Below are 57,671 nucleotides of genomic sequence, written 5' to 3'. Positions count from 1 at the left end.
GAGTTCCAGGGCCCGGACCGGGCACCGCGCACAGGCCGACAGCACCGTCGCGGCCCGCCTGGCCGCGGCCGGCACCGCGCTGCTGGGCAAGACCCACACCCACGAGTTCGCCTACGGGCTGACCACACCGCAGACCCGCAACGCCTGGGACCCGGCACGGGTGGCCGGCGGGTCCAGCGGCGGCTCGGCCGTCGCCGTAGCGGCCGCCTCGGCGCCCTTCGCCCTGGGAACCGACACCGGCGGATCGATCCGCGTGCCGGCCGCCCTGAACGGCGTCGTCGGCCTCAAGCCCACCTACGGCCTCGTCCCCCGGCGCGGCGTGACGTCCCTGTCCTGGTCCCTGGACCACGTCGGCCCCCTGACCCGCACCGTCCAGGACGCGGCCCTGGCCCTGAACGTCCTGGCCGGCCCCCGCGGTGCCCGCCCGCCACTGGCACCCGCCGACTACCGGCCCACCCCCGGCACCGACCTGACGGGAGTACGCGTCGGCGTCCCCCGCACCTACTACTTCGACCGCGTCACCCCCCAGGTCGATGCCGCGGTCCGCACCGCCATCACCCACCTGCAGAGTCTCGGCGCCGCCCTCGTCGAGGTCGACATCCCCATGACCCGCTACGTCCAGGCCACCCAGTGGGGCCTGATGGTCCCCGAAGCCACCGCCTACCACGAGCAGCTGCTGCGCTCGACCCCCGAACGGTACGGGCCCGACATCCGCATCCTGCTGGAGGCCGGTGAACTGATGCCCGCCGGCGACTACCTGCGCGCCCGGCGCGCCCGCACCCTCATGCACCGGGCCTGGCTGCGCCTGTTCGACCACGTCGACGTGATCGCCGCCCCCACCGTGCCCACGACCGCCGCCCCCACCGGCCAGGAGAACCTCACCTGGGCCGACGGCACCCACGAAAGCGTCTCCGACGCCTACGTCCGCCTCTCCGCCCCCGCCGACATCACCGGCCTGCCCGCCCTGTCACTGCCGGTCGGCCACGACGGCGCGGGCCTGCCCATCGGCATGCAGCTGCTGGCCCGCCCCCACGCCGAAGCCACCCTGATACAGGTGGGCCACGCCTACGAACGGACCGCCCCCGCCGCGGACCGCACCCCACCCCTCCAGGCCCCGCAGCCCGGCGCCCCGCCGACGGACGAATCGGCTCTAAGGTGATGCCCGTGAGCCGTAGACCCATGGCACGCCCCGGCGGCCGCAGCGCCCGTGTCCAGGAAGCAGTGCACACCGCGGTGCGCGAACTCGCGGCGGAGGTGGGCCGCGACGCCCTGACCGTGCCCCAGATCGCCGCCCGCGCCGACGTCACCCCCTCGACGGTCTACCGCCGCTGGGGCGATCTGCAGGCCCTCCTGTCGGACGTGGCCGTCGAGCACCTGCGCCCCGAGGCGCCGCCGGAGGACCGGGGCACCCTGGAGGCCGACCTCCAGGCCTGGGCCGAGCAGTTCCTCGACGAAATGTCCTCCCCGGCGGGCCGCGCCTACATCCGCGACGCCCTGCTCGGCGACCCGGACGGCAGCAACGCGGGCCAGTGCTCCGCCTACGCGGCCGAGCAGATCGACGTCATCCTCGACCGCGCGGCCGGCCGCGGGGAAAGCGCCCCGGGCACCGAGACGGTCCTCGACCACGTCGTCGCACCGATGATGTACCGCATCCTCTTCCGCCCGGGCGGCCAGGACGCCGACTACGCGCGCCGCCTGGTGAGCGGAGTACTGGACACCTGACCCGGAGTGACATATCTGGATCCCGAGACACCTGCCCGCCGAGACACCTGCCCGCCGAAACACCTGACTGCCGAAACACCTGGACGCGGAGGCACCGGGACACCTGGACGCCGAGACACCTGGACGCCGAGACACCTACGAGCGCGCGGCCACCTCCCCCTCCCGCTCTCCCTCCCGTCCCCGCACCCCGCCCTCCCCGGCGAGCAGCCGCGACAGCTCGACACGTGAGCGCACACCCAGCGCGGCGAACACATTGCGCAGATGGTGATCGACCGTGCGGTGGCTCACCGAAAGACGCACCGCCACCTCCCGGTTGGTGGCGCCCTCGGCCACCTGCCGGGCGATGCGCTGCTGCTGCGGAGTCAGCGCCGCCAGCAGCGCGGGCCCCCGGCCGCCCGCGCCCGGCCCCGTCTCGCCCGCCAGCGCCACCGCCTCGCCCGCGGCCCGCAGTTCACCCCGGCTGCGCTCCGCCCAGGCCCGTGCCCCACACCGTTCGAAGGCCACCAGCGCATCACGCAACGGCTCCCGCGCCTGCCGGGTACGGCGGCCGCGGCGCAGCCACTGCCCGTACAGCAGCTGCGTACGGCCCCGCTCGAACTCGCCCGGCACCCCCTCGTGCCGCGCCAGTGCCCGCTCGAAGGCCGCGGCCGCCTGCTGGGGCGGCGCCAACAGGGCGTGGCAGCGGGCCAGTTGGGCCGGGGCGAGGGGGTCCGCGGTGGCGGCTGCCCAGCGTGCGAACTCGGCCGTGGCGCGCCGCGCCGGTCCGGCCCGCCCGGCCTGGACGGCCGCCTCCACGAAGCAGGGCACGGCCAGCATCCGGACGGCGAAGTGCCCGCCCCGCGGCCCCGGGGCGACCAGCGGGGCGAGCCGCGCCGCGGCGTCGGCCCACCGTCCCGCGGCCAGCTCCGCGCGGGCGAGCGCCCAGCCGGCCAGGGTGGCGGCCTGGGTCAGGCCGTGCGGCCCGGCGCCCGCCGTGGCGGTGGCCGCGTGCAGGGCGCAGGCCGCGGCGTCGCCCTCGACGGACGCGGCGAGCGCCGCGACGGCGTGCAGGCTGACCGCGGTGTTGGCCTGCCCGAACCGCTGGGCCGCTCCGAGTCCTTCGGCCGCGTGCGCGCGGGCACCGCTGTGCCGGCCCGCGCGCAGTTCGGCGTAGGCCAGGAGTTCCAGGGCGCGCGGCACGAGGACCTCCAGGCCGTGGGCGCGGGCCCCGGCCAGCGCCCGGGCCCCGGCCTCCCGGGCGATGCTGATCTCCCCGACCACCAGGGCCCCGGCCCCGGCGCGCAGCAGCCCGGCCGGATCCCCCGGCCCCGCCAGCCCCTCCGCGCAGCGGCGCAGCAGCGCGTGGCCCCGCGCGGTGCGGCCCGAGAGGACCGCGCACATCCCCGCCCGGTAGGCCTCCAGGAGCGGGTCGTCGGCGCACACCGGCAGCCGCGCCATCGCCTCCCGGTAGGCGCCGGCGTCACCGGCCGCCCACGCCGCTTGCGCCGCGCCCAGCAGCGCGCCGCGGCCCTGGCGCGGTGGCAGCAGCGCGGCGGCGGCCAGCAGCAGCTGGCGGGCGTCGTCCACCGGCCCGTCGGCCAGGGCCAGCAGCCCGCGCACCCGGTGCAGGCCCCCGTGCGCGGGCAGGGCACCGGCGCGGGCAAGCAGCGCCCGCGCCCGCACCGGGTCGCCCGCCAGGCGGGCCGCCTCCGCCGCCTCGGCGAGCCGGTCGCCGCGCGCGCCCGCGGCGGCGGACAGGGCCGCGGCGCGGGCCAGCGCGGTGGAGCGCTCGGCGTGCGGGCGCCGGGCCGCCGCGGCGGTCAGCCGTCCGGCGAGGCGTACGTCGTGCTCCGGTGCCGCGCAGGCGAGCTGGACCAGCCGCGCGTAGGGATCCCGGCACGCCCCGGCCAGGCGCAGGTGGGCGGCCCGGCGCCGGGCGGGCGGCGTGCAGCGCAGCACCGCCGCGCGCAGCAGCGGCTGGGGGAAGTGGATCCGCCCGCCCGCCCCGAGCACCACCCCGGCCGCCTCGGCGGGCGCGAGCCCCGCCGGGTCGGCGCCCGCCCGCAGCACCAGGGCGAGTTCGCCGCCCGCGCCCTCCGCCTCGTGCTCGGCGGCCGCCGCGGCGAGCAGCAGCAGCGTGCGAGCCGCGCCCGGCAGGCCGTGCAGGCGGGCCGCGTAGTCCTCCAGGACGCCTTCCGCGCCGGGCAGGGGGTCGGGCAGCCGGGCGCGCCCGGCCAGTTGGGCGGGGGAGAGGGCCGCGGCGTAGGAGGTGAGCAGCCGGGGGTTGCCCGCCGCCTCACGCACCAGCCACGCTCCCACGGCCGGGTCGGCGCGCCCCCGGGTGAGCCGGTCCAGCAGGGCGGTGGCCGCGCTCTCCTCCAGCGGCGCCAGACGCAGCGTGGCCGGCCCGGCGAACTCCCGCGCCCCGGTGCGCCCTTCGGCGAGGGTCACCAGCACGGCCACCGCCCGCGCGGCGGACAGGCCGCGCAGCTGCGCGCCCAGCGCGGCCCGGGACGCCGCGTCCCAGCGGTGCGCGTCGTCGAGGCAGACCAGCAGCGGCCCGCGCCGCGCGGGCACCGCGGGCAGCGCGGGCCGCACCCAGGGGAGCGGACCGCAGAGCGAGCACGCGTACTCCACCAGCGCGCTGCGGCCCAGGCCGGGCGGCGCGCTCAGGACGAGGGCACCGCCACGGCCCGCCCGTGCCCGCTCCACCAGGGCCCGCACGGCGGCCGTTTCCGTACGGCGGCCGAAGAGTTCTCGGGAGGCGGGGGCGTGGGGGAGGGGCGTCAAAAGGGCCACGCCCGCACGCTACTCACGCGTAACACCGCCCGGAAGCCCCGCGCCCACCGCACTGGGCACACCACCACCAGCTGCCGCACCCGGGTGTGCACGGGCACAACCCCCTCGCCCCGGCGGGCCCCCGCGCCCCGTCCGGGGGCCGTCAAGGTCAGGAGGTGTGGGGGCAGTTGCCCCGGTACTCCTCGATGGTCGGGCTCGGCTTGGGCGGCGGGCAGAGGAACTGCTCGTAGCGGGTGTCGTCGTCGATGAACCGCTTCAGCCAGGAGATGCTGTACTTCGCGATCGTCGTGTTGGACGAGTTCGGGGTGAAGTGGGTGGCGTTGTTGAGCTCCAGGTACGCCTTGTCCAGCGAGGCCGGCAGCGAGCGGTAGAACGGCTCGGAGTGGGTGGCCACCGGGGCCACGGTGTCCCCGTCCGCGCCCACCACCAGGGTGGGGGTGCGCAGTTCGGGCCAGGTGGTATCCAGGTTCCAGCCGGTCAGCGGGATCGCCGCCTTCAGTGACGTGCTGCTCTTGGCCGCCTCCAGGGTGCCGCCGCCGCCCATCGAATGCCCCATCACGCCCAGCCGGGACGCGTCGATCCGGCCGCGCACCGCACTCGACTTCGTCAAGTAGTCCAGTGCGGCCAGGAGTTGACGCCCTCTGCTGTCGGGCTGGTCGAGGGTGGTGAGCGTGTCGATGGTGAAGACGACGAAGCCCTGGGAGGCCAGCCGCGGACCGAGCCAGGCGATGCTCGACTGGTAGGCGGTGAAACCCGGGGAGATGACGACCGCGCCGAACGTGCCGTCCGCCGTCGACGTCGGGTAGTAGACCGTGCCCCCGCCGAAACCGGACACGCCGAGCGGGGAGATGCTGGTCTGCGAGACGGCGTAGGGGCCGCGCGGCGCCTCGATGCCGGCCACCGTCGGCGCGGGACCGCGCTCGTAGGGGTTGTCCGCCGCGGCCCGGGCGCCGGGCGCCAGACCGGGCCCCAGAAGACCGGCGGCGGCCACCGCGGCGGCCAGACAGGCCCGCACCACCGGGCGGGAGAAGGCATGCACAGACACGGAGGGATCCTCTCGGTCAGGGCGCCCCCGCAACGCGGGCCGCAAGGCACACCCGGCGGGGGAGAGCGCCGCTTTCATCGTTGATCGGCGCTCCCACCGTGCCGCCGCCCGGGCCCCACCGGCATCGGCGAAATCACCGGCGCCACCAAAACACCGGATCCCACCGGACTCGCTTCTCCAGCGGGGCCCTTCACCCGCCCCGGCCCGCCACAGTGGGACAATCAGGGCATGTTGTCCACTGGTCAGGCGCTCGGTCAGGCGCTGCAGTCGAACGCCGCCCCCCTCTTCGAGACCAGCGTGGGCCAGAGCGGCCGCCAGTTCGCCGAACTCGGCCTGGCCCTGGTCCTGTCGCTGTTCATCGGCGTGGAACGCGAAGCACGCCAGAAGAGCGCCGGCATGCGCACCCACATGCTGGTCGGCGTGGGCAGCGCCCTGTTCATGGAAGTCTCCATCCACGGCTTCGCCGCCACCGCACACCTCCAAGGAGCCTCCCTCGACCCCTCCCGCGTGGCCGCCCAGATCGTCTCCGGCATCGGCTTCATCGGCGGCGGACTGATCTTCGTCAAACGCGACGCCGTACAGGGCCTCACCACCGCCGCGACCATCTGGCTCACCTGCGGCATCGGCATGGCCTGCGGCGGCGGCCTGCCCCTGCTGGCCGCCGCCGCGACGGCCGTGCACTTCCTCGTCGTACGGGGCCTGCCGCGCCTGACCGACCGCATCCCCCTCAAACCCCGGCCCCGGGCGCTGCAGCTCACCGTCACCTACGACACCGCGCGGGGCCTGCTGGGCCGCGTACTGGAACTGACCACCGGCGCGGGCTTCCGGGTCGACGCGGTACGGGTCACCCGCGAGGAGAGCCCCGGCCGGGCGGCGGCCCGCCTCAGGCTCCAGGGCACGGCGCAGGGCCACCGCCTGGTGGAGGAACTCACCCGGATCGAGGGCATCAGCGAAGTCGACCTGGGCGCACCGGCCGACACGACCGAATGACCGCCGCACACCCGCTGGTGCCCCTGTGCCCACCTGCTCCGACCGGGTGATCCCTGTGTCACCCGACGTTTCGCGGGCAGACGCGGAGCAGCCCCTTGCCCCAAACCCCGAGTGGGGCATGGGGCTGATCCGGTCCGCGCCGCGCCCCGGGCGCCGGGTGCGGAGCGCCGGCCGGCGGATGAAATCATCGGGGAATGCCTGACTTGATCATTGCCGCCTGTGACGGAGCGGCGAAGAAGAACCCCGGGCCCGCGGCCTGGGCCTGGGTGGTCGCCGACGCCGAGGGCCGCCCGCAGCGCTGGGAGGCCGGACCGCTGGGCCACTCCACGAACAACGTGGCCGAACTGACCGCCCTGGCCGAGCTGCTGGAGGCCACGGACCCGGCCGTGCCGCTCGAGGTGCGCATGGACAGCCAGTACGCCATGAACGCCGTCACCAAGTGGATCGCCTCCTGGAAGCGCAACGGCTGGCTGACCGCGGCGAAGAAGCCGGTCGCCAACAAGGACCTCGTCGTACGCATCGACGCCCTGCTCCAGCACCGCGCGGTGACGTTCCGGCACGTGGCCGCCCACCAGGTGGACGGCGACCACCTCAACGCGATCGCCGACGTCGCGGCCAGCGACGCGGCAACGAGCCAGGAGCCCGCGGGCACCGCACACGGCGCCCAGCAGATCCCCGCACCGCGCCCGGACCGCACCACCGCCCGCCCCGCCCCCAAGAAGGCCGCGGCCCGGGCCGGGAAGTCCTCCTCGGGCGCGGTCATCAAGGCCAAGTTCCCCGGCCGCTGCCACTGCCAGAAGCCCTACGCGGCCGGCGAAAAGATCACCAAGAACGCCCACGGCTGGGGTCACGTCGAATGCCGGGAGACCGCCGACGCCTGACGCGCACCCCACCGCCGTACGCCCCCCCCGGCCGGGGATACACGGGCTCTGAGAGCCTGTCTTTGAACCCCCACCTGCGCCCCGGCGCCCGGCACGCACGCTCGGCGCACGGAGTCCAAGGACAGGTGGCTCCGCCACATGACCTCGGACTCCGCACACCGATCGCACGCACCGACCGCCGCTGCGCCCGCGCTCCGCGCGGACGACGGGGGTTCAAAGACAGGCTCTCAGCGCGGCGTGGAGGCATCGGCGGTGAACGGCGCCCCGTGCCCGGGCACGATCAGGTCCGCGACGGCCAGCACCCGCAGCCGGGAGGCGCTCAGCACCGCGCGGTCGGGGGCCACCGGGTCCTCGGCCGGGCCCCGGGCGTGCCACCACAGGTCGCCGGCGAAGGCGACGACACCCCTGTCCGTCCCCGCGAGCAGTGTGATGTCCTCGGCGCTGTGGCCGGGGGTGCGGATCAGGCGCAGCGAGGGGGTGAGTTCATAGCCCTCCGCGTCGCGGTTGCGCCACTGGTCGCCGCGGTACTCGACCTTGTGGTCGTGCACGCGGGCCCGGGGAAAGAGGCCCACGTTCATGGTGTTGTCCGGGTGGTGGTGGCTGAGCACCACGTCGGTGACGTCCTCGGGGCCGAGCCCCAACTCCGCGAGCGGGCCCAGGATGTGCTCGCGGCTCGCCACCATGCCCGGATCGAAGATCACGTGCCGGCCGGCGTCGGTGACGTAGGAGACCGTGGCGGCCACTCCGGGGCCGGTGGAGCCGACGTAACCGGTGGTCAGGATTGTGTATGAGGCGCTGCGGCCGTGCGGTGCGTCTGTCATGACGGTGATCCTTCCGCCCCCGCGGGCCGCACACGAGTGGCACATCTGCCGCTGATCGCAGGATCACTGCCACCGGTGCGGGCCGCAGTGACACACTGCGGCGGTGCCCGCCTTCACGACCGTCGCCGCCTACGCCCCGCCCGCCGTCGGCCTGCTCGCCCTCGGCATCGTCACCGAGGTCTTCGCCCCGCACGGCCCGGCCGCGCCCGGCTTCGACGTCGCCCTGTGCGCCGAGCGGCCCGGACCGCTGCCGACCGACGTGGGCGCCCCGGTCGTCATCACCCACGGCCTGGACGAGCTGGCCCGCGCCGACCTGGTGATCGCCCTGCCCGGCGCCGACTTCCGCACCCCGCCCCCGCCCGCCGTCCTGCAGGCCCTGACGGCGGCACACGCACGCGGCGCACTGGTGGCCGCCCACTGCGTCGGCGCCTTCGCGCTCGCCGCCGCCGGGCTGCTGGAGGGCCGCCGGGCCACCACCCACTGGCGGTTCGCCGACCTGCTCGCCCGCCGCCACCCGCACATCACCGTCGAACCCGACGCCCTCTACATCGACGAAGGACGCGTCCTCACCGGCGCGGGCGCCGCCGCGGGCTTCGACCTGTGCCTGCACCTGCTGCGCCGCGAACACGGCGCGGCCATGGCCAACGCCGTGGCCCGCGACGTGGTGCTGCCCTCCCACCGCGACGGCGGCCAGGCGCAGTACCTGGCCGCCCCCGCCCCCGAGGACGGCGGCGACGAACGGCTGGCCGAGGTGCTGGCATGGGCCCGCGAAAACCTCCACGAGCCGCTGCCCGTCGCGGAACTGGCCCGCCGCGCGCTGATGAGCAAACGCTCCTTCGCCCGCCGCTTCACCGCCGCCACCGGCACCACCCCCCACGCCTGGCTGCGCGCCCTGCGCCTGAGCAGCGCCGAGGAACTCCTGGAGACCACGGACCTGCCCGTCGAGGAGATCGCCCGCCGCGTCGGCTACGGCGGCGCGGCCGTACTGCGCGAACAGTTCGTACGCCGCCGCGGCGTACCGCCGCGCTCCTACCGCCGCGCGTTCACCCGCACCCGGTGAGCGGGCAGGCCCCGCGCGTCACCCGAACTTCACCGCATGGGCGACCGTCAGCGTGGGATTGGGAGGCCACGTACCGCCCCGGGCGCCGACCGTGGCGATGAACCCCGCGGCGCGGCAGTCGTCGAACTTGTAGATGCTCGCCACGGTGTCCGTGCGATTGCTGATGTCCTTGGCCCCGCCACCGGACATGGTGCGGCACGCGTTGTCCGGATCCAGGAAGGTGATGTGCCCCATCCCGTCGGCCCTGGTGTACTCGAACTCACCCGTGGCCGCCTGGGCACTGGACGACAGGGCGCAGAACAGCAACAGCGCGGCGCCGGCCGTCAGTACGGTCCTCGGCTTCCTCGATTTCCTCGGCTTCTTTTCGGCTCCTGACCTGTTGAGCATGTGGCCGTCCTCCCACGATCGAAGAGGCCTCCAGAACAGCAGGAATTCCCCGGGGCATGTGCCCCGGGCCGCGCGATTCACCCCCAGGGGGACGGGCGCACGTACGCGTACCACGAGGCGAAGGCGCCGCCCGGCGCACGCACCAACTCCCCCTGGACGACGGAAGGTGCACACGAGGCCGGCCCGCCACGGGACGCACGGCTAACGATCCAGCCCGGCGAAGCGGGTCCGAAAGCCTCCGCCCGCGGGCCTTTGGGCCCCGCCACTGGGGCCCTTCGGCGAACGGACGGCGAGGGCCGGTGGCCGAGACTGGGCTCCTGACGCAACCTACGCGACCGTAGGTTGGGGGAGCGCGAGGAACGAGGCGGGGCATGCCGGCGACCACGACCACCAGGGAACTGCCCGCGGTCATCCAGGGCGGTATGGGGGTGGGCGTCTCCCACTGGAAACTGGCCCGCGCCGTCAGCCGCACCGGCCAACTCGGCGTCGTCTCGGGCACCGCACTGGACGCCCTGCTCACCCGCCGCCTCCAAAAGGGCGACCCGGGCGGCCACGTGCGCCGCGCCCTGGCCGCCTTCCCCGTACCGGAGTTGGCCACCGCGGTCCTGGAGCGCTACTACGTCGAAGGCGGCATCGCACCCGGCGCACGCTTCCGCGCCCAGCTCCTGCTGCGCGTCGAACGCGGCGAACAGGCCGAACTGCTCACCGTCCTCGGCAACTTCGTCGAAGTGTGGCTCGCCAAGGAGGGCCACGCCGCTCCGGTCGGGATCAACTACCTGGAAAAGATCCAACTCGGCCTCGCCCCGGGCATGTTCGGCGCCATCCTGGCCGGAGTGGACTACGTCCTGGTGGGCGCCGGCGTCCCCGGACACGTCCCCGAACTCGCCCGCCGGCTGACACGGCTGCAACCGGTCGGCGTACGCATCCGCCTCGACGACACCGAGGAGGACCACACCCACCCCTTCGACCCGGCCGCCTTCCTGGGCCGCACACCCCCCGGCGCGGCGGAAGGAGAAGAGAGCGCACTGCGGCGCCCGCACGTCCTCGCCATCGTCTCCCTGCCGCTGCTGGCCTCCTACCTGGCCCGCGACGAGGCCACCGCCCCCGACGGCTTCGTCATCGAGACCCCCGGCGCGGGCGGCCACAGCGCCCCGCCGCGCGGCACCCTGCGACTCGACTCGCACGGCGAGCCCGTCTACGGACCGCGCGACCACCCCGACCTGACGAAAATGGCGAGGCTCGGCCTCCCCTTCTGGCTCGCGGGCGGCGCCGCCCACCCCGCACGGCTCGCCGCGGCCCGCGCCCAGGGCGCAGCCGGCGTACAGGTCGGCAGCGCCTTCGCGCTCTGCGAGGAATCGGGCCTGGAAGACACCCTGCGCCAGGACTTGAGGACCCGCGCCCGCGCCGGTGACCTCACCGTGCGCAACGACCCGCTGGCCTCACCCACCGCCTTCCCCTTCAAAATCGCCGAGGTGCCAGGCACCCTGTCCGACCCCGCCGTACGCGCCACCCGCCGCCGCGTCTGCGACCTCGGCTACCTGCGCACCCCCTACCGCACCCCCACCGGCGCCATCGGCTACCGCTGCCCCGCCGAACCGGAAGCCGCCTACCGCCGCAAGGGCGGCGCACCTCCCGACACCGAAGGCCGCCTGTGCCTGTGCAACGGCCTGCTGGCCACCGCCGGGCTCGGCCAGCGCCACCCCCGCGCACACGACGAACCACCCGTGCTCACCCTGGGCCAGGACCTGGAATTCCTCACGGCCCTGAGCCCGGACGGCGGCCCCTACCGGGCACGCGAAGTCGTCGCATGGCTGACGGGCACGGCGACGACCGGGGTGCGGCGCCCGTGATCCCTCGGCATCAGGTGCCGGCGGGCCACCACGGCGAGCAGTACGTAGGAGAGCACCATCAGCGCGACGGTGACGATCCACGTACGCGACCCGGTCGGGTCGTAGACCCGCCCCGCGTTGCCCACATCCACGGCCGACGCCGTCTGCCCTTGCGTGAAGGAGCCCCGGCCGCTGCCGAACAGCTTGACGCCCTCGATCTCCACGGTGCCGTCGGCGGACCGGAACGTCCCCGACCACTCGCAGCTGCTGTGCCCGGCGTGCCCCACGCACACGAGCCGGGCCGCGGTGAAAGTGCCCCGCGGCCCGTTCGCGGTCGCGGCCCGGGCGGCGTTGCCGAGGTTCGGCACGGTCATCCAGAACAGCAGGACTCCGGCCAGCAGGAGCAGCAGGGACACGAACCCGGAGGGCTTCCTCCCGCCCGCGGCCACGTGGTCAGTCCGCCGGCGCGCAGGTGCACCGCGCGGCGGCGTTGTCCGGCCGGTTCGCGCGGGTGTGGAGGTACATCGCCACCACCATGGGGACCGTCACAATGGTGTTGTAGAAGAGGTGCAGCTCCACGCGGGGCGCGATCAGCTGGATCAGGCTCGTCGGCTTGGCCCTGCCCAGCAGGTGTGCGCCGACGAGGACCTGGACCAGGAGCAGCAGGTGCTCCAGGTGATGCCATACCTGGATGCCCAGGGACGCCTTCCACCAGGTGCCCGAGCGGCCGGTGAAGCCCGAACGCAGCAGGAACAGGCCCACCATCATCACCAGGGCGTAGCCGTAGTGCATCCATTCCGAGGTGACGAGCCACGGGAACGGCATGCCGAGCACGCCGCGCGCTTCCGGGATCGGCCAGCCCATGACGTAGATCTGATACGCCTGGACCACGTGCTCCGCCCAGTGCGCGACAACGATGAACAGGAAGAAACGCAGGGCGAGTTGATGGTGACGGCCGTTGATGGAGTCGATTCCGCCCCGCAGCGTAAGCGGTGTTACTCCCGTGCTGATGGCCATGCTCGAACCTCCACGGTCGGGGAGCCGGGGCTCATCACACCAGGCTCGCGCGCGCGTGGGCTTCTTCCGCAGTGCTCTTTTACGAGGACCGGCCGCGGGCGCCGGCGCCCCGGCCGGGCGGCCCGGCGCCGCGCTCGGGGCGTGCGCTGCGCGGGCCGCCCCGGCCCCGCCGGGCAGACGCTCCTGCTCAGCGGCTTGATCGCGGGAGAACCGATGCTCCTGTCCGCGCCCCGGACCGGCGCTCCGCCCCCGGCGCGCAGGCCGGTGACGCGGCGCGGGGCGGGGTTGCCGGCCGGCGATCCCGTTGTCTAGCGTCTTTTGCATCAGGGGCCCCGGCCGCCCCACGGCGCGCCGCTCGCACCGGCCGCCCGTCCCCTCCTCGGGGGAGAGCCGCGGCCCCCGTCGCACCGGATGACGCCCTCCCCGCCCCCCCGCGGCCCGACCGGCGGCCCACCGCCCCGGCACCGTCGCGCCGCCGGATGACCTCGCCAACGCATCGCGGCGGCTGGGACAGCCCACCGGCACCCGCCGGCAACCCACCCAGGAAGGGATGACGGATGAGCACCCGTCGCACGTGGAGCACGGCCGACATTCCGGACCGGACCGGCACCACCGCGGTGGTCACCGGCGCGAGCTCCGGCCTTGGACTGTGCACGGCGGAGGAACTCGCCCGGCGCGGTGCCCACGTGGTGCTGGCCGTACGCGACCCCGACCGCGGGGCTGCCGCGGCGGACCGCATCCGGGCCCGGGTGCCCGCGGCCGCCTTGACGGTCCGGCAGCTGGACCTCGCCAGCCTCGCCTCGGTGCGGGAGGGGGCGAAGGACCTGCGCGCGCGGTTCGCCCGCATCGACCTGCTGATCAACAACGCCGGTGTGATGTGGAACGAGCGGACCCGCACCCCCGACGGACACGAACTGCACTTCGCCACGAACCACCTGGGCCACTTCGCGCTCACCGGCCTGCTCCTGGACGCCTTGCGGGCCGCGCCCGGCGCCCGCGTGGTGACGATCAGCAGCTACCTCCACAGGCTGGGGCGCATCGACTTCGGCGACCTGAACGGCGAACGCGGCTACAGCCGGTACCGGGCCTACAACCAGTCCAAGCTGGCCAACCTCATGTTCGCCCTCGAACTCCACCACCGGCTCGCGGAGTCGGGCTCGGGCCTGGTCTCGCTCGCCGCCCACCCCGGACTGGCCGCGACCGGCCTGGCCCGCGACTTCCCGGCCGCCGTGCGCAGGTTCGGCTCCGTGGGCGCGCCGCTGTTCCTCCAGCCCGCCCACCGCGGGATGCTGCCCGGCCTGCGGGCGGCCACCGACCCCGGGGCGCGGGGCGGTGAGTACTACGGGCCGCTCGGCGTGACCGAGACCCGGGGCGCCCCCGGACGCGTCCGCCCCGGCAGGGCCGCCCGCGACCGGCAGGTCCGCCAGCGCCTGTGGGAGGAGTCCGAACGTCTCACCGGCGTCCGCTACTCCTTCTGACCCCGCGACCCGGCCCGGCGGGGCACGCGGATCCGGCCGCCGATCCGCACCGCCGCGGACAGGGCGGCGTAGGACGTGAGCTCGATCAGTTCGCGGTCGGTGGGAAAGCGGCTCCGGAAGGCCGCGACGTCCTCCGGGAGGGCCTGGTACGGCGCGAAGGCGGTCAGCAGGGCGAGCCGGGCGGCCGGCACGTCCGGGGCCGCCAGCGCCGACACGGCCTCCTCCAGCCACCCCCGGCCCGGCCCCGGAGCGGCTCCGTCCCACCGCTCCAGGCGCGCGCGCAACTGCTCCCGCACCGGTTCCGGCACCCAGCGCGCCCCCTGGTCCACGGCGGCGAAGGCCCGCCCGAACGCCTCGGCCACCACAGGACGGCCCAGGGCCCACTCCAGTCCGGGGGGCGGGGGCGCCGGGGGCAGCAGGCCGAGCGAGTCGCCCGGCGCCAGCGGCCCCGGCGCGACGGGCCGCATGGCCAGGGCGGTGGTGCGCATGATGGGCCCCCGCAGCGGCGCCGGCGTCCGGGCGGGCATGGGGGAGTCGGCCAGGAAGAGGCTCACCATGCGGTTGACGTAGTGGAACGTCACCACGACGCCGCAGAGTTCGGGCGCCTGCGCGTCGGTGAACGGCAGCGGGGCCGTGCTCGCGGCCTCTTCCGGGCCGTGCCGTCCGGCCGCCCCGGCCCACCGGGCGATGGGGGAGGCCGCCCTGTCCGGCGCCAGCGTCCCCAGGATCGCCTGGTGCACCCCGACGCAGTACGGGCAGTCATTGGCGCGGGAGACCTCGGTGGCGACCGTCTCCTTCACCGCGCGGCTCACCAGGCCGTCGGCGAGCAGGGTCTCACGCAGCATCAGCCAGGTCGCCGCCAGCGAGGCGGCAGCCGGCGAGTGGAGGGCCACGGGCGGGGCGAGCACCCCGAAGTCCCGCTCCGTGCGGCGGTACACCTGCCCCACCAGGCCCCGGGCGTGGCGCTGGGGGACCACCTCCACGTACCGCACCTGCCGCAGGGAGCCCCGCAGCACAGCCCGCACGAGCGGCCTCATCGCCACTCCTCCCTCTCCTGTTTCACGCGGCTTCCCTTCCTCAAGGGCCCCTGGGCCCCGTCAGGTTCTGTTGCGGCGCGGTCCCTCGCGGCGAGGGCGCCGGGAGCCAGCCCCAGCTGCTCCACCAGCAGGCGGATCAGCGCGGTGGCCGTCTCCTGAGCGGTGGCCGTGTGGTACGCGGCGGGCGAAGGCGCCGCCGTGCCGGGGGCCGGGCCGGGCGGCGGCGCCGGGGTAGGTGCTGTTGCGGCCGGTAGCCGGGGCACCTGGTCGCTCTCGCGGGGAGGCGGCCGCCGCACCGGGGCGGGCTCCCGGTGCGTCCGCACGCGCGGCGGACGGAGCCGGACGCGAAGGGGCCTTCTCCTGCGGCCCGTCGGGCTCTCCCGCTGCGCCATCAGCCCGCCGCGCTCACCGTCATCGGCAGTCCGCCGCGCATCCGCAGCGACAGCATCGGCTCGGCGACCGCCCGGTGCCCGGGGACGGTCCGCAGGTCGAGGTCCCGGGTGACCAGCGCGGTCACGAACACCGCTTCGAGCATGCCGAGGTTGCTGCCGATGCAGAAGCGCGGTCCCGCGCCGAAGGGGATGTAGGCGTACCGGGGGCGGCTGGCCACCGCCTGCGGATCGAAGCGCTCGGGATCGAAGCGCTCGGGGTCCTGCCACAGACGCGGATTGCGGTGCATGATGTACGGGCAGATCAGGACGTCGGCCTTGGCCGACACCGTGTATCCGCCGACCTCGTCCCGCTGCTGGGCTATCCGGGGCAGGACCCACACCGGCGGGTAGAGCCGGATGGCCTCCTGCACGACCATGGTCGTGTACGTCAGCCGGTGCAGGTCCTCGGCCTCCGGCAGACGCTCGCCCAGGACGTTCCTGGCCTCCTCGCGGACAGCGGCGCGGACCTCGGGATGGCGCTCCAGCAGGTACAGCGTCCAGCCGAGGGTGCTGGCCGTCGTCTCGTGCCCCGCCAGCAGCAAGGTGACCAGCTCCTCGCGGAGCTGTCTGCGGACCTGCCGGGGCCGCCGGTCGCGCCGCCGGGCGGCCTCGATGATCCGGGACAGCACGTCGTCGTCGCCGGGCTCGCCCGCGGCCATCCGCGCGCTGCGGTCGGCCACCAGCAGATCCGCCACCCGGTACAGCTCGCGGCGGGCCCGGCGGAAGCGGGCCTGCGCGGGCAGCGGGAGCCAGGGGGAGGCCACGCCCTGGGAGACCATCTCCAGCATCGCCTGGTCCTGCACCTCCTCGAAGGCGGGCGCCAGGGTGTCCTGGGAGGTGAGGTCGGAGTCGAGCAGGGTGCGGCCGAGCACCCCGAGGGTGAGTCCGGTGACCTCCTGAAGGACGTCGACCGGGCCGCGGCCCTCCTGGGCGCGCAGGAGAGCGACCAGTCTGGCGCCCTCCTGCGCGACGGCGTGCGCCTGCCGGTTGATGCGCCCGGGCTTGAACGCGGGCTGCGCCGTCTGGCGCTGGGCCCGCCACACCTCGCCGTCACTGGTCAGCAGGCCGTCGCCCAGGACCCGGCGGGACTGCACCAGGCCGATGCCCTTGTGGTAGTTGGCGCTGTTGTCGGCGAGGACGTGTTTGGCGTAGTCGGGCCGGTTGAAGATGTAGAGCTTCCTGGGCCCCATGGAGACCCGCACGGCGTCGCCCAGGGCGGCCGCGTCCTTCATCATCCCCAGGCGGTTCACCACGAGCTTCCTCAGCAGCCCCGGCATGGCACTGACCGGCGGGCCCGGCGGGTCGATCCTCATGCCGCCTCGCCCTCACCGTGCTCGGGGGCGAAGCGCCGGAAGCGGCCGCCGGAGAACAGCAGGGCCTCGCGGAAGGGCCAGCGCACCGCGGAGAACACCTCGCCGAGGAAGATCGTGTGGTCACCGCCGTCGTACAACTGCTTCTTCTCGCACTCCAGATGCGCCACCGCACCGGTGATCAGCGGTGCGCCGGACTTGGGTCCGGGCTGCCAGCCGACGGCGTCGAACTGGCCGGCTCCCACGGGACGCGAATGGTCGGCGAAGTGGCGTGCCACGGCCTCCTGGCCGGCGTCGAGCACCGAGACCGAGAACGCCCGCGCACCGTCCAGGCTGCCGTGCATCAGCGCGTCCTTGCCGACGCAGACCAGCACCAGGGGCGGAGAGAGCGAGACGGAGGTGAAGGAGTTGGCCGTCATGCCCCGCGGGGAGTCCCCGCCGACGGCGACCACGGTGACCCCGGTGGGGAAGGTGCCGAAGGCGCCCCGCAGTTGTCTGCGGTCCTCCAGGTCGACGAACTCCATGGACGAAACAGTGGTCGGGCTCATGTCTGCCTCCCTGTCAGCGGCCGGGAGCCGGCCCGTGCGGCGGCCCGTCCGGCCGGTCATGACCGGCTCCCGGCGGCGGTGGCGGCGCCGTCCGGGGCGTCGGCGAGGAAGGCGAACACGGCCGGTTCCAGGGCGTCGCGCAGCGCCGTGACGAAGGTGGCGATCCGCAGTCCGCCCGCGGTGAGGACCACCCAGTTGTCCTTGTTCGGCGGGGCCAGCGTCAGCGGCGCCCCGGCCATCAGCCCGGCCTTCCTGAGACACTCGACGGCGCCCCACACCCGCGTCGCCGCGGTGTCGGGGGCCTCGCCCGTCTCCTTGGCCACCACAGCGGCCAGTTCGGCGTGCTCACCGAGCAGCCCCGCCCATTCGGCGGTGCCGCGCACGCAGACCGCCTCGATGTCGCAGGCCACGGTCCGATCGGCGGCGACCCCGAGGGTCACGCCCAGGCCGTGGGCGGCCGAGATCCGGCGGCCGTCGGCGAGTTCGGGGCGCCCGTCGGGCCGGTAGCGCACCTCGGCGTCCTCGCCCAGCGCTCGCCGAACGGCCCGTGCGGTGGCCGCGCGCCGCTCGTTCCTGGACTCCCCGGCGCCGGGCAGGTCCGGTTCGACGGCGATGTCGAGATGGGTGCCGAGCACCTCCTCCACCGTCCGCTCCAGGTAGGAGCCGAGCAGCGGGGCGACCCACGGCCCCGAGCCGTCCGTCTTGCGGACGGCATGCAGGGTGAGCCCCTCCCACCGTTCGACGACCGTGCCGTCGGCGGTGCGTACCGCGATGTCGTACACGTACGTGTCGCCGTCCCGGTGGCGCTCGGTGGCGCAGTAGCGCACCTCCCGCGGCAGCTCGTCACCGGCGGCCATCGGGTACAGCCGCTCGATGCCGGAGGGCAGCAGGGTCGCGTCGGGGACGCACACCTGGTTGCCGTGCATCAGCGCGTCCCGCATCCCCGGATCGGCCAGCAGCAGGGTGTCCGGCAGGAAATCGGCGAACCAGCCGGACGGCGCGCCGAGCGCCACGTCGGCGTCGACGTGCCGGGCGGCCGCCCGGTGGAAGCGGCGCAGCCGCTGGAAGCGCTCGCCCTGGAAGAGGACACCGCCGTACAGGTCGGCCGCCGGGTCCAGCGGGGCGGCCGGGACGCCGGGTCCGGCCTGGGCCGGGGGGCCGTCCGGGATCGCGGCGCCGGAGTAGACCAGCCGGGCCCGGAAGTGTTCGGCGACGAAGCCGGTGTCCTCCGCGTGGATGGCCACCTCCACGGTGTCGGTGTCGGTGACGGTGGCCGCGATCCGGATGCGGGTGCTCCCCGCGGGCGGCACCGCGATGGGCCGCAGGAACCGCGCCCTCTCGATGACCGGTACGTCGCCGCGTCCGGTGACCGCGGAGGCCACCTGGACCATGGCCTCCATGCCGATCACCGCGGGCATCAGCATGCTGTCGTCCAGGAGGTGGTCGGCGAGGTAGAGGTCGGTGCCGCTGTTCAGTTCGGCCTCGGTGACGAGTTCGACGCCGTGGTAGCGCACCAGCGGGGTCCCGGTGAACCGCAGCAGCGGCATCGGCGGGAGGTCGCGGCGTACCGTCGCGATCCCTTCGGTCCGTCCGCTGATCACCGTCACCACGGGGGCGTCCGGGTCCGAGATCAGCCGCAGCAGGATCTCGACGCCCTGGTCGGGCGAGACCGGGACGATGCCCTCGCGGGAGAGGGACTCCACGACGGAGAGCTTCTCGCCCATGCCGACGCCGGACCACACCGACCACTCCATGCACAGGGCACGGCAGTTCGGACGGTCGCGGGCGACCTGTTCGGTGAGGTCGGCCAGCCATTCGTTGGCGGTGGCGTAGTGCGCCTCGCCGCGCAGTCCGGACCGGCCGATGATGCTGCCGAAGGTGACCAGGAGTTTCAGGTTCTCCTCGCCGACGGCGTCCAGGACGGTGCGCAGCCCGTCGACCTTGGGGGCGAACGTGGTGTGGAAGGTGTCGATGCCGAGGCCGGTGAGGGAGGCGGGCTCGTTGTGGCCCGCCCCGTGGAGCACGGCGGTGACGGGGCCGAGCGCGGCGGTGAGTTCGGCGACGGCCGCGGTGACGCGTGCGGGGTCGGTGACGTCGGCGGCGGCGTATCGCACCGTGGCCCCGCTGTCCTGCATCCGCCGCAGGTTCGTGGCGAGGTCCTCGTCCAGGGCGGGGTCCGACCGGCCGATGACAGCCAGCCTGACGCCGGTCTGCCGGGCCACGGCCAGGGCGCACTCGGCGGTGATGCCCTTGCCGCCGCCGGTGACGAGCAGCACGTCGGAGTCCTCCAGGAGCTGGTCGCTACGCCCGGCACGGACCGGCAGGGCGCGCAGGACCGGGACGCGGCGGGTGCCGTCCGCGGCGAGATGGACCTCGCTGAAGCGGGCGGTCGCCGCGACCTCGGCGGCCACCCGCTCGGCGGCGCCCTCGGCCACCGGGGTGTGGACGACGGTGGTCCGCAGGTGGGGCGCCTCCAGGTGCAGGGTCTTGGCCAGTCCGGCCGCGCCCCGGCCGTGCTGCACCAGGACGAAGCGGCGCTCGCGGTCGCCCGCGAGGGCGGCCTTGGCGCCGTTCAACGCGAGTTCGATCTCCTCCCGGGTGCAGGCGGGCGGCAGGCAGACCAGGACCCCCGAGCCCACCGCGGCGTTCTCCAGGGCGCTTCGCACCTCCTGAGCGAAGGCGTGGCCCGGGGCGGTGAACAGCTCCCAGGAGCCGGGCTCCCCGCCCGGTACGGGTGCGGGCAGTGCGACCTCGTCGAGGTCGACGGCGAAGGGGCGGGCCCACGCGGCGGCGCCGGCCACCACGGGTGCGGCGCCCGTGGCGCCGTCCCCCGTCTCGGCGAGGGTGGTGAGCGCCTCGGCCAGTTCGGTCATCGTCGCGGTGGCGAAGTTGGTCGGGACGTGGGCGGCGGTGAGGCCGAGCTGGACGGCGGCCTGATTGACGATCTGGCCGACCGTGATCGAGCTCATGTGCAGGTCGTCCAGGAGACTGCTGTTCTCGTCCACCAACTCGGGCGGCAGTTCCGCCCGTTCGGCGACCAGGGCGCGCAGCACGCTGAGCGCCGACTGTTCCGCCGGGCCCTCGGCCGGTGCGCCGACGCCGTCACCGGCGCCGTCACCGGCGTGGCCGGTGCGGGGGGCGCGCGTGGCGGGCAGGTCGACATCGGGCGCCTGCTCGCAGGGGTTGGCCAGGAAGCGGAACTCGGCGCCGATCTCCAGCGGCCGGGTCAGCCGGTCGTTGAAGAGCCGCTCGTGCAGGAGCGGGGCGCCCAGCACGTAGGCGGCGCCGACGACCTGGAGCAGTGCGCGCAGCGACTCGTCGTCGGTGTTGAGGGCGAGGGCCGGTACGTCGGCGGTGGCCGCCGCCATGCCGGTGAGCACCCTGCCGGGGCCGACCTCGACGAACAGGTCGACATGGGGGGCGGCCGAGCGGACCGCGTGGGTGAACAGCACCGGGTCGGTGATCTGCCGCCGCAGCAGCTTGGACAGGTCGGTGTCGCTCTCCAGTTCGACGCCGGTGACGGTGGAGACGACCCGGCGGCTCACCTCGTCCATGCGCACTCCGGCGAGCCAGTCGCCGAAGGCGTCGGCGGCCGGAGCGACCAGAGGCGAGTGGAAGGCGTGCGAGACCGCGAGATCGGTGCAGGTGACCCCGGCCCGTCCGGCCCGTGCGGCGACAGCGGCGAGGGCGTCGGCACTTCCGGCGACGACGGTCTGGCGGGGGCCGTTGTAACCGGAGATGACGACGGGCAGCTCTTCGATGAGCTCCCTGGCCTGCTCGGGGGTGGCGGCCAGCGAGACCATGGTGCCCGAGGCGCTGTGCTCGGCCATCGCCGCTCCGCGGGCCCGGGCCGCCGCCAGCAGGGTGGTGGAGTCCAGGGCGCCCGCCCAGTGCAGGGCGGAGAGTTCGCCCAGGCTGTGGCCGACGGCGATGTCGGCCTCGATGCCGAGCGCTTCCAGGACGCGCAGTCCGGCGGTCGAGCCGGTGACGATGCGGGGCTGCGCCACGTCGGTGGCGACCAGGTCGCCACCGGCGGGCAGTTCGGCCCGCCGGTAGACGTCGGCGGCCTCGGCGAAGCGGCGGGCGAGCGCGCCGCCGCCGGTCGAGGTGCCCGAGCCCTGGCCGGGGAAGAGGAAGCCGATGCGGGCGCCGTCACCGGCCCGGCCCCGGGCGGCACGGCCGTCGGCGGAGAGCGTGATGCCCTCGCCCTCACCCTCGCCCTCGCCTTCGTCGGGCGCGTCGGCCAGCCGGCGCAGCCGCACTTCGGCGTCCTGCGGTGAGGTGACGACGACGGCCGCCCGGTGGGGCAGTTCACGCAGTTCGCGCTGGAGGGTGGCGGCCAGGTCGGCGAGTTGGGCGTAGGAGACCGTGCCGGCGAAGTCGGCGACCTGCAGCAGACGTTCCCTGAGCGCCTGCGGGGAGGCGGCGTCCAGGAGCAGCAGTTCGGCGTCCTGGAGCGAGCTGGCCAGGGTGGCGGCGCGGCGGCTGGTGGCCTGGCGCCTGGCGGGGGCGGCCTTGTCGAGTACGACATGGGTGTTGATCCCGCCGAACCCCATGGCGGTGATCCCCGCGCGCAGCGGGGCGTTCGCGGGCCAGGCCTCCGCCTTGCGCAGGACCCGCAGGTTGGCCGAGTCGGCGGTGAGCAGCTCGTGCGGGTCGACGCAGCCGATGGCCGGGGGCAGCATCGCGGCGTCCAGGGCCATCGTGGCCTTGATCAGTCCGGCGATTCCGGCGGCGGCCTTGGTGTGGCCGATCATGCCCTTGATGGAGCTGATGACGGCGCTGGGGGCGTCGGGACCGGCCTGCGCGCGGGCGCCCATGATCGCCTTGAGTTCGGTCGCGTCGCCGACGGCGGTGCCGGTGCCGTGGCCCTCGAAGAGCGGCACGGTCTCGATGCCGAAGCCGGCCCGTTCGTAGGCGCGGGCCAGGGCGAGCTGATAGCCGCTGACCTCGGGGCGGGTGATGCCGCCCTGCCCGTCGGAGGAGACGCCCCAGCCGGCGATCGAGGCGTAGATGCGGTGTCCGGCGGCCAGGGCGTCCTCCTCGCGCATCAGGACGACCATGCCGCAGCCCTCGCCGGGCCAAAAACCGTTGGAACCGCGGTCGTAGAGGCGCATCTCGGTCTTGGCGAGCGCTCCGGTCTTGGCGAAGCCGATGATCTCGAAGGGGTCGATGGACAGGTCGACGCCCCCGGCGACCGCCAGGTCGAGATCCCCGTACAGCAGCGAGGTGGCGGCGGTGGTGACCGACAGGAGCGAGGACGAGCAGGCGCCGTCGACGGTGTATCCGCCGCCGTTGAGGTCGAAGTGGTTGCAGATCCGCCCGGCGATGGTGTTGGACAGGCCGCCCGCGAGGGTGTCCTCGTCGATGGCGGGGAACGGCCTTTTGTAGGCGTCCTCCACGCCTTCGAGGAATTCCCCGAGGCGCTCATCGCCCCAGTCCTGCCCCTTGAGGGCGTCGGCGAGCACCCGGCGCACGTAGGGCCAGCGCAGCCGCATCGTGTTGGCGCGGGCGAACTCCCCGGTGAGGGTGTTGCCGACGACGACGCCGGTGCGCTCCTTGGGCAGCCCCTTTCCGGCCGGGAAGCCGGCGTCGGCCAGCGCCCGGGTGGCGGTGTCCAGTGCGAGCCAGTGCGTGAGGTCGGTGGAACGGTAGGTGCTGCCCGCGATGCGGTGGGCGACGCGGTCGAACTCCCACCCCTCCAGGACGGCGGCGTTGCGGGAGTAGAACTTGTCGGGGGCCGTGGGGTCGGGGTCGTAGTAGTCGTCCAGGCGCATCCGCACGTCGGGCAGCCGGCGAAAGGCACGCCGCCCGGCGACCGCGTTCTCCCACAGTTCGCGCGGGGTGGTGGCGTCGGGGTAACTGCACGACACGCCGACGATCGCGATTCGGGTCATCCTGGCACCGCCACCTTCTTCTCCTGCGCCGTCGCCGCCCGCAGGGACGCGCACTTGCCGTGGAAGCAGGTGCCGTCCTGGCAGGGGTCGCCGGTGCGCACCGCCGTGAACGTGGCCGCGGGTACGGGAGCGGCATCCGGGGCGGGGGAGGCCCCGGCCGCCGGTACGGCGGCGGCCTGCTGCGCGGGCTCTGCCGGGGTTGGGTGCGGCAGGGCCTGGGGTGGCCGCTCGCCCGCCGCCGCACGCTGCTCGGCCAGGAAGTGCAGGCCCCACAGGTAGCCGCCGCGGATCAGGCAGACCAGGGCGGTGGCGAAGAAGATGCCGTACGCGATGCCGAGCCCGGTCAGGACCCCGTACATCGCGGCGACGCCGGCGCCGAAGGCGATCTGCGAGGAGCGCTTGGAGGGGGAGGTGCCGGGGTCGGTGACCATGTAGTTCGTGAAGAGGACGAAGGCCACCCCGGTCATCATCCCCAGCGCCGCGGGGATGGAGGTCCCCATCACCAGCCCGCGGATGATCGCCTGGAGGGCGAACCCGACCAGCCAGGCGCCGATGAGCCACATACGGCCCGTCAGTTTCGCGTTCAGCATGGTGCCCAGGACCAGGATGATCGCCGGGAGGACCCAGTCGGCGGGGCCGTAGAGGTACTCGGTGAAGTGGTAGGGCGGGGCGATGCTGGCCCACGGGAAGAGCAGCAGGATCACCACGATGCCGAAGTTCGAGGGGTTCATGAAGTGCCGCATGCGGCCCTTGAGCGGGGCCCGCAGCACCCACTTGGTGCCGACCGCCACGATGACGCCGAACACCAGGACCCACACGCGGTCGTTGACGTAGGTGAGCATGTTCACCGCGAGAGCGGTGATGTGCGAGGGGAAGAGGAACTCCACCATCCCCTTCGGTCCGCCGCCCGCGAAGCGCGGGGTGCGCTTCTCGACCCTGGCGCTGACCGCCTCCAGGCCGATTTCCACCGTGTAGGCGGTGAGCAGCGCGATGAACGGCCACAGCCAGGGCTGTTCGAAGCCGAGGAAGGTGTACCCGGCGATGTTGAGGACCGAGATCGAGATCGCGAACCGGCGGAGTGCGGTGATGACCTTCACGTCGTGCCGGGGGGCGGCAGCCGTGCGCGCCTTGGTTTCGGGCACGGTCACTTCTCCTTCACGTCGGCGCCGAGTTCCAGCGAGTGCCGGCCGGGGGCCAGCCGGAGATCCTTGGCGTGCAGCTGTCCGGTGCGGTCCCGCCAGGTCAGGTGGGTGCGCAGCGGCCCCTTGCCCTGCCGGCCGAGGCCGATGTGCACGTCCTGGCTGCGCTTGCCGGAGTGGCCGCTGCCGCCGTCGACACGGCCCAGGCGGGTGCTGCCGTCGGCGAGGGTCACGGTGACCTGGGCGCCGACCACGGGCGAACCGGCCTTGTCGGTCAGGCGGAGGTTCAGGTAGTCGCCGAGGCCCGGGCTCACGTTGCGGTGGAAGACGGGGTCCTCCCACTGGCGTGCCACGACCATGTCGAGGCGGCCGTCGCCGTCGGCGTCGCCGGTGGCGATGCCCCGGCTGGGCACCGGTACGGCCAGGCCGAGCTGCTCGGACAGGTCGCTGTAGGCCTCGCCGTCCTTGTTCCGGACGAAGAAGCGCATGTGCTGGTCACCGGCGAGGTCGTCGCCCTCCTCCACACGCGGCCAGAAGCGGGGGTGCTTGACCAGCGAGTCGTTGGCGGTGGCGAGCTCCTGGAGCTGGGCCCAGCGGTTGCGCTTGCCCTTGACGAAGCCGACGGCCTGGGTGATCTCCTGGACCCCGTCGTTGTCGAAGTCGCCCATCTTCACGTCCCAGCCCCATCCGGACCAGGCGAGGCGCAGCGGTGCGCTCTTGTCCTTGAAGGGGGCGACGCCGTCGCGGAGGCGGGCTCGCACGTCCGCCTTGTCCCGGGCCGTTCCGATGAAGGCGAAGTTCGACTCCTGGATGCCGAAGGACGTGGTGATGTTGGAGACGAAGGCGTCGTACAGGCCGTCGTTGTCCAGGTCGCCGAAGTCGACGCCCATGCCCTTGAAGGAACTGCGGCCGATCTCCTTGGACTTCGGTGTGGTCGCGGTGTGCTCGGCCTTGACCTGGCGGAACTTGAACGTGCCGGGAGTCGACTCGTTGTAGAGCAGGGCCGAGGTCCCGAAGTCGTGCGCGAGGTACATCTCGGGGCGCTGGTCCCCGTCCAGGTCGGTGGCCGAGACCGCCAGCGTCCAGCCCTGGTCGATGCTCTTGGGCAGGACGTCCTCGACCTGCTCGAAGCCGGAGGGGGTCCAGCGGAAGAAGTGGCCGCCGCCGCCGTTCTGGGCGTGCGAGAGCGAGTCGTTCATCGTCACGCCGCCGTCCACGCTGTCGTCCAGGACGGGACTGTTGGGGAAGTAGTTCCCGATGTAGATGTCGTTGTGCCCGTCACCGTCGAAGTCGGCGACGGTCGCGGCGTTGGAATTCCACAGCGGCCCGCTGTAGTCCCTGCCGCCGTCGCCGGGAACGAGCTCGATGGGCTCGAAGCACTTCGGGTCCATGGTCGTGGTGTCCTTGCCCGGCTCCCTCTTCGCCTGGAAGATCACCGGGGTGCGGCCCCAGTAGTAGACGAGCAGGTCCATCGCGCCGTCCTCGTTGAAGTCACCGGGGACGCAGCCGATCGGGGCCATGGTGTCGCTCGTGGGCAGCGGCGCCATGTCGAGGGTGAACGGCGCGTACGAGGCGCTCTTGCGGCCGGGCACCGGCGCGGGGGTGACCACGGCCTGGTCGATCTGCGGGTCGGTGATGCACAGGTCGTTGGGCAGACTGTCGCCGTCGAGGTCGTTCATGGCGACGCCCGCGCCGACCGAGGAGATCCACGCCTCGATGTGCTTGTAGGCCTTGTTGACCTTGCGGACACTCTGCTTCGGATATCCGCCCGGCATGGCTATCGCCATCGGCTCGAAGGCGAACTTCTCCGCCAGCTCCGCTTTCTCGGCAGCACTCGACTCATCCGGCTTCACCGCGTAAAAGGTGCCGACCATGAGAATGAGTGCGAGGACTCCGGGCGCTTGCTTCCGCAGCCAGGAAATCGGGTGTGTCATTCCGGCGCCTTTCTATGCGTGCGGAACGGAAGTGATCTCTGCGGCGATGTGCTGCCGCCAGATCTCGAATGCGGGAATCTCCCCGCCGTCGCAGCCGTCGGGCGCCGATTCGGTACACACCCGAGCGGCTTCCTCGGGCGTCCGCCCGCCGCACAGCACACGGGCGGCGACATGCGTGTGGGCGATCGTCGTACCCGCCCGCTCGCGCGCCTCGCAGGCGAACGCGGAGCCCTGCGCCAGGTTCGGCCGGTGCTCACCCGCGTGCTTGGCGAAGCGCCGCAGCTCGTCCTCGTCGGCGCTGCCCGCATACGTGCAGGCGAGCCCGGCACCGGCGTACATGTCGCCGTGACGGTGGGCGGGGTAGGCGTCGATGAGCTCGGCGACGACGTCCGGATCGGTGCCGCCGACGAACCACAGGGCGCGGCCGATGCCCTGGTCGATGACGCGGGCGCTGTAGGCGTCCGGCCCTCCCTTCCAGCTGAAGGGGTGTTCCAGGCCGGGGTCGCGGACATAGGCGTCGGTCTTGAAGTACGCCTGGTGGAAGCCGTAACCGTCCAGGATCAGCCAGCGCAGCACCGGATCGCAGCGGGTCACGTCGGGCCACATGAACCGCGGCAGCCTGGCCATCGCCCAGCCGATGCCGACATAGATCATGTAGTTGTGGTGCCGGCCCCGGCTCTCCAGGATCCCGGTCAGCCGCTTGCTGCCGCCCGTGAGCGAGTCCAGCATGACGGCGCCCATCCCGGCGCCCTCGTACGCGAAACCGCGGAAGGCGCGGGGAACCGTCTCCAGCCAGTCGGCGGCCTGGTCCGCGGAGCGTGCCTCGACCGCGTAGGCGTAGCCCTGGAGGAAGCACGTCCCGACCATTTCGAGCTGCTGCTTGGCCTCCGCGTTCTTGATGTGGAACCCGCGTGTTTCCATTTGCGTTTCCCGCACATTGGGCGTGAGGACTCGGCGCCTGAGCGCACGCATCATCGACACCTGAAATACCGCCCCTCGATCCTTTGCCTGAATTCCCGTTCGCTAGACGAAGATATTCGACGGGGGTACCCCTGCGGCTACTCCAGGAATGCTTGACGGGAATGCGCGAGAACTTGCTCACGCACCGCGCGGCGCCACAATTCATAGGCCGGGACGCCGCCGGCCGCGCCCGGCTCGGGCGCGGCCGCGTCGGCGAGCGCGGCCGCCGCCTCGACGGTGAGCCCGGCCAGCGCGTGCAGCGCGGTCCGGGTGTGCTCGGGGACGGCGGCGGAGAAGTGGCGGGCCTTCGCCGCGAACACGGCGCCCTGCGCCACATGGCCGTGCAGCTCACCGGACTCCACGCGCAGCGCGGCCAGTTCGGCGGCCGTGGAACAGCCCGCGAAGGTGGCGGCGAGCCCCACGCCCGCCCACAGATCCGGCGCACGCTCGGAGGCGAACCTGCGCACGGCGGCGCTGACCTGCCCCACACGTGCGCCGTGGATGAACCACAGGGCACGGCCGATGCCCTGGTCCACCGCCCGCAGGAAGTAGTCCGGGTGCCCCTCCCACGCGTAGGGGAGGTCCCGGCGCTGGTCGTCGACCCAGCGCACGTGGTCGAAGTAGGCGCGGTCGAAGCCGTACCCGTCGACGGCGAGCCAGTTCATCGGCGGGTAGAACTCCCTGCCGTCGAGCTCGTCGGGCAGGACCTTCTTCCACAGCGGCCGGGGCAGCTTGGCCATCGCGAAGCCGATGCCGATGTAGTTGAGGAAGATGTGCCGCCGTCCGGCGCCCTGGAGGAGCTCCCGGGTGCGCCCGCCGCGGCCGGGCATCGCGTCCCGGATGACCGAGGCCATGGTCGCGCCCTCGTAGGCGAAGCCCTGCACCTGCGCATCGACCAGCGCCAGCCGCCGCTCGATCTCCCACAGGCCCTTGGACTCGATGCCCCACTCGAAGCCGGCCACCACGGCCTGCGGGATGGCCTCCAGCTGCCGGGTGGCAGCGGTCTCGGTCACCGGGAACCCGCGCCCGGCGAAGCTCACGTCACGCAGGGACGGAGCCATCAGAAGTCTGCGCACAGAGCCCATTGCCGTTGCCACGCCGCGTCTCCTCGGCCGGCCACCAGGAAGGTGGCGGGGGCCTCATCGTCGGTCGGCGGCGAGGATCAGGGCATCTTCGGAAATGCGCACACCCCTGCTCACGCATCGCGGCCGGCGGCGCACCGGCTCTCAGGCCGCCCAGGGCGCGATCGGGTACCAGGGGATGATCTCGCGGCGCGCGAGCAGCCTGACGTCCCAGTACAGGACGGTGAAGACGCCCGCGACGATCAGGGTCACCGCGGTCACGGCGGCCATCCGGCCCGGACTGGCCGTCATCCACGCGGACAGCCGGCCGCCGGCGAAGTAGGCCAGCAGGAAGAAGAGCACCGCGATGACCACCACGTTGCCGACCGACTGCAGCACGAACACCGCCGCCCCGTACAGGGGGTTGCCGCTCTCGGCCGCGTCACGAAAGAGCCGGCGGAAGAGCGGATACGGCCGCCCGATGAGGAAGCCGCCGACCAGGACACCCATGAACACCGTCTGGGCGTGCGGGAAACGGCGGGCCGCCCCCGCGAACGGATCACGGGTGTAGCCCAGCGCGCTGAGCCCCAGCCAGAACATCGAAAGACCGATCACCCCGAACGTGACCATCGACTGCACCGAGCGGCCCGACAACTCCCCCGGAACGGGCTGTGCCTCGGAGAACTGCGGCATCGACGTCCCCACCAGAGCGACCACCGCCCCGTACACCGCCGAGACCACGACCATGCCGAGCAGGAGCCAGCCCAGCGGCCTGAGCGCCTGGACGGCCCGGCCCGCACGGCTGTTCACGGTCCCCAGCATCGGAGCGACCGTGCCGAACACCGCGATGTTGCACGCGGTGAGGGTGCCGGCGAGCCCCGAGGTGAAGGCGAAGGCCGTCCCGGCCGCCACCGAGGCGAGCGGCGCCGTCTCCGGATCACGACCGAGGATCGACCTCGCCGTATTGCCGCCGACCGTCTGGTCGACGAACTCCGCCGACCAGATCACCGTCAGGAGGAAACCGGCGACCGCACCGAGGAGCAGCAGCAGTCCGCGCCGCCGCACCCTGTCCCCTCCGCTGCCGACACTGCTGTCACGAACCGGTAAACGATCGGTGTCTGCCACGACAGAGCTCCCTCGTCGGCCGTCGGGTCCGGCGACAGCGTAGGGGCGGCGGACGGTGATTTCTTGTTCCAGGTTGCTGAATTTCCGGGCGCGGCGCGCCCGGGAGCGGGGAGGGGCGAGCGGGGCGCGGCGGCCGAACCGAAGTGAGCAACACAGGAGTTGGCCCCCGGCGGCGTCCTCAGGAACATGGACGGGTCTACCGCCCGGACGACAGACAAGGACGTGCCATGCCGCACATCACCCTCGGCAACGACGAGCCCGGCATCCGCGGTCTGATGGCCCACCGCCCGGACACCGCCGCGCCGCTCAACGACCTCGCCAACGTGCTGCTGCGCGAGCCGGCCTCCCTCAGCCGCGGGGAGCGCGAGCTGATCGCCGCGTACGTCTCCCACCTCAACAGCACCCCGTTCTGCGCCGGAACGCACGGCGCGGCGGCCGCCGCCCAGCTCGACGGCGGCCGGGACACGGTCGAGGCCGTGTGCGCCGGCCCGGAGAGCGCACCCGTCACTCCCCGGCTGCGCGCCCTGCTGCGCATCGCGGCCGAGGTGCGCCACGATGCCCGTCCGCTGTCCGACGACGTGCTCGCCGCGGCCCGCGCCGAAGGGGCCCAGGACAGCGACATCCACGACACCGTGCTGATCGCCGCGGCCTTTTGCATGTACAACCGCTACGTCAGCTGCCTGGCCACCGACGTCCCGCCCCAGGACTACTACGACGCGGCGGCCCACCGCATCGTGGGACAGGGCTACGGCACGGGCCGCCACCGGGACCACGTCCCGGACCCGGCCGCGGGCATCTCAGCCCCCGCCGCCGGAGGCTGAGGCCGACACCTGCGCGGCGTACGGCTCCAGGGCCAGCCGCAGGGCGTCGGGCACCCTGGTGGGCCGGGTGTCGCCGTTGGGGCCGCGCATACAGGCCACCCGCTGCCGGCCGCGGGCCACCAGCTTCTCGGTGCCCTCGTGCGAGCGCACGTAGTCGAAGGTGAAGACGAGCTGTGTCTGGGTCAGCTCCTCCAGGCGCATCTGGATCGAGAGCTGGTCGAAGGCGGTGATCTCGGCGAAGAACTCGCAGCTCACCGAGACGGTGAACAGCTTCAGGTCGCCGCGGATGTCGTCGAGCACCTCGGGGGCCTTGTCCAGCAGGAACATCTCCCGGCACCGGCCCTGCCAGCGAACGTAGTTGACGTAGTAGACGTTGCCGACCAGGTTGGTCTCCTCGAATCCGACGACATGGCGCAGTTCGTAGTAGGGCCGCACGTCGGTCATCAGCGCTTCCTTTCCTTCGCCATCAGGGCGAAGACCGGTGACGGCACGATCGGATCCACCACCGGGCCCGGTTCGAATCATGGGAAGAAACCCCACGGACACGATCGAGGATCGCCCGAGGGCCGGCATCTCCCGGCGTGCTGAGGGATCTCCGGTCCGGGCAACAGCCCTGCTCAACACGTGGTTGAGAAGCGCCGGAGCAATCCCGAAGGGGCACGCCATCAGGAGAGGCTGCTGTGAAGGAAGAAGACGATAACCACCCGGCGGGCGCGCTGTTTCGGCAGACTGCGAGGACGGGGGACGCCCACCACGACCTCCCGCCACGACCGAGGAGAGGCATCCCATGCCGCGGATTCCCGTCCACACCGTCGCCAGCGCGCCCGCCGCCGGCGCGGAGACCCTGCGCCGCCTGGAGAAGCGGTTCGGCAGGGTGCTCAACATCCACGCGGGGATGGCCCACTCACCCGTGGTCCTGGAGGCCTACGCGGCGCTCAGCACGGCCATCGCGCAGCACGGCACCTTCGACGCCCGCACCCGCGAGGCGATAGCCCTGGCGGTGGGCGCGGTCGACGGGTGCGGGTACTGCCAGTCGGCGCACACGGTCTCGGCGAAGGCGGCGGGCTTCACCGAGGAGGAGACCGTGGCGATCCGCCGCGGGGAGGCGGGACCGGACGCGAAGCTCGCCGCCCTGGTCCAGGTCGCGCGGGAGATCGCCGGCGAGGTCGGCGACGCCTCCGACGCGGCGTGGGACAGGGCCGTGGCCCAGGGCTGGACGGACACCCAGCTGACGGAGGTGTTCGTCCACGTGGCGGTCAACCTCTACACCAACTACTTCAACCACTACGCCCGTACGGAACTCGACGTCCCGGCCGCACCGGGCCTCAAGGGCTGATCCCACCGGCCGAAGAGCCGGTCCCGCGGGTCACCCCATCGGGTCTCGACGGCCGGCAGGAAGCGGGGAGGCTTCATGAGTCGAACGGGCGTGCGCCCCAGAGTGCTCGTCGTGGGGGCCGGTCTGGCCGGCACCGCGACGGCGATCCGACTGCTGCACTTCGCACGAAGACCACTGGAGATCGTCCGGCTGGAGCGGCGCCCCGACTACCGCTCCGCCGGGGTCGCCTACCACCGCGACGGCAATCCCTGGGACCACGTCTTCAACATCCAGGCCGGCCGCATGTCGGTGTTCCGGGAGGACGTCCTGGACTTCATCCGCTGGGCCAACCACGAGGCCGACCGCCGGGACTGGCCGCAGCACTGGGCGGCCCGGGAGTTCACCGAACAGGGCCCGGCGCCCCGCCGCATCTTCCAGGACTACCTCGACGACCGGCTGGCCGAGGCCGCACGGGAGGCCTACCCCGGCGTCGACCTCGTCGAAGCGGACGGCGAAGCACTCGACATGGACCCCTGCGAGCGGGGCTTCGAGGTGACGGTGGGCCACCTCGGCGCGCACGGCCTGGACGGTCTGCGTCCCGGGCCGCTCCCGGACACGGCAGTGCTCGCCACGGACCACGTCGTCCTCGCCACCGGCCTCGAACTCAAGGACCCGCCCTTCGCCGCGGAGGTCGCCGGGCACCCCTCCTTCGTCCGCAATCCGTACTCCGCGAGCGCGATCCGCGCACTCGCCCACCTCCCCTCCGACGCCACCGTCGCCCTCGTCGGATCCGCGCTGACCGCCTACGACTCGGCAGGCATGCTGCTGCGCAACGGCCACACCGGGCGGATCCACCTCATCTCCAAGTCCGGCACGATCTTCCGCACCTACCCCCGCACCCACGAACACGGCGTGCTGCGCCTGCCCCGCCCCGACACCCTGCTCGAGCCCTACCGCGACCGCGAGGAATTCCTGGCCAGGGTCAGGGCCGCATGGCGGACAGCGTGCTCGACGGTCCGCACCAACCACCCCGACATCTCCTCCGCGATCATCTCCGAGCGGGTCGCCAAGGCGTGGGAGCCCTACCTCCCCGAGGTCATCGAACGCATCCCCACCAGTGAACTGCGCTTCCTGCTCGATGAGTTCGCCACCACCATCGCGGCCCTGCGCGTGGGCGCCGTGGAGTACACGATGGGGGTCATCGAACGCGCGATGCGGCCACCGGACGGCACCGTGGAACTGGTCCGCGGCCGGGTGCGGTCGATCATGCCCGCGCGGTCCGGGCGGCTGCTGGTCTCGGTCGCCTCCCAGCACGAGAGGCACCACGTCGAAGCCGACCTGGTGGTCTCCAACTTCGGCAGGGAGTCCGACTACGCCAAGGTCGGGCAGGCGCTCTGGCGAAACCTCCTTCGCAAAGGCATCGCGACCCCCCACGAGCGCACCGGGCGCGGCCTGGAGGTCGACGCATGCGGAACGCTGCTGGGCGCCGACGGGCGGCCGGCAGGCCCGATCTCCACGGTCGGCGCGCTGCGCGAGGGCGACGAGATCGTCCGGCACGGCCGCACCGGCGCGTTCACGTTCAACCTCGCCGCCATCAAGAACCACTCGGTGTCCGTCGCGGCCCACGTGGTCGAGCAACTGGAACTGCGCCAGGACGGCTTGAACGACATCGCCGCCCGCCATCCCCACTACCGAAGCTATGCCAGCAATCCGGAGGAAGCGGCCCGGGCGGGCCTGGAGGAGTCTGTGGAACTGGAAGTGCGAAGGCTGGCCACGCGCGAACGTGAGCAAAGAGCAGCACTTGACTCCCGCTTGCACGCGAGCATTCTTTCCCTGAGCGGTCTTACGGCACTTCCGGCGGATGTCTCCCGGCCCGACCGCCTGATGAGAGCGGTCGTCAACCGGGTCGCCGTGGAACGCCTCAACGATGTCTCCGTGACGCCACGGCAGCTACGTCGGCAACTGGGGATCGAGAACGCCGAGAACCTGGAGGGCTAGTTGAACGGGAACGGGCGGCGGATTCCGGGATTTCTTCTGGCCGGCGGCACCGAGAGCGTGCTGCACGGCATCTGCAACCGCACAAGAAGTCCACGCGAGGGAACCATTCTCGTCGCCCCTTCCCTCGAAGCCGGGCTGTACGACGCCATCGTGGCCGCGCGCGCGGTGGTCTGCGGCTCGGGGGGACCGACCGGTCACATGCAGTCCCTGTGCCGCGGCCGGGGAATACCCGTGCTCCGCGTCGACGAGGCGGACCTCGCCGATCTGGTCGGCGAGGTGACGCTGTACCTGGAGAGCGCCTCGATCGTCGTCGGGCCCAAGCCGTCCGCGCAGCCCGGGGCGGGCAGTCCCACCCTGGACGACCTCGGCTCGGCGTGCGCGGTCATCGCGGACCTGCAGGACATCACCACCATCAACGCTTCGGGGCCGAACGCCGCACGGGTCGGGTCCTTCTTCATCCGCGAGGAGTTCCTCTGCCTCGCGCTGGGCCTGAGCCCGCTCGACGCCCTGGCCGGCGGCCCCGCCGACATCACCGCCTACGGACAGGCCATCGCAGGCAGGCTCTGCGGCTTCGTCCAGGCGCTCCTGCCCGGTCAACGCCTGATCCTGCGGCTGCTCGACCTGCGCTCCGACCACGCGGCCGACGTCACCGAGAGCGCCCCGGTCGCGGTCGAGCCGAATCCCGAGATGGGCCTGCACGGCGCCCGCTGGCTGCTCGGCTCCGTCGCCTACCGCGACGCCTTGCACGCCGTGCTGTCCACGCTGCGCGACCGCCTCGGCGACGAAGCCGACCGGGTGGGGCTCTCGGTGCCGTTCGTCAGCGACGAGACGGAGTTCTCCCAGCTCAGAGCGCACCTCGTGCTGCCGGACGGCGTCCCCCTGTCCGCGTTCATCGAGACGCCCTCCGCCGTGCACGCCACCTCGGCGATGTGCGCCGCGGGCGTCAGCGAACTGTTCGTCGGCATCAAGGACCTGGTGCAGTTCTATCTCGCGGCGGACCGGGGCAACCACCTGGTCGCCGACTCCTACCGCACCCGTCACCCGGCGGTCCTGGACGGGGTGCGCAGGGTCGTGGAGTCCGCCCGCGCCGCGGGCACCCCGGTACGGGTCTTCTCCCTGGCCGCCGATCTCGACCACTACCTCGAGAACCTGCCGGCCCCCGACGGCTACATGATGTGCACCGCCGAACTCCGGCAGATGCTCCTCACGCCCCCCGCCCGGACCTGATCCTGCCCTGGGGCGGGCGCGGGGGAGCGGCCCGCCCCAGGAGTCTTTGCGCCCCTTGGGGGCGTCGTCTCAGCTCGCCGCCCGCGGGCGGGTGAGCAGGGGAAGCTGCCCGCGCACGCCGGCCCGGCCGGAGGTGCTGCCGTCGGGGGTGGGGGCGCCGTAGGTGACCTCGACGCCCCGCTCGCGGGCCGCCTGGACGATGCCGGGAACGGCACGTTCGGCGAGCGCGGAGATGGTGAGCGCGGGATTGACGGTGAGGGCGCCCGGTACCGCGGAGCCGTCCGTCACGAAGATGCCGGGGTGGCCGCGCAGTTCGTGCCGGTCGTCCAGGGCGGAGGTGTGCGGGTCGTCGCCGATGCGGCAGGACGCGAGCGGGTGGACGGTGTAGGCGCCCACCACGTCATTGGTCCAGGGCGTCACGCGGGCCAGCCCGTCGCGTTCCAGGATGTCCTTGACGACCGCGTCGGACTCGTCCCAGCCGCGCAGGGTGTTGGCGCTGGGCCGGTAGGAGATCGGGCCCCGGCCGAGCATCTGCTGCGAGATCCGCTCGGCGTTCCCGGTGGGCGGCGGCGGCCCGAAGACGCCTTCGTTGTCGTCCTCGACCATCGTGAAGATGGTCAGCCAGGAGCGCCAGCGCCGGACCATCTCGGTCTTCTCCGCGCCGAACCAACTGGGCTTGGGGGCATCGGGGACCTGGGCGAGGATGGTGCCGAAGCCCGGCGGGAAGTAGAGCTGCTCCAGGGAGAACCGGGAGTGCTCGGGAAGGCTGCCGTCGAGGTTGTCCCAGCTCGCCACGACCGGCCCCTTGCCGATCTGGTTGGCGAGGTAGGCGACGCCGTCGCCGCGGTCGAGGCCCAGCAGGTCGCGGGCGCGTTCCTCGTCGATCACCGCGTTGTTGAGCCGCTCGCCGTTGCCGGAGAAGTAGCGTCCGACGGCATGGGGCATCTGGCCGAGGTCGGCGGCGGAGCGCTGCAGGATGACCGGGGTGGCGCCCGCTCCCGCGGCCAGGATGACGATCTTGGCGTCGATGACACCGCTGCCGTTGCTCAGGCGGTAGTCCGTGTCGTCGATGGTGTTGTAGTGGACGCGGTAGCCGCCGCTGTCGGTGCGCGTGAGTTTCTGCACCTCGTGCAGCGGCCGGATCTCGGCCCCGTGGGCGCGCGCGGCGGGCAGGTAGTTCAGCAGGAGGGAGCGTTTCGCGTCGAACCGGCAGCCGGCCATCATCCAGTTGCAGTTCGTGCACTTGGAGTTGTCCACCGCGGTGGGGACGGGGTTGGCGGTCCGCCCGGCGTGGTCGCAGGCCGCGGCGAAGAGACCGCCGGCGTAGCTGACGTCCTCCCAGCTCTGGGTGGTGATGGGAAGGGCCTCGCTGACCACGTCGTACCAGGGGTCGAGGACATCGCGGCTGAGGGCGGCCGGCCACATGCGGCGGCCGATGCTCCCGGTGCGGTCGAAGACGAAGCGGGGCGCGCGGGGCATCGCGGCGAAGTAGACGACGCTGCCTCCGCCGACGCAGTTGCCGCCGAGCAGGCTCATGCCGTCGCCGACGGTGAAGTCGAAGATGCGGGTGTAGGAGGAACCGAGCAGGAAGTCGTGCTCGAAGTCGTTCGACTCCAGCCACGGGCCCCTCTCCAGCATGGTGACCTTCGCCCCGCCCGCGGCGAGGTGGTACGCGGTGATGGACCCGCCGAATCCGCTGCCCACGATCAGCACATCGGTCTGCTCGATCGCATTCACGCCAGGCTCCCGGAGGGTGTGGTGTCGGGGTGGAGACGGGCCAGGGGGCGACCGTAGGAGAACTCGGAGAAGCGCCACAGTCCGTCTTCGGAAGGCGGCGCGAAGCCCAGGGCGGCCAGGCCCGGGTGTCCGGCGGCGATCGCGTCGGCGGTGTGCAGATGGGCACCGGTGTCGAAGGCCATGTTGCTGAACAGGGCGAGACCGACCCAGATGTCGCGCTCGGGATGTCCGGGAGCGGTCAGGACGGCCACCAGGTGCGTTCGCTCGGGGTAGGACAGGGCCACGAAGGGCGGCACCGGATCGTCCGCGTCGGCCGGATCCGCGGCGGCGTACAGCCGGGCATGGGCGTTCAGGGCGTCGGCGAAGTCCTCCAGGGCGTCCGACAAGCCGGTGGCGGGGGTCCGCAGCAGTTCCAGGGCGCCCGCCGCCACTGCCCCGGGACCCGGCACGACGCCGGCCACCGCCCGGTCCCCCTCGTGCCGTTTGGCACCAGGGACTATGGTGTCGGCGAAGGCCTCCAACGTGCTGATTCTGTCCTGATCTAGCAGCGGTTGAATGGATGGCATTCCTTCTCCATTTCGGCGCACGGGGCGGCATGGAATCGGCAGCGACTCGTCATGTCGAGAACCACCGCACAGATCCTCCGCCGCGGAGACCGGCCGGGCATCTCCGTCATTGCTGTCATCCGCGCGCCCCCTCATCCGCCGTCAATAAGGCCCGGCAGCGCCGATCGGCACAATTTCTCTCCGCACGGTGAATATCAGGAGTATTCAGCCGCCCGCCGTGCAGGCCGAGTTGCCCCCGTACCGGCGGACGGCCTCCTCCGCCTCCGCGATGCGACGCAGGCTCAGCAGTATCGGCTCGTACAGGACGGTCAGGGCGACCGCCGCCTCCAGCTGCTGGCTCGATGACGCGTACCGCTGCGCCGCATCCAGTACGGGGGCGGCGAGCTGACCCGCCGCGCGCGCGTACGGCGCCAGGTCCTCGACGGCGCACGGATAGCCGAGGCGCACCAGCGTGCCGATCGCGGTCACGAGCATCCCGTGCGTCGGCGAACTCGCCGTGGATTCTCGGCTGTTGTGCCAGCCGAGCCGCTCGAGCAGGGTGCCGGCCGTCCGGCGCGCGGCCTTCGTCGCCGGGTCCTCCTGCGGCGGCCCGGAGCCGTGCGCGAGCGCGGAGATGGCGGCCGCCAGGCGGAGAGGGCGGGCGGTGGACTCGTCTTCCGCGGCAGCAAGGACTTCCCGGGCCGATGCCGTGGACATCCTCCCCACCTGGACGAGCGCCCGGACGAGTCGCAGGCGCCGCAGATGCGACTCGTCGTACTCCGCCTGGGTGGCGCTCACCCGCCGGCCCGCCCGTAGCAGCCCCTCCCGCACGTAGTACTTGATCGTGGCGACCGGCACCCCGCTTCGCCTGCTCAGTTCGGCCAAGCGCATGGCTTCCCTACCTGATCACCTGGGCAACGGGGCTGCGGGGGCGGGCTGTTGGCGGCGTCGCTGCGGCGCGGCGACCGCGGCGCCGGATCATCCGACGGCCCGGACGATGTCCGTCTCGAACGCCTCCGAGCGCACGCGCTGCAGCGCCACCAGTATCGGGGGGTCGAGAATGCGCATGCTCCGCAGCCGGAAATCGGTCGGGCCGAGCGGTGTGTCCCGGCGCACCTTCAAAGGGCCGAGGGAGCCCACATGAACCGCCTGGTCCTCGGTCAGGGCTTCGCAGGCGTGCCCCGGAACGGAATGCCCCAACAGGAACCACGTGCCGGCCGGAACCTCGGTGATCTCGAAAGGGCCGGGGAGACGGAGAACGGTGCAACTCACCGGCTTGCCCTCGGGGACCCGGGTGGGGAAAAGGCCGAGGAATAATAACCCAAGATCTGCCCCCTCGGGTGCGGTGACCGACCCGTACACCGACCCCCCGGCGTCTTTCTTCCCGGCGGCTTTCAGTGAACCCGAATTGACGAATCCGTTGAATCTCCGATAGGCGGAAGGCGATACTCCGACGCTGCCGGAAAAACGCGAGCTGAAGGTTCCCACACTGCTGTACCCGACCATATGACTTATGGCGGTGACCGTGAGATCGGTCGTCAGGAGCAACCTCTTCGCCTCCCGGATGCGCATTGCCGACAGGAAACGCCCCGGTGAGACGCCTGTCACCCTCTGGAATTCGCGGGAGAAATGAAACTTGCTGTACATGGCGAACCCGGCTATGTCGTCAATGCTCAGCGGCTCCGAGAGGTTCTCCCGCATGGTCTTGATGGATCGCTCGACGGCATCGACAATAGTGGGCACCGCGCTTTTCCCGCTCTCCATTTACCCTCCCAGGGCAGCGAAAAGGCGATCAGGTCGATGAATTCGAGGCCATGTGGCCGGTCGACGGACGACCTAGAACGCTCACAGCGGAATGGACGTTAGCAGTACGTCTCACATCCGAACAAGCATCCGTTTTATGTTTCGAATGCATAAACCATGGGAATATACGCCCGCCTGTTGGGGCGCCATGAAACAGCAACATCGGAGATGTTAGGGGCCTCTTTGACTTCTTCGGCGATGCGGTTCTCGACCGGCTTCCAACCGGATCTATTGCTGCCCGAAGTGAGCATCGGGAGAGAAGGCCCGGAGGCCGGCCTGCCACACACTGGGTGCCGGAACATATCCGCAACGAGTGGAGGGAATTCCCCATGGTGAAGCAGAGGGACGTCCTGGCAGATCTGGTCGAGGAAGGGGACGGGATCGATGCTCTGGTCGCGGAGTTGAGCGACGCCGAGTGGGATACGCCGACCCCCGCCGAGGGATGGACGATAGCCCATCAGATCGCGCACCTGACCATGGTGTTCGAGCTGGCGGAGAAGGCCGCCGCCGACGCCCCGGCCTTCGCGGCCAAGGTCGCCGGGCTCGGGCCGTCCTTCGACGCGGCGGTCCAGCAGGGCCTCTACCCCTACCTGGCGGACGGCCCCGCCCGGCTCCTTGAGCGCTGGCGCGCCCAGCGGGCCGCCACCGAACGGGCGCTGTTCGCGGTCGGGCCGGGACAGATCGTGCCGTGGCTGGTGCGCCCCATCCCCGCCGCGGTGCTCGCCGCCGCGGGGATGATGGAGACGTTCGCCCACGGCCAGGACGTGGCGGACGCACTCGGGGTGCGCCGGACGTTCACCGACCGCATCGTCCACATCGCCGAATTCACCGTTACCACCTGGGATTTCGGTTATCAGTCGCGTGAACTGACGGCGCCGCCGGCCGCGTTCCGCTTCCGTCTGACGGCGCCCTCGGGAGACGTGTGGGAGATGGGACCGGCAGCGGCCCGCGAACTCATCGAGGGCCCGGCGGTGGACCTGTGCCTGCTCGCCACCCGGCGGCGCCACCGTGCTGACCTGGCCCTGACCGCCAGCGGCCCCGAGAGCGACCGGTGGCTCGACATCGCTCAGGCGTACCGCGGCCCGGCGGGCCCCGGCCGCCGCCCGGGACAGTTCACCGAAGTGCCCGGATAACCCGCGCAGGCGGTGACGCCAGGGGGAAGGCGATTGAGGTGGCAGGTGATGGAGGTGGAAAAGGGCCGGGGGCCCGGGGCGCTTGGCCCCGGGCCCCCGGCCCGTCCGTGGAGTGTGCTCAGGCGACCGGAGTGTTCTGATAGGCGGCGAGCTGCCACCCGCTTTCCTCCCTGACGACCACCCAGGTGGCCCGTATGGACCGCTCCGCCGAGACCTTTTTCTCGCCGGGCAGCAGAATGCCTCCCGCGGTGACAAGAATCGCGGAGTCCGGGCTGAGGAACTCGACCGAAATCGGCTCACCGGCCACGCGCGTCCCCTTGTAGGGCCCGGCGAATGCCTCGGTCATGAACTCTTCGACGGCCCCACGGCCCTTCTGGAAGGTCCCGGGCAGGATCATCGTGCCGTTCTCGGTGAATACCGCGGCGAACTTCTTCGCGTCGTGGCTCGCCCACGCGGCGACAATCCGCTGCGGAACTTCCGCCGCACCTGCCTGGTCCGCATGGGCGGAGCTGGTCGTTTTCGGCATTGACGTCTCCCTCTCGTACGCGTATTTCCCGCTCCGCGCCAGCGTGGCAAAATTCTTCGCACCGGGACAACTCCGACGATGCCGATGCACCGCGGAACGGGCCGGACCCGAAATGACGGCGTCCGCACCGCAGAAGGAAAGAGGCAGAGAAAGAAGAACCTGGGTGCGCATGCGCATTTCTCGGAACGTAATTGCGCCGGGCATGCGCCGGACATGCGTATGGGCACGGAAAACTCTCCGTGCCAGCTTTTCCGGGCAGTGAGGCCGCAATCCACGGAAGAGGACCGGGGAATACGCAGGAGCGGGCAGCCGAAGACGTCCGAAGGCGAGGCGGCCGCATTCCACGTCGGTGCCCGGCCCCGTCGATCTACGAAGACGATGCACCGCACCGGGCTGCGACCGCGCCCGCCCATGGAGAGAACCGGCCGTTGCACCGCCTGCTTCCAGCGCGTTTCGGCTTATCCGGCCTTCCGGATTCCTTTTCCGGCGCACGGCCGCTGCGCCGGCCAGGGAATTGCTGGTTTCCGCTGATGCGGGCCCGGGGGAGCGAACTCCGCCCGGGCCGGACAAGGGGATAAGGAGCGACGGTGTTCAGAGGTACGGGATGTTCAGAGGTACTGGGTGTTGGGGGCCAGCCCGCACAGGATGCGGCCGTACAGCTCCAGGTTGGTGTTCGGGTGCATGATGGCGTGCAGGTTCAGCGTCTGGACATCGCGCTCGATGCGCTGGATGGGCACGTCGGTGTAGATCGACGAGGCGCCGCTCGCCGTGTTCAGGATGTCCACGGCCTCCTTCGACCGCTGGCACGCCGCGCCCGTGTCGAGCCGGACGCGGGCCCGTTCCTCCAGCGTCCACGGCTCGCCGGACGCGTTCTTGGCGTCCACGAGGTCGGCGATGCGGTACACGTGGAACTCGGTCTCGTCGATCTTGACCGATGCCTCGGCGACCTGGAGGTGGGTGAGCGGGGCCTCGCTCTGGTCGGCGTACTCGGTGTAGGTGATCTTCCGGCCGGGCAGCCGCTCGAAGAAGACGTCCCGCGCGCCCTTGGCCAGACCCAGTGCGGTCGCGCTGACAGTGGCGCACGCCGTCGGCATGATCGGTGCCCGGTTGATGAGCGCATCGGCGTTACTGCCGTGACCGCTGTGCCCCTGGAGGATGCCGCCCAGCGGGATGTACCAGCCGTCCGGCACGAACACCTCGCGGGCGATCGTACTGACACTGCCCGAACCCCGCAGGCCGGCGGTGTGCCAGTCGTCGTCGATCTCCAGCGAGGCCAGCGGAATCAGGGTCATGACCGGCTGGTAGCCACCCTCCGGCATGGCCAGCACCGCCGCGTTGGTGTTCCACTTGCTGTGCTTGGCCCCGCTGTTGAACGCCCACCTGCCGCTGACCACGATGCCGCCCTCCGCCGGCGCCGCCGTGGCCGTCGGACTGATGATGCCGCTCACCAGGTCGTCGGGGGAGGCGAACACCTCGTCCTGCACCGCGTCGGGGAAGAGCCCGGCCACCCACGCGCTGATGGACCACACACCGGCGGTCCACGACGCGGATCCGTCCCCCTTGGCCAGTTCCGCGAGCACCTCCACCTGGGTCCTCATGTCGCACTCGTAACCGCCGAGGCGGGCGGGGATCCGGGTGCGCAGCAGGCCGGCCTCCGCCATCGCCGCGATGGTGCCCTCGTGCAACTGGCGGTTCTCTTCGGCCCAGAAGGCGTTCTTGCGGAGCGTCGGCACCAACTTCGCTGCGCGGGCAACAAGGTCGGCACGGGTCGGTGAGTCCGCACGCTCGGTGGTGTCCACAGATTCTCCTCGGGAAGCGATGACAGGGGTTGGGCAGGCGCCCGGTGATCGGAGTCCTGGATCACCGTCGCAGGCACCGGTGTGCGCTACATCTCCTGAGTTGCGGGGTACGGCCAGGCGGTCACGCCTGCGTGCGGAACTCCGCGCCGCGGCCCCGGGAACCCATCGGCTGATCTCCCAGCGCATCCTGCTGCGCGCTGCCGGGCGCCGCATCTCCTGGCGTGCGCTGCCGAGCCCCTCTCAGGCCAACCCCGTTGCGCCGGGCCGCGGTTCACCCCACCCCCAGCAGGCGCGGGCCGCCCAGCGCAATCCAGAAGATGCCGGATGTCTGAGCGGGGCCGGAGAGTGGACGCCCATGAAAGCAGCCGTCATTCCCGCGATCAACGCCCGGTGGGAGATCCAGGACGTCGCGACCCCCCGGCCGGGCCCCGGCGAGGTGCTCATCAAGGTGCACGCGTGCGGGCTCTGCCACAACGACATCTGGGTCGCCCAGGGCGTCTTCCCCTTCCCGGCGTGCGAACCGGCGATCACCGGACACGAGGCGGCGGGCGAGATAGTCGCACTCGGCCCGGGCACCACGACCCGCCAGGTGGGCGACCGGGTCGGCACCACCTGGGTCCAGGCCGCCTGCGGCCGGTGCTCCTACTGCCGCCGCAACCTGCCGCTGACCGGCCAGTCCGGCATGACCTGCGCGGCGCCGGTGATGACCGGCCTGACCGTACAAGGAGGCCATGCCGAATACCTCTGCGTGGCCGCGGCGAGCACCGTGCTGCTCCCCGAGGGACTCGACTACGTGACGGCCGCGCCCGTGCTCTGCGCCGGTTACACGGCCTGGAGCGCGCTGCGCGCGAGCGAACCGCAGCCGCACGAGCGGATCGCCGTTCTCGGCATCGGGGGCCTGGGGCACATGGCCGTGCAGTACTCCCGGGCCTGCGGATTCGAGACCGTCGCCCTCACCCGCTCGCCGGACAAGCACGAACTCTGCGCGAGGCTGGGGGCCGACCTCGTCGTGCGTGACGGGCAGGAACTGCGTGAGGCCGGCGGCGCCGACGTCGTCCTGGTGACCGGTACGTCGTACGAGGCCGCCACGGACGCGCTCCAGGGACTGCGGGTCGGCGGGCGGATCGTGCTGGCCACCATCGACCCGTCGGGGGCGTTCACCATCGGCCCCGGCACACCGTTCTGGGCGCGGGGCCAGCGCGTGCTGGGCGCCACCCACAACGGGCTGCGGTATCTGACCGAGGCACTCGACCTGGTGGCGCAGGGCGCGGTGACCCCGATGACCGAGGTCTTCCCGATGGACAGGATCACGGACGCCGTCGACAAGGCGGCGAAGGGAGAGGCCCGCTTCCGCGCCGTCGTGACGTACTGAGAGCCCGCGGAAGGAAGTTGGCCCGGAAAATACCGCACTCTGGAAGACGCCGGCCCGTCATGCAGCCCGGACAATCCACTTCCGAGACCGGTTGTGGCGCTCTCCCGGGCCCTTTTGACGACGAGGCAGGTACACATGACACAGGCAACGGCACCCCGTCCGGGCGGACTTCCCTCCCTGACCGCCTTACGATTCGTTGCCGCGTTCCTGGTCTTCGTCTTCCACGCCCACTACCTGGGCATCTTCAGCGACACCTCGGTGCAGGAGGCGTACGACTTCGTCACCAGCAGCGCCGGCGGGATCGGCGTCTCGTTCTTCTTCGTGCTCAGCGGGTTCGTCCTGACCTGGGCGGCGAAACCGAACGACACGATGGGCGCGTTCTGGCGCCGGCGGTTCTTCAAGATCTTCCCGAGTCACGCCGTGGTCTGGCTGCTCCTCGTCACCATGCTGCTCGTCTCGGGCATCGCGATGGAGGCCGAACCCGCCCTGGCCAACCTCTTCCTGGTCAACGCCTGGGTGCCGGACATGGACAACCTCATGTTCGCGGTCAACGGGGTCACCTGGTCGCTGTCGGCGGAGATCGCCTTCTACCTGCTGTTCCCGTTCCTGCTCCTCGCCATCAACAAGATCCGGGCCGACCGGCTCTGGTACTGGGTCATCGCCGTGTCGGCGCTGGCGCTGTCGGTACCGCTGCTGTCGAAGACCTTCCTGCCCGACGCTCCGATGTTCCCGGCATACGACCAGTTCTCCTGGCCGCAGATGTGGTTCGCCTACCAGTTCCCGCTGGTGCGCTGCCTCGAGTTCATCGTCGGGATCCTCTTCGCCCGCATCGTCCTGAGCGGACGGTGGGTCCGCCTGGGCCTGGGCCCGGCCGCGCTCGGCGTCTTCGCGGTGTACGTGGGGGCCCTGTGGCTGCCCGAGCTCTGGTCGTTCGCGGCACCCTACTCGTTCCCGGTCGGGCTGCTGGTCGCGGCCGCCGCCGACGACCTCGCCGGGCGCGTGGGACTGCTGGTCCGCCGTCCGCTGGTCTGGCTGGGGGAGATCTCGTACGCGTTCTTCCTGATCCACCTCAACGTGCTGAACTCGGCGCAGGCGGCGTTCAAGGGGGAGTGGATGGGCTACGGCGCCTTCGAGCGGGCCTCGTGGAGCACGCCGGTGGCGGTGCTGTTCCTGCTGGGCTGCCTGGCCCTCAGCATCGTCCTGGCCTGGCTGCTCTACCGGTTCGTCGAGATGCCGGTCATGCGCAGGTGGTCCCGCTCCCGCTCGCACCGCCCGCCGGTTCCCGCGGTCGGCCCCGGCGGGGTCAACGCCCCCACGACCACGGGCTGAGCGCGTGCCATGCCCCGGGCCCGGCCCGGCGCTCCGCCCGGCCCCCGCTGCGGCGGGTACCGGGCGGAGCGCCTCTTTTCAGGATTCGGCCGTCTCGGGGCTTTCGGTGACCGGGTCCAGCTCCTCGGAGGCTTCCGGTGCCGCTTCCTTCTGGCCCAGCGTCGTCCACGCGAGGACGAAGAGGAGCGCGATGATCGCGATGCCGACGACGGCCACCACGTTCAGCCCGTCGGTGAAGGTGTCGCGGGCCGTCTCCAGCAGCGACTGGGCCTGGGAGGCCGGGAGTCCGGCGGCGGCGTCGACCGCTTCGGCCAGCGTCTGCCGGGCGTCGGCGACCGGGGAGTCGGACATGCCGGACTGGTAGACCGCGCTGCCGACGCTGCCGAGCAGGGCGATGCCGAGGGTCGAGCCGAGGAGGTTGCTGGTCTCCGACATCGACGCCGCCGAGCCCGCCTTCTCGGGCGGGGCCGCCCCGACGACCATGCTGGTGCCGAGCATGAACAGCGGCGCGATGCCCACCGCCACCAGCGCCACGCTCAGGGACACCAGGGCCGGGCCGCTGGTCCTGCTCACCGTGGTGAGCAGACCCAGGCCGACGAAGCACAGCACGAGCCCGCCGAGGATCGCCGTGCGCGGCTGGATCCGCCGCACGATCACCGGGGTGAGCAGGACTCCGGCGGCGATGCCCAGGCCGGTCGGGGCCTGCCACAGCCCGGCCTCCGTGGGATCCAGACCGAGCACGCTCTGGATGAACTGGCTGGTCAGCAGGCCCAGTCCGGCCAGCGTTCCCGAGGCGAGCAACATCGTCAGCAGTGAGCTGCTGAACTTGACGTTGCGAAACAGCCGCAGGTCGAGCAGCGGGTTGGGCAGGCGCAGCTGGCGGCGGGTGAAGACGACACCGAACGCGACACCGACGGCGATGGCCACCAGCGCCCCCACCGGTGAGCTGTCGTCGCCGACGGCCAGCTGCTTGATGCCGTAGACCACCGGCAGGATCGCGGCCAGCGACAGCACCACGCTGACCAGGTCGAGGCGCTTGGCGTTGGCGTCGCGGTACTCGGGCAGCAGCAGCGGGCCGGCGACCAGCAGGATCAGCATGACCGGGATGCTGATCAGGAACACCGAGCCCCACCAGAAGTGCTCCAGCAGGACCCCGCCGATGACCGGGCCCAGGGCGGCACCGCCGAAATTGCAGAACGCCCACAGCGAGATGGCCGTGCCCATCTGCTTGGGGTTGCGGAACATGTTGCTGATCAGGGCGAGCGTCGAGGGCGACAGCGTGGCGGCGGCGATGCCCAGCAGGGCACGGGCGATGATCAGCATCAGCGGGCTGGTCGAGAACGCCGCGAGCAGCGAGGCGGCGGAGAAGGCGCTCGCGCCGAGCATGAGGAGCTTGCGGCGGCCGATCCGGTCACCGAGCGTCCCCATGGTGATCAGGAAGCCGGCGAGCATGAAGCCGTAGATGTCGGTGATCCACAGCTGCTCGGTGCCGGTCGCGCGCAGGTCGGCGCTCAGATGGGGCAGTGCTAGGAACAGGACACCGATGTCGAAGGCGACGAGCAGCGTGGGCAAGGCCAGTGCGGCCAGGCCCAGCCACTCCCGGCGCCCGGCCAACGGGGCCGTGTCCTGAGTCGTGTCACTCATGGAAATCCTTTCTCGTTCACCACCGGGGGTGGCACTCGTGCATGACGCCGTTACCCGGTAGTCGGAGCAGGTTCCGAGAATCCGACACGTGAGCCGTTGAGCCGGTACGCGTTCGCCGGGGCGCGGAGCCCGACGCGGTGGGTGAGGTGAACGAGCGGGACGCGCCCCGCACCGGGCGCGGGCCTCCTACTGCCGGATCGCCCCGGTCGCCGCGTCCAACCGCCCGGCGTGCGGGCCCTTCCCGCGGCGGCGCGCGGTGAACTCCAGGTACGCCTGCGCGAGCAGCAGGTGGAGGATCCACACGCCCCAGCTGGTGGCCTCGATGAGGATCTGGATGTTCACCTCCAGGCCCCAGTTCAGGATCATCCAGGCGACGATGCGGCCGTAGGTGGTGAACAGCGCGAGCGAGAAGCTGTAGATCATCCAGCGGCGGTGCTCGGCGTAGCGGCGCTGACGGGCCTTGCGCCAGGCGTACAGCGTCGTGCCCAGCCACAGGACCGCACCGCAGGCGAGGCCCGTGCTGCCCTGGTTGGGGCGGTGCGGGACCAGCACGAACAGCACGATGAGCGTCGTGGGGATCACCGCGCCGAACACGTACACCCGGCCGGTCCAGCGGTGCACCTCGGGGCGCGTGCGGCGCAGGTGGGGCCAGGCCTGGAGCATCATCGTCAGCAGGGCCAGGTTGCCGGTGGCCACGTGGGCGACCAGGAACGCGAAGTGCGGCTGGAAACCCGGGTCGAGCTGGCTCCGGGAGACCTCGGCGTCGGTGGCGAAGTAGTGGGGGAAGGAGTACAGCAGGTTGAACAGCACAGCCGCGCCCACGACTGCGTACCAGGGGTAGTACATCTTCCACCACGGCCGTTCCGCGTGTGCCGCGGGCCGCCGGTCGGTGTCGGGGTCCTCCGGAGGGGGCATCTGGAGGCCTGTCGGTTGCCTGTTCTGAGACATGCCTGTCCTCGGCTCTCACGGCTGGGGAGAAACGCAGGTTGAGTATCGGACCCCAGGAACGCGGCGAGCATCTTCGTAAGTGCTGTCTTACGCGGGCTCCGGGCAAGTGGCGCTCAGCTCACCGACACCGCGCCCAAGGCACCGGCTGACGCCGCCGCGAGCGGCCCGCAATCCAGGAGATGCCCGCTCCCGGCCCCAGAGCACAAGGTGAAGCCCAGGGGCGAGAGCGGCCGAGGCCGCCGTGCCCCACCTGCGCGGCGCCTGGCCCCGGGGGCCTGGCCACCCCGGCACCGGCAGGGCAACGCCGCGATCCCAAGGCCGCACCCGCACCGATGCCCGACGCGATCACCGGCTCGTAGCAGGCCCGGGAGTTCTTGCGCTCCTACGTCACGCCCACGCGCTCGGCAGAACCCCGAAGACCCCGGAACCGCAGGGCTCCCAACATTCCCGGCACCATCCCCAGGAGGTGGGCAAGATGCCCCAGGAAACACCCCGGCCGGCGGCCGACGGCGACCCGACCCGCGCCGTCGTGCTGGGCGCCAGCATCGCCGGGCTGTTCGCGGCCCGTGTCCTCGCCGAGGCTTACGACGAGGTCCTGGTCGTCGACCGGGACACGGTCACCGGCGTCGACGGCCCGCGCCGCGGACGCCCCCAGGGCAAGCACATCAACGCCCTGCACGTGCGCGGCCGGGTGGTGATGGAAGAGCTCTACCCCGGCATCACCGACCAGCTCATCGCCGACGGCACCCCGACCGGCGACTTCTCCGGCTCTGTGCGCTGGTACTTCCGCGGCCGCCCGGTCAAGCGCGCCGACATCGGCTACATCGCGGTGCCGGCCTCGGCGCCGCTGATGGAGCGCCGGATCCGCGAACGCACGGCCGAGCTGGCGAACGTCCGCTTCGTCGAACGCTGCGACATCCTGGGCCTGACCGCCACCGCCGATCACACCCAGGTGACCGGGGTCAAGATCCAAAAGAGCGGCGAGCCAGGCGAGGAGATCGCGGCCGACCTGGTCGTCGACGCGACCGGGCGCGGCTCGCGCACCCCGGTGTGGCTCGAGGAGATGGGCTACCCGCGCGTCGAGGAGGACCGGACCAACATCGGACTGGGCTACGTCACCCAGAACTACAAGATGAAGGTCGACCCCTACGACGGCGACCTCGCGATCATCGCTGTCGCCTCCCCCGACGTCCCGCGCGGCGTCATCTTCACCAAGACCGAGGGCGACACCACCCTGATGACCGTCTACGGCATCCTCGGCGACCACCCGCCGACGGACCAGCAGGGGCTGTACGGCTTCGTCAAGCGCCTGCCGGTCCCCGACATCCACGAGGCACTGAAACACGCCGAGCCGCTGGACGAGCCGGTCGCCTTCCGGTTCCCCACCACCCAGCGCCGCCGCTACGAGCGGATGGGCCGGTTCCCGGCCGGCCTGCTGGTCATCGGTGACGCGGTGTCCTGCTTCAACCCGGTCTACGCCCAGGGCATGACGGTCGCGGCGATGTCCGCCCTCACCCTGCGCCGCCACCTGCACTCCGGCGCCACGCCGGACGCGCGGCAGTACTTCCGCGACCTGGCGCGCGAGGTCATCGACCCGCCCTGGGAGATGACGCGCACCGTCGACCTGGGCTTCGACGGCGTCGAGGGCAAACGCGACCTCAAGGTGCGCATCGGCCAGCGCTACCTGGCGATGGTCCAGGCAGCGGCCACCCGCGACCGCTCGGTGACCCGCGGCTACATGCGCGCCGCCGGAATGCTCGACCGGCCGGAGCAGCTGATGCGCCCCGGCATGGTCCTCCGGGTCCTGCTGAACGCGCTGCGCGGCCCGGCCGGAGCGGCCCCCGTACCCCCGGCCGACGTCACGAGCCGGCCGGCAGCCCGCTGACCGGGTCCCGCTGAACCGGATCCGCCGGGCTGCGCTGCCCGCGATCACACCGCGGGCACGCCCCCACCCCCTTACCTCCGCAACGCAGTCAGGAGCAGTGAACATGACCACTCAGCAGCCGTCGGCCACCGCGGACGTCACCCAGCGGGTCGCCGCCATCTGGGCCGAAGTCCTGGGCCCGGGCTCCGACCGGCCCGGCGCCACGTTCGTCGAGCTCAACGGCCAGTCCATCGCCGCCGTGCGGATCGTCGCGGGGCTCGAGGAGCAACTGGGCATCACGCTCGACGTCGGCGACCTCTTCGAGGACCCGGACCTGGAGACCTTCACCCAAGGCGTACTGGCCCGCATCGAGGAGTGAGCGCGATGGCCGAACTGACCCACGTCACCCCCGCCACCTCGCTCGACGACGTCGTCGAGGTCCTGGAACGCGACGGAGCGGTGGTCGTCGAGGACTTCGTCGATGCCGAGACGCTCGCCGCGATCCGGACGGACCTCGAACCCGGCCTCGAGGCGGCCGGTTACAGCGAGAGCGGCTACGACGGTAAGAAGACCAAGCGGCTGTCCAGCCTGTTCCAGCGCTCGCCGCGCCACCTGACCAGCGTGGTCCTCCAACCGCAGTTCCTCGGCGCGGCCCGGCGCCTGCTGCAGCAGACCACACACATGTGGATCGGCAAGGTCCGGATGGAGGTGACGCCGAGCATCCAGGTCAGCTTCACCCAGGCGATACGCATCGATCCGGGCCAGGGGCGCCAGCCCCTGCACCGCGACGACGCGATGCATCTGTGGCGGCATCCGGGGCCGCCGTGCCGACTGCAGCTGATGCTGGCGCTGACCGACTTCACCGCCGCCAACGGCGCGACCCTGGTCATCCCCGGCAGTCACCACTGGGACGACGAGCGGGCCCCCTCGTACGCCGAGGCGGTCCCGGCGGTCATGCCCGCCGGCTCCGCCCTGCTCTGGCCGGGCGGCGTCTACCACGGCGGCGGAGCCAACACCACGGACTCGCCGCGCTACAGCCTCTCCCTCGCGCTCGACCTGGGCAACCTGCGGCAGGAGGAGAACCAGTACCTCGCCGTCTCCCGGGAGACCGTGCTGAGCCTGCCGCAGGAGGTGCAGCGGCTGCTCGGCTGGGACCGTTGCCCGCCCGGCCTCGGCCAGGTCGAGACGCAGGACCCGCTCCTGCTCCTTGAGCAGAGCCAGCAGGAGCTCGCCACCAGGCCGCGCGGTGCCAATCCGCTGAGGTAGTGCCCGTGAGCCGAAAGCAGCCGGTGCGCCGCCGCGGGAGCGGGCGCACCGGCCGCGGCGTTTTCGGGGCCCGCGGGGCCAACTCCCCGGCGCCGGGGGCAGCCTGGCCGGGCCGCCCCCGGCGCCCGCTGGATCAGGGCAGGCGGACGGACAGCCCGTGGTGGAAGACCTCGAGCGGGTCGTAGACCTGCTTCGCACGTTGCAGGCGGGCGTAGTTGTCCTTGAAATACAGCGCAGGCCAATCGAGGCCCGAGGTGTTCCACTCGGGATCGGCCAGGTCGGTGTCGGGGTAGCCGATGTAGGAGCCGTCGTTGACGGCGTCCGGGACCGGCACGCCGCCGCAGTGCGCGTAGACGTCCCGGTAGTACGCGCGCACCCAGGCCAGGTGGCGCTCGTCGTCGGCCGGGTCGGTCCAGGAGCCGGTGCTGTAGGAGGCCTTGAGGATGCAGTCGCGCTGCGCCACCGCGGTGGCGTCCGGGGCGACGGCGTTCACCGTGCCGCCGAAACCGGTCAGCACCAGGCAGCCCATGGGGTTCTCGTAATCCGGCGAGGACAGGTGCCGGTGGATCGCCGTGATCTGCGCGTCGGAGAACCCGCGGCGCAGATAGCCCGCCTTGTTCTTGTACCGGCCCCGCGGATCGCTGGGCCAGCTGTAGGACGGCAGCCAGGCGTCCAGCCACGAGGAGGTCTCCGAGGTCGCCGACACCGGCTCGGCGCCGATTCCGCGGGTGATCGCCGCGGTGTGGGCCTGGAGGACCTCGGCCGCATCCGGCGCGTCGTCGGGGATCACCGAGGTCAGCATGAACAGGCCGCCGGAGCGGTGGGTGACGATCAGGTTGCTCCACAGCGCCGTGGCCGGTGCGCCCGGCTCGCTGTTCTCCTCGTACCAGGTGCAGTAGTTGCGCAGCAGGGTGCGGAAGTCGGCCTCCGAGACCGCGTCCCAGGACCACGTGGTGTCGCGGCGCAGCACCGCGCGCGGCGCGCGGGGCAGCTGCCGGGCCGGGGCGCCGTCCGGCGTCCCCGGCGTGCGCAGCCAGTACTTCGTGACCACGCCGAAGCTGCCGCCCCCGCCGCCGGTGTGCGCCCACCACAGATCGTGGTGCGGGTCGTCGGGCCGAGCGGTGCCCACCACGGTCCGGGCCCGGCCGTCCGCGCCGACGACGACCGCCTCGACCGCCGTGACGTGGTCCACCACCAGGCCGTCGCGCCGGGACAACGGGCCGTAGCCGCCGGCTGCGATGTGCCCGCCGGCGGCCACCTCGAAGCAGGTGCCGGCCGGGATGGTCACGCCCCAGCCGTCGTGCAGTGTGCGGTACACGTGGTCGAGGCGCGCTCCGGGCTCCACCACGAACGCGTCGCGCCCGGCGTCGTGGCCGACGTGGTGCAGTGCGGAGACGTCGAGCAGCACCTCGATGTCGGGATGCGCGGTGAAGTCCTCGAAACAGTGGCCGCCGCTGCGCACGGCGATCCGCCGGCCGGTGTCCACGGCCGCCTGGACAGCGGCCTGCACGTCGGCGGCGTCGGTGGCGAGCCGGACCTCCTCGGGACGGCCCACGAAGCGGTGGTTGTAGCCCTCGACGAGGGCGGGGTAGCGGGGGTCGTCACGGGTGACGACGGCGGCGGTCGTGTCCGGCATGGCGGCCTTCCTCAACGGGTCGCGGTCTGTGCCCCGACCGTGCCACCGCCGAGGGGCGCCGGGCATCTCAACGTGTGCGCACTTCGGCGGCCTCTTCGGTGCCCCGCATATAGAATGAGCTGGTGCGTTCCGATCAGCGCCTGGAAAATCTGCTCGCGGAGCTGCGGCCCTCGGTCCTCGGCGCCCTGGTCCGGCGCCACGGGCAGTTCGACGGCTGTGAAGACGCGGTGCAGGAGGCGCTCGTCGCCGCTGCCACGCAGTGGCCGGCCCAAGGCGTCCCGGACAACCCGCGAGCCTGGCTCCTGACCGTCGCCGGACGCCGCCTGACCGACTACTGGCGCAGCGACCAGGCCCGCCGCACCCGTGAGGCCACCGTCGCCTCGATGACGCTGCCCGAGGCGTCAGTGGCCCCGGCCCCCGACGACGAGAGCCTCGTCTCCGTCGACGACGACACCCTGATGCTGCTGTTCCTGTGCTGCCACCCGGCGCTGACCCCGCCCTCCCAAGTAGCCCTGACCCTGCGCGCGGTGGGCGGCCTGACCACCGAGGAGATCGCCCGCGCCTTCATGGTCCCGCAGGCCTCGATGAGCCGCCGCATCTCCCGCGCCAAGCAGCAGATCAAGGACGGCGGCATGACCTTCCGCATGCCGCCGGAACCCGAACGCCCCGAACGCACCCGCGCGGTCCTGCACGTCCTCTACCTCATCTTCAACGAGGGCTACACCGCCACCGCGGGACCCGACCTGCTGCGCCCGGACCTGACCGCCGAAGCCATCCGCCTCACCCGCCAGGCCCACCGCGTCCTGCCGGACAACGGCGAGGTCGCCGGACTGCTGGCCCTGATGCTCCTGACCGAAGCACGCCGCCCCGCCCGCACCCTGGCCGACGGCACCCTCGTCCCGATGGCCGAGCAGGACCGCTCCCAGTGGAACGGCGCCCTCGCCGAGGAGGGCCTGGCGCTGGTCGTCGAGGCCCTGGCCCGCCCCGGCGTCGGCCTCTACCGCCTGCAGGCCGCCATCGCCGCGGTGCACGTCGAGACCCAGGAAGGCGGCGAAACCGACTGGCCGCAGATCCTGGCCCTGTACGACCTGCTGGAGCAGATCGCGCCCGGCTCGGCGGTCCGCCTGAACCGCGCGGTGGCGATGGCGATGGTCAAGGGCCCCCGCGAGGGCCTGCGGCTGCTGGAGCCGCTGGAACAGGACCGGTGGATGTCCGGCAGCCACCGGCTCAGCGCGGTGCGGGCGTACCTGCTGGAGATGGACGGCGGCCTGGACCGGGCCCGAGAGGCGTACCGGACCGCGGCACGCCAGACGGCAAGCGGGCCCGAACAGCGGTTCCTCATGGAGCAGGCGGAGCGGGTGGGGGCGGCTCTGGAGGACGGGACGGGCTAGGGCAGCGCGGCCCGGATGCGGCCCACGGCGACCGGGGGCTGACCACCGGCGACCGGTGAGTGGGTCCGCCCTGACCGGCACCGGGCCCCAGGCGGCCGTGTCCCAGGCGGCCGGGCCGGGCGAACTTCGAGCCTGCGCTGCTGTCGCTGAGCACGCTGGCGGATGCCCGCGCCGCCGCCCCGCTCGCACCCTTAGAGCCTGTGTCATATACCCGGCCGGGCGGGCGGGGATATGACACAGGCTCTCAGAAGCAGAACCGCCCGGACCACTAAGGGGAGTTCATGCTCGACACCGCGCCCATCGCCTTCCCCGGCGACCCCCTCTACGACGCCGCCACCGGCGTGTTCAACCTCGCAGGACCAGCCCACCCCGCCGCCGCGCTCACCGCCACCAGCCTCGCCGACGTGCGGGCCGCGATCAACTACGCGTCGGCGCGCGGCCAGGGCGTTCGCGTCCACACCACAGGCCACTCCGCCGGCGCGGCCACCTCGATGACCGGCGCCCTCCTGATCCGTCCTCTCCTGCCCGGCGGCGTCGAGATCGACCCCGGCCGCCGCCTGGCCCGCATCCCCGCGGGCACGCCCTGGAGCGCCGTCGTCCACGCCGCCGCACCCCACGGCCTGGCCGCGCCCCACGGCACCTCGGGCACCGTCGGCGCCATCGGCTACCTGCTGCACGGAGGCGTGAGCCTCTACGGCCGCAAACTCGGCCTGGCCGCCAACCACATCCGCTCCATCGAGCTCCTCACCGCAGACGGGCACGTGCGCTGCGTGAGCGCCGGCGAGGACCCCGAACTCTTCTGGGCCCTGCGCGGCGGAGGCGGCGGCTTCGGCGTCGTCACCGCCGTCGAGATCGACCTCTTCCCGGTGGCCGAGCTCGTCGCCGGCGCCGCCTTCTGGTCGTGGCAGCACGCCGAGGCCGTGGTCGGCGCCTGGTACGACTGGACACTGCACGCCCCCGAGGAGGTCTCCACCTCCCTGCGCGTGATGAACCTGCCGGACCTGCCGGAGATCCCGCCGATGCTCAAGGGCGGCCCGGTGGTGTGCGTCGCCGGCGTCGCCCTGGCACCCGCCTGCGCACACGACCTGCTGGACCCGCTGCGCAGGATCGGCGAGCCGGTACTCGACACCTGGCAGGAGTGCGGCCCCGAACTGGTCCCGGACATCCACCTGGACCCCGAAGAGCCCGGCGCCTTCATCGGCGACCACCTGCTGCTCGCCGAACCGGGCCGCGAAGGGATCGCCGCGTTCCTGCGGCTGACCGGCGAAGGCTCCGGCTCGCCCCTGATCGCCGCCGAACTGCGCCAGCTCGGCGGGCGCCTGGCCGTCGCCGCCGCGGGCGGCGGCGTGCTGAACCGCCTGGACGCGCGCCTGGCCTACATGGGCGCCGGCGTCCCGGCGCTGCGCGGCACGCCGCAGGAGATCATCGGACACTGCGACACGGTGCGCGCCGCCCTGGGCCCGTGGGACACGGGCCGGACCGCGCCCGGCTTCGTGAAGGGCCTGGACCGGCCGCGCGGGCATCTGTCCGAAGCCGATGTCCGGGCGGTCGAGCGGGTCCGGGCGCGCGTGGACCCCGACGGCCTGTTCCGGGGCGACGCGATGCCGGAGACCGTGAGCATGCCCCGAAAGACCGCGAGCCCCTGACGTCGGCACGCAGGAAGACGCCCAGGACCTCGCGTCCTGCGATCGTCGAAGACATGCCCCAGGTGATCGCGGACATCTCCGTCTCCCTCGACGGCTTCGTCGCCGGCCCCGGCGACAGCCCCGGCCGCCACGCCCTGGGCATCGGCGGCGAACGCCTCCACCAATGGCTCTTCCCACTGGAGGCCTGGCGCGCCCGGGCCGGGCGCGAGGGCGGCGACGCCCGGGGAGTGGGCGCCGACATCATGGGCGAGTACTTCACCCGCACCGGCGCCGCCGTGATCGGCCGCCGCATGTTCGACCACGGTGAGCAGGCGTGGGGCGAGCAACCGCCCTTCCGCGTACCGGTGTTCGTCGTCACGCACCGGCCGCTGCCGCCGCGCCCGATGTCCGGCGGCACCCGCTTCGAGTTCGTCACCGGCGGCGTCGCGGAGGCGGTCGGGCGCGCCGCCGCCGCGGCCGCGGCACGCGGCAAGGACGTGGCGGTGATGGGCGGCGGACAAGTGATCGCCGCCGCCCTGGCCGCCGGCGTCCTTGACGAACTGCGCCTTCACGTGGTGCCGGTGCTGCTCGGTGGCGGCCGCCCGCTGTTCGCCGCGCCCATGGACCCCGCGATCGCGTTGGAGACGACGCGCGTGGAGCTGTCGTCGGGTGTGAGCCATGTATTCCATCGCGTTCTCAAGCAGGAAGGAAGGCACAGATGCTCTCCGACAAGGTGATGCTGGTGACCGGCGTCGGCCCCGGCCTCGGCCGCGAGATCGCGGTCCGCGGCGCCGCGGCCGGAGCCGACGTGGTCCTGGCGGCCCGCACCGGGACGGTCCTGACGTCGGTGGCCGCCGAGGTCGAATCCCACGGCCGCCGGGCGCTCGCGGTCCCCACCGACATCCTCGACCCGGACGCCTGCCGGGCGCTGATCGACCGCGCCCTGGACACCTTCGGCCGGGTGGACGTGTTCGTCAGCAACGCTTTCGCACCCCCCGCGATGGGCGACCTGACGACGATGGACCTGGACGCCGTGCGCGCCTCCCTGGAGACCGACGCCCTGGCCGCGCTGCGCCTGGTCCAGCTCCTGACGCCGACCCTGAGCGGACACGCCGGTTCGGTCGTGATGGTCAGCTCCGCGGTGGAGCACCACTCCCGCCCCCACTTCGGCGCCTACAAGGCATCGAAATCGGCGCTGCACTCCCTGGCCGGCAGCCTGGCCAGCGAGCTGGGCCCGAGCGGTGTCCGGGTCAACACCGTGGTGCCGAACTACATCTGGACCGAGGGGCTGAAGAGCTGGTTCGCCAGCCAGGCCGCCGAGCGGGGGGTGACCCTGGAGGACGTCTACGCCGAGACCGCGGCCACCTTCGACCTGCGCCGGCTGCCCGAGCCGGGCGACGTCGCCAACGCGGTGCTGTACCTGGCCTCGGACCTGGCCAGGGCGATCACCGGCCAGAGCCTCAACGTCGACGCGGGCGAATTCCACTCCTAGCAGGAGTGTCCCGGTCCGCCCGTGCCGGTGGTCGTCCGCGACCACCGGCACGGGCGGGGCCGCTACGCGTCCGGTGTGGAGCGACGACGCGCGCTCGCCAGCCTGAGCTGGGCAAACCCACGGTTGGCCACGGTCGTGAGCAGCACGGCGGAGCTGGCGTGCGTACGCCCGGTGGACAGATCGCGCCAGACCCGCTCCAGGCGGGTCCCCTCCCGTACGGCAGGGCTGCCGGCGGTCGGCTGGAGAATCTCGTCGACGGCCCGCCAGGCCAGCTCGGTCGCCTCTCGGCAGGTGACCGCGATCCGCAGGTCCTCCTCGGGGGTGAACGCCCCGACCGGCAGCCCGGACAGCTCGTGCCAGCGCCGCGACGCCGCGAGCACCAGCGTCTCGGCGGCGTCGATCATGCCGCTGGCCTTCCCGTACCAGAGCTGGAAGTCGGGATCCTCCGCCCGGGGCAGGAACGGCGGGATGATCGTGGTGCGGGAGAACATCAGCTCCGTGTACGCGTCGAGCGCGCCCTGGCACATGCCGACCGCGATGTGCGCGCCCTCCAGAGCCATCGAGCTCGCCGGCGCGCCCCCGTACTGCGGGTGCTCGTGCAGCTCGCGGCCCGGGGTGCCCTCGGTCACCGAGATCTCCTCGAAATTGACCTCGATGGCGAAGTGCTCGGGGATGTGCCCGCCGGAGATGCGGATGCTGTGCGACCCGCTGCCCTTGAGGCCCAGCTGCCCGCCCCAGTCGTCGAGCATC

The 57,671-nt window shown here is 72.4% G+C and carries 47 protein-coding genes (2 of these 47 cut by a window edge); 21 read left to right on the top strand and 26 right to left on the bottom strand.

What is annotated here, in order from left to right; genetic code table 11:
* On the top strand, positions 1-1,159 hold the 3' portion of the coding sequence (locus ACZ69I_RS23455; protein ID WP_470834360.1) for an amidase. Its footprint begins 272 nt before the window's first position; the window shows 1,159 of its 1,431 coding nt (coding positions 273-1,431); its start codon lies beyond the left edge, outside the window; the stop codon is at positions 1,157-1,159.
* Positions 1,159-1,722: a TetR/AcrR family transcriptional regulator gene (locus ACZ69I_RS23450; protein WP_470834359.1), complete on the top strand. Its 564-nt coding sequence runs from the start codon at positions 1,159-1,161 to the stop codon at positions 1,720-1,722. The genes ACZ69I_RS23455 and ACZ69I_RS23450 overlap by 1 nt, the downstream gene beginning before the upstream one ends.
* 135 nt (positions 1,723-1,857) lie before the next feature.
* Here ACZ69I_RS23450 and ACZ69I_RS23445 read toward each other — a convergent pair whose 3' ends face one another.
* Together ACZ69I_RS23445 and bdeA are read right to left on the bottom strand one after the other, a co-directional pair.
* Entirely contained in the window at positions 1,858-4,491 is a 2,634-nt protein-coding gene (locus tag ACZ69I_RS23445; RefSeq protein WP_470834413.1) for a helix-turn-helix transcriptional regulator, read from the bottom strand.
* Between the two features lie 157 nt (positions 4,492-4,648).
* Positions 4,649-5,545 (bottom strand): bis(hydroxyethyl) terephthalate hydrolase, encoded by an 897-nt coding sequence (gene bdeA / locus ACZ69I_RS23440; RefSeq protein WP_470834357.1) that lies wholly within the window; start codon positions 5,543-5,545, stop codon positions 4,649-4,651.
* A gap of 228 nt (positions 5,546-5,773) precedes the next feature.
* On the opposite strand from bdeA, the gene ACZ69I_RS23435 reads away from it, so the two are divergent.
* Positions 5,774-6,535, top strand: a complete 762-nt coding sequence (locus ACZ69I_RS23435; protein WP_470834355.1) for an MgtC/SapB family protein — start codon at positions 5,774-5,776, stop codon at positions 6,533-6,535.
* 194 nt (positions 6,536-6,729) lie between these two features.
* Entirely contained in the window at positions 6,730-7,416 is a 687-nt protein-coding gene (locus ACZ69I_RS23430; RefSeq protein ID WP_467677148.1) for a ribonuclease H family protein, read from the top strand.
* A 227-nt stretch (positions 7,417-7,643) separates the two neighbouring features.
* Here ACZ69I_RS23430 and ACZ69I_RS23425 read toward each other — a convergent pair whose 3' ends face one another.
* Positions 7,644-8,237: an MBL fold metallo-hydrolase gene (locus tag ACZ69I_RS23425; protein ID WP_470834354.1), complete on the bottom strand. Its 594-nt coding sequence runs from the start codon at positions 8,235-8,237 to the stop codon at positions 7,644-7,646.
* 103 nt (positions 8,238-8,340) lie between these two features.
* Here ACZ69I_RS23425 and ACZ69I_RS23420 point away from each other — a divergent pair, with 103 nt between their 5' ends.
* A complete protein-coding gene (locus tag ACZ69I_RS23420; RefSeq protein ID WP_470834353.1) occupies positions 8,341-9,297 on the top strand; it encodes a GlxA family transcriptional regulator in 957 nt (318 codons plus the stop codon).
* A gap of 18 nt (positions 9,298-9,315) precedes the next feature.
* On the opposite strand, the gene ACZ69I_RS23415 is transcribed toward ACZ69I_RS23420, so the two are convergent.
* On the bottom strand, positions 9,316-9,684 hold the full coding sequence (locus ACZ69I_RS23415) for a hypothetical protein (protein WP_470834351.1): 369 nt from the start codon (positions 9,682-9,684) through the stop codon (positions 9,316-9,318).
* A gap of 371 nt (positions 9,685-10,055) precedes the next feature.
* On the opposite strand from ACZ69I_RS23415, the gene ACZ69I_RS23410 reads away from it, so the two are divergent.
* Entirely contained in the window at positions 10,056-11,534 is a 1,479-nt protein-coding gene (locus tag ACZ69I_RS23410; RefSeq protein WP_470834350.1) for a nitronate monooxygenase, read from the top strand.
* Here ACZ69I_RS23410 and ACZ69I_RS23405 read toward each other — a convergent pair.
* Complete coding sequence (locus ACZ69I_RS23405; RefSeq protein WP_470834348.1) at positions 11,468-11,929, bottom strand: hypothetical protein; 462 nt, start codon at positions 11,927-11,929, stop codon at positions 11,468-11,470. The genes ACZ69I_RS23410 and ACZ69I_RS23405 overlap by 67 nt on opposite strands.
* 37 nt (positions 11,930-11,966) lie before the next feature.
* On the bottom strand, positions 11,967-12,530 hold the full coding sequence (locus tag ACZ69I_RS23400) for a hypothetical protein (RefSeq protein WP_470834347.1): 564 nt from the start codon (positions 12,528-12,530) through the stop codon (positions 11,967-11,969).
* A 557-nt stretch (positions 12,531-13,087) separates the two neighbouring features.
* Here ACZ69I_RS23400 and ACZ69I_RS23395 point away from each other — a divergent pair.
* A complete protein-coding gene (locus ACZ69I_RS23395) occupies positions 13,088-14,008 on the top strand; it encodes an oxidoreductase (protein ID WP_470834346.1) in 921 nt (306 codons plus the stop codon).
* Here the strand turns inward: ACZ69I_RS23395 and ACZ69I_RS23390 are convergent.
* From ACZ69I_RS23390 to ACZ69I_RS23350, 9 genes are all read right to left on the bottom strand, one after another.
* Positions 13,996-15,045: a carboxymuconolactone decarboxylase family protein gene (locus tag ACZ69I_RS23390; RefSeq protein ID WP_470834344.1), complete on the bottom strand. Its 1,050-nt coding sequence runs from the start codon at positions 15,043-15,045 to the stop codon at positions 13,996-13,998. The genes ACZ69I_RS23395 and ACZ69I_RS23390 overlap by 13 nt on opposite strands.
* Before the next feature lie 391 nt (positions 15,046-15,436).
* A complete protein-coding gene (locus tag ACZ69I_RS23385; protein ID WP_470834343.1) occupies positions 15,437-16,789 on the bottom strand; it encodes a cytochrome P450 in 1,353 nt (450 codons plus the stop codon).
* Entirely contained in the window at positions 16,786-17,334 is a 549-nt protein-coding gene (sgcE6, locus tag ACZ69I_RS23380; protein ID WP_470834342.1) for an NADH-dependent FAD reductase SgcE6, read from the bottom strand. The genes ACZ69I_RS23385 and sgcE6 overlap by 4 nt, the downstream gene beginning before the upstream one ends.
* Before the next feature lie 56 nt (positions 17,335-17,390).
* Positions 17,391-23,231 carry a type I polyketide synthase gene (locus tag ACZ69I_RS23375; RefSeq protein ID WP_470834340.1) on the bottom strand — a complete coding sequence of 1,947 codons (5,841 nt, stop codon included), beginning with the start codon at positions 23,229-23,231 and terminating at the stop codon, positions 17,391-17,393.
* On the bottom strand, positions 23,228-24,379 hold the full coding sequence (locus ACZ69I_RS23370) for an enediyne biosynthesis protein (RefSeq protein ID WP_470834339.1): 1,152 nt from the start codon (positions 24,377-24,379) through the stop codon (positions 23,228-23,230). The genes ACZ69I_RS23375 and ACZ69I_RS23370 overlap by 4 nt, the downstream gene beginning before the upstream one ends.
* The gene (locus ACZ69I_RS23365) at positions 24,376-26,244 is read right to left on the bottom strand and encodes a CRTAC1 family protein (protein WP_470834338.1); all 1,869 of its coding nucleotides are present in this window, start codon (positions 26,242-26,244) and stop codon (positions 24,376-24,378) included. The genes ACZ69I_RS23370 and ACZ69I_RS23365 overlap by 4 nt, the downstream gene beginning before the upstream one ends.
* A gap of 72 nt (positions 26,245-26,316) precedes the next feature.
* Positions 26,317-27,285, bottom strand: coding sequence for a DUF1702 family protein (locus ACZ69I_RS23360; RefSeq protein ID WP_470834336.1), 969 nt, complete (start codon positions 27,283-27,285; stop codon positions 26,317-26,319).
* 77 nt (positions 27,286-27,362) lie between these two features.
* Entirely contained in the window at positions 27,363-28,361 is a 999-nt protein-coding gene (locus tag ACZ69I_RS23355; RefSeq protein WP_467677178.1) for a DUF1702 family protein, read from the bottom strand.
* Positions 28,362-28,490: 129 nt separating this feature from the next.
* The gene (locus ACZ69I_RS23350; protein WP_467677180.1) at positions 28,491-29,390 is read right to left on the bottom strand and encodes a hypothetical protein; all 900 of its coding nucleotides are present in this window, start codon (positions 29,388-29,390) and stop codon (positions 28,491-28,493) included.
* A 287-nt stretch (positions 29,391-29,677) separates the two neighbouring features.
* Here ACZ69I_RS23350 and ACZ69I_RS23345 point away from each other — a divergent pair, with 287 nt between their 5' ends.
* Positions 29,678-30,271, top strand: coding sequence for a carboxymuconolactone decarboxylase family protein (locus ACZ69I_RS23345; RefSeq protein ID WP_470834334.1), 594 nt, complete (start codon positions 29,678-29,680; stop codon positions 30,269-30,271).
* Here ACZ69I_RS23345 and ACZ69I_RS23340 read toward each other — a convergent pair.
* Complete coding sequence (locus tag ACZ69I_RS23340) at positions 30,248-30,715, bottom strand: acyl-CoA thioesterase (protein WP_467677184.1); 468 nt, start codon at positions 30,713-30,715, stop codon at positions 30,248-30,250. The genes ACZ69I_RS23345 and ACZ69I_RS23340 overlap by 24 nt on opposite strands.
* A gap of 343 nt (positions 30,716-31,058) precedes the next feature.
* Between ACZ69I_RS23340 and ACZ69I_RS23335 the strand changes: the two genes are divergently transcribed.
* The 3 genes from ACZ69I_RS23335 to ACZ69I_RS23325 all read left to right on the top strand — a co-directional run bounded on the left by ACZ69I_RS23335 (position 31,059) and on the right by ACZ69I_RS23325 (position 34,811).
* Positions 31,059-31,607 carry a carboxymuconolactone decarboxylase family protein gene (locus ACZ69I_RS23335; protein WP_470834332.1) on the top strand — a complete coding sequence of 183 codons (549 nt, stop codon included), beginning with the start codon at positions 31,059-31,061 and terminating at the stop codon, positions 31,605-31,607.
* 75 nt (positions 31,608-31,682) lie between these two features.
* Complete coding sequence (locus tag ACZ69I_RS23330; RefSeq protein WP_470834330.1) at positions 31,683-33,584, top strand: FAD/NAD(P)-binding protein; 1,902 nt, start codon at positions 31,683-31,685, stop codon at positions 33,582-33,584.
* Positions 33,585-34,811, top strand: coding sequence for a putative PEP-binding protein (locus ACZ69I_RS23325; protein ID WP_467677190.1), 1,227 nt, complete (start codon positions 33,585-33,587; stop codon positions 34,809-34,811).
* A 69-nt stretch (positions 34,812-34,880) separates the two neighbouring features.
* Here ACZ69I_RS23325 and ACZ69I_RS23320 read toward each other — a convergent pair whose 3' ends face one another.
* The 4 genes from ACZ69I_RS23320 to ACZ69I_RS23305 form a co-directional block, all read right to left on the bottom strand.
* Complete coding sequence (locus tag ACZ69I_RS23320) at positions 34,881-36,548, bottom strand: FAD-dependent oxidoreductase (protein WP_467677192.1); 1,668 nt, start codon at positions 36,546-36,548, stop codon at positions 34,881-34,883.
* Positions 36,545-37,114: a DUF5987 family protein gene (locus ACZ69I_RS23315; protein WP_467677194.1), complete on the bottom strand. Its 570-nt coding sequence runs from the start codon at positions 37,112-37,114 to the stop codon at positions 36,545-36,547. The genes ACZ69I_RS23320 and ACZ69I_RS23315 overlap by 4 nt, the downstream gene beginning before the upstream one ends.
* 204 nt (positions 37,115-37,318) lie before the next feature.
* Positions 37,319-37,984, bottom strand: coding sequence for a MerR family transcriptional regulator (locus ACZ69I_RS23310; RefSeq protein ID WP_467677196.1), 666 nt, complete (start codon positions 37,982-37,984; stop codon positions 37,319-37,321).
* Positions 37,985-38,071: 87 nt separating this feature from the next.
* Positions 38,072-38,794, bottom strand: a complete 723-nt coding sequence (locus ACZ69I_RS23305) for a helix-turn-helix transcriptional regulator (RefSeq protein WP_467677603.1) — start codon at positions 38,792-38,794, stop codon at positions 38,072-38,074.
* Positions 38,795-39,225: 431 nt separating this feature from the next.
* Between ACZ69I_RS23305 and ACZ69I_RS23300 the strand changes: the two genes are divergently transcribed.
* The gene (locus ACZ69I_RS23300; protein ID WP_470834328.1) at positions 39,226-40,029 is read left to right on the top strand and encodes a TIGR03084 family metal-binding protein; all 804 of its coding nucleotides are present in this window, start codon (positions 39,226-39,228) and stop codon (positions 40,027-40,029) included.
* Between the two features lie 118 nt (positions 40,030-40,147).
* Here ACZ69I_RS23300 and ACZ69I_RS23295 read toward each other — a convergent pair whose 3' ends face one another.
* The gene (locus ACZ69I_RS23295) at positions 40,148-40,555 is read right to left on the bottom strand and encodes an SgcJ/EcaC family oxidoreductase (protein ID WP_467677605.1); all 408 of its coding nucleotides are present in this window, start codon (positions 40,553-40,555) and stop codon (positions 40,148-40,150) included.
* Positions 40,556-41,163: 608 nt separating this feature from the next.
* Positions 41,164-42,354, bottom strand: a complete 1,191-nt coding sequence (locus tag ACZ69I_RS23290; RefSeq protein WP_467677200.1) for an acyl-CoA dehydrogenase family protein — start codon at positions 42,352-42,354, stop codon at positions 41,164-41,166.
* A gap of 355 nt (positions 42,355-42,709) precedes the next feature.
* On the opposite strand from ACZ69I_RS23290, the gene ACZ69I_RS23285 reads away from it, so the two are divergent.
* Together ACZ69I_RS23285 and ACZ69I_RS23280 are read left to right on the top strand one after the other, a co-directional pair.
* Positions 42,710-43,726, top strand: coding sequence for an alcohol dehydrogenase catalytic domain-containing protein (locus tag ACZ69I_RS23285; protein ID WP_467677202.1), 1,017 nt, complete (start codon positions 42,710-42,712; stop codon positions 43,724-43,726).
* 135 nt (positions 43,727-43,861) lie between these two features.
* Positions 43,862-45,055, top strand: a complete 1,194-nt coding sequence (locus ACZ69I_RS23280) for an acyltransferase family protein (RefSeq protein ID WP_470834327.1) — start codon at positions 43,862-43,864, stop codon at positions 45,053-45,055.
* 78 nt (positions 45,056-45,133) lie between these two features.
* On the opposite strand, the gene ACZ69I_RS23275 is transcribed toward ACZ69I_RS23280, so the two are convergent.
* The gene (locus ACZ69I_RS23275; protein ID WP_467677206.1) at positions 45,134-46,699 is read right to left on the bottom strand and encodes an MFS transporter; all 1,566 of its coding nucleotides are present in this window, start codon (positions 46,697-46,699) and stop codon (positions 45,134-45,136) included.
* Between the two features lie 186 nt (positions 46,700-46,885).
* Entirely contained in the window at positions 46,886-47,647 is a 762-nt protein-coding gene (locus tag ACZ69I_RS23270; protein WP_470834325.1) for a DUF2306 domain-containing protein, read from the bottom strand.
* A gap of 475 nt (positions 47,648-48,122) precedes the next feature.
* Here ACZ69I_RS23270 and ACZ69I_RS23265 point away from each other — a divergent pair, with 475 nt between their 5' ends.
* The 3 genes from ACZ69I_RS23265 to ACZ69I_RS23255 all read left to right on the top strand — a co-directional run bounded on the left by ACZ69I_RS23265 (position 48,123) and on the right by ACZ69I_RS23255 (position 50,777).
* The gene (locus tag ACZ69I_RS23265; RefSeq protein WP_470834324.1) at positions 48,123-49,532 is read left to right on the top strand and encodes an FAD-dependent oxidoreductase; all 1,410 of its coding nucleotides are present in this window, start codon (positions 48,123-48,125) and stop codon (positions 49,530-49,532) included.
* Positions 49,533-49,635: 103 nt separating this feature from the next.
* Positions 49,636-49,890, top strand: coding sequence for a phosphopantetheine-binding protein (locus tag ACZ69I_RS23260; RefSeq protein WP_467677212.1), 255 nt, complete (start codon positions 49,636-49,638; stop codon positions 49,888-49,890).
* Between the two features lie 5 nt (positions 49,891-49,895).
* Complete coding sequence (locus ACZ69I_RS23255; RefSeq protein ID WP_470834322.1) at positions 49,896-50,777, top strand: phytanoyl-CoA dioxygenase family protein; 882 nt, start codon at positions 49,896-49,898, stop codon at positions 50,775-50,777.
* Between the two features lie 133 nt (positions 50,778-50,910).
* On the opposite strand, the gene ACZ69I_RS23250 is transcribed toward ACZ69I_RS23255, so the two are convergent.
* A complete protein-coding gene (locus tag ACZ69I_RS23250) occupies positions 50,911-52,413 on the bottom strand; it encodes an FAD-binding oxidoreductase (protein WP_470834321.1) in 1,503 nt (500 codons plus the stop codon).
* A gap of 122 nt (positions 52,414-52,535) precedes the next feature.
* On the opposite strand from ACZ69I_RS23250, the gene ACZ69I_RS23245 reads away from it, so the two are divergent.
* From ACZ69I_RS23245 to ACZ69I_RS23230, 4 genes are all read left to right on the top strand, one after another.
* Positions 52,536-53,804, top strand: coding sequence for an RNA polymerase sigma factor (locus tag ACZ69I_RS23245; RefSeq protein WP_467677217.1), 1,269 nt, complete (start codon positions 52,536-52,538; stop codon positions 53,802-53,804).
* A 281-nt stretch (positions 53,805-54,085) separates the two neighbouring features.
* A complete protein-coding gene (locus ACZ69I_RS23240) occupies positions 54,086-55,450 on the top strand; it encodes an FAD-binding oxidoreductase (protein WP_470834319.1) in 1,365 nt (454 codons plus the stop codon).
* Between the two features lie 53 nt (positions 55,451-55,503).
* Positions 55,504-56,166, top strand: coding sequence for a dihydrofolate reductase family protein (locus ACZ69I_RS23235; RefSeq protein WP_470834317.1), 663 nt, complete (start codon positions 55,504-55,506; stop codon positions 56,164-56,166).
* Entirely contained in the window at positions 56,148-56,921 is a 774-nt protein-coding gene (locus ACZ69I_RS23230) for an SDR family oxidoreductase (protein WP_467677223.1), read from the top strand. The genes ACZ69I_RS23235 and ACZ69I_RS23230 overlap by 19 nt, the downstream gene beginning before the upstream one ends.
* A 62-nt stretch (positions 56,922-56,983) precedes the next feature.
* On the opposite strand, the gene ACZ69I_RS23225 is transcribed toward ACZ69I_RS23230, so the two are convergent.
* Positions 56,984-57,671, bottom strand: partial view of an acyl-CoA dehydrogenase family protein gene (locus tag ACZ69I_RS23225; protein ID WP_470834316.1) — the 3' portion only. It continues 572 nt past the right edge of the window; only the last 688 of its 1,260 coding nucleotides appear in the window; its start codon lies off the right edge, out of view; the stop codon is at positions 56,984-56,986.

It is taken from the genome of Streptomyces sp. NPDC036815, from assembly GCF_055609205.1.
Note: the sequence above shows the minus strand (reverse complement) of the source record. Positions and strands in the feature narration are given on the sequence as shown.

Excerpts from the sequence above, each read along its gene's own strand:
- ACZ69I_RS23450 (WP_470834359.1), top strand. The coding sequence starts at position 1,159 with ATGCCCGTGAGCCGTAGACCCATGGCACGCCCCGGCGGCCGCAGCGCC.
- ACZ69I_RS23435 (WP_470834355.1), top strand. The coding sequence starts at position 5,774 with ATGTTGTCCACTGGTCAGGCGCTCGGTCAGGCGCTGCAGTCGAACGCC.
- ACZ69I_RS23430 (WP_467677148.1), top strand. The coding sequence starts at position 6,730 with ATGCCTGACTTGATCATTGCCGCCTGTGACGGAGCGGCGAAGAAGAAC.
- ACZ69I_RS23425 (WP_470834354.1), bottom strand. The coding sequence starts at position 8,237 with ATGACAGACGCACCGCACGGCCGCAGCGCCTCATACACAATCCTGACC.
- ACZ69I_RS23415 (WP_470834351.1), bottom strand. The coding sequence starts at position 9,684 with ATGCTCAACAGGTCAGGAGCCGAAAAGAAGCCGAGGAAATCGAGGAAG.
- ACZ69I_RS23410 (WP_470834350.1), top strand. The coding sequence starts at position 10,056 with ATGCCGGCGACCACGACCACCAGGGAACTGCCCGCGGTCATCCAGGGC.
- ACZ69I_RS23400 (WP_470834347.1), bottom strand. The coding sequence starts at position 12,530 with ATGGCCATCAGCACGGGAGTAACACCGCTTACGCTGCGGGGCGGAATC.
- ACZ69I_RS23395 (WP_470834346.1), top strand. The coding sequence starts at position 13,088 with ATGAGCACCCGTCGCACGTGGAGCACGGCCGACATTCCGGACCGGACC.
- ACZ69I_RS23390 (WP_470834344.1), bottom strand. The coding sequence starts at position 15,045 with ATGAGGCCGCTCGTGCGGGCTGTGCTGCGGGGCTCCCTGCGGCAGGTG.
- ACZ69I_RS23385 (WP_470834343.1), bottom strand. The coding sequence starts at position 16,789 with ATGAGGATCGACCCGCCGGGCCCGCCGGTCAGTGCCATGCCGGGGCTG.
- sgcE6 (WP_470834342.1), bottom strand. The coding sequence starts at position 17,334 with ATGAGCCCGACCACTGTTTCGTCCATGGAGTTCGTCGACCTGGAGGAC.
- ACZ69I_RS23375 (WP_470834340.1), bottom strand. The coding sequence starts at position 23,231 with ATGACCCGAATCGCGATCGTCGGCGTGTCGTGCAGTTACCCCGACGCC.
- ACZ69I_RS23365 (WP_470834338.1), bottom strand. The coding sequence starts at position 26,244 with ATGGTCGGCACCTTTTACGCGGTGAAGCCGGATGAGTCGAGTGCTGCC.
- ACZ69I_RS23345 (WP_470834334.1), top strand. The coding sequence starts at position 29,678 with ATGCCGCACATCACCCTCGGCAACGACGAGCCCGGCATCCGCGGTCTG.
- ACZ69I_RS23340 (WP_467677184.1), bottom strand. The coding sequence starts at position 30,715 with ATGACCGACGTGCGGCCCTACTACGAACTGCGCCATGTCGTCGGATTC.
- ACZ69I_RS23335 (WP_470834332.1), top strand. The coding sequence starts at position 31,059 with ATGCCGCGGATTCCCGTCCACACCGTCGCCAGCGCGCCCGCCGCCGGC.
- ACZ69I_RS23330 (WP_470834330.1), top strand. The coding sequence starts at position 31,683 with ATGAGTCGAACGGGCGTGCGCCCCAGAGTGCTCGTCGTGGGGGCCGGT.
- ACZ69I_RS23315 (WP_467677194.1), bottom strand. The coding sequence starts at position 37,114 with ATGCCATCCATTCAACCGCTGCTAGATCAGGACAGAATCAGCACGTTG.
- ACZ69I_RS23310 (WP_467677196.1), bottom strand. The coding sequence starts at position 37,984 with ATGCGCTTGGCCGAACTGAGCAGGCGAAGCGGGGTGCCGGTCGCCACG.
- ACZ69I_RS23305 (WP_467677603.1), bottom strand. The coding sequence starts at position 38,794 with ATGCGGGAGAACCTCTCGGAGCCGCTGAGCATTGACGACATAGCCGGG.
- ACZ69I_RS23300 (WP_470834328.1), top strand. The coding sequence starts at position 39,226 with ATGGTGAAGCAGAGGGACGTCCTGGCAGATCTGGTCGAGGAAGGGGAC.
- ACZ69I_RS23295 (WP_467677605.1), bottom strand. The coding sequence starts at position 40,555 with ATGCCGAAAACGACCAGCTCCGCCCATGCGGACCAGGCAGGTGCGGCG.
- ACZ69I_RS23285 (WP_467677202.1), top strand. The coding sequence starts at position 42,710 with ATGAAAGCAGCCGTCATTCCCGCGATCAACGCCCGGTGGGAGATCCAG.
- ACZ69I_RS23280 (WP_470834327.1), top strand. The coding sequence starts at position 43,862 with ATGACACAGGCAACGGCACCCCGTCCGGGCGGACTTCCCTCCCTGACC.
- ACZ69I_RS23275 (WP_467677206.1), bottom strand. The coding sequence starts at position 46,699 with ATGAGTGACACGACTCAGGACACGGCCCCGTTGGCCGGGCGCCGGGAG.
- ACZ69I_RS23270 (WP_470834325.1), bottom strand. The coding sequence starts at position 47,647 with ATGTCTCAGAACAGGCAACCGACAGGCCTCCAGATGCCCCCTCCGGAG.
- ACZ69I_RS23265 (WP_470834324.1), top strand. The coding sequence starts at position 48,123 with ATGCCCCAGGAAACACCCCGGCCGGCGGCCGACGGCGACCCGACCCGC.
- ACZ69I_RS23260 (WP_467677212.1), top strand. The coding sequence starts at position 49,636 with ATGACCACTCAGCAGCCGTCGGCCACCGCGGACGTCACCCAGCGGGTC.
- ACZ69I_RS23255 (WP_470834322.1), top strand. The coding sequence starts at position 49,896 with ATGGCCGAACTGACCCACGTCACCCCCGCCACCTCGCTCGACGACGTC.
- ACZ69I_RS23250 (WP_470834321.1), bottom strand. The coding sequence starts at position 52,413 with ATGCCGGACACGACCGCCGCCGTCGTCACCCGTGACGACCCCCGCTAC.
- ACZ69I_RS23240 (WP_470834319.1), top strand. The coding sequence starts at position 54,086 with ATGCTCGACACCGCGCCCATCGCCTTCCCCGGCGACCCCCTCTACGAC.
- ACZ69I_RS23235 (WP_470834317.1), top strand. The coding sequence starts at position 55,504 with ATGCCCCAGGTGATCGCGGACATCTCCGTCTCCCTCGACGGCTTCGTC.
- ACZ69I_RS23230 (WP_467677223.1), top strand. The coding sequence starts at position 56,148 with ATGCTCTCCGACAAGGTGATGCTGGTGACCGGCGTCGGCCCCGGCCTC.